Consider the following 45348-nt stretch of genomic DNA (forward strand, 5'->3'; position numbering starts at 1 on the left):
TTCGCAAGCAGGGCATACATGTCTGGCAGGGCCTCGTGAGTGTATTTCGCGGTGACATCCTCATGCCCGACTTCTCGCGCTGAGTAGTTACGATCTTTTGACCCTTTACCACGGGGAGAGGGTGCTGCGAAGCAGCAGGTGATACGGATTCCGTTTGTTTCGTGTAGAGATCGGGAAAGCTCCGATCTCTACACTCCACGCCCGGAACCCGTTTTTCTCCTTCTCGCTCCGCTCGAATTACAGGTGTTTTCAACACCCTTTAATCGGAGTCCGTATGAGGGGTCTCTACGCACAGAGGCCGGAAGCGATATGCATTCCGGCCTCTTTCCGTAGTGCCGCCCTACTTCAGCGTCTTGCTGATAAACCCGTTGCTGTAATAGTCCGTCGCCTTCGCCCCGGCAGGCAGTTTGCCCTGCTTGACCAGTGCGGCCACCGCCTTGGTCCAGGCGTCTGGGCTGCTTGCGCCGATGCCGCTGGCCTGTGTGTAGGCGCTGGTCATCAGCGGCGTGCTGGCCTTGAGGATCTCCAGCGTTCCGGCCTTGCCGAACACCGGCTGGGCCAGCTTGAAGGCGCGGGCCGGGTCCGCCACCGTGAATTTCAGGCCGCGCTGGCTGGCGCGCACCACTTTCGCGGCCAGATCACCCGTCAGCGACTTACCGGAGGCGATCAGGCCCACGCCCACCATCGGGTACGCGGCAGAAATGTCGAGGGTATAGACCTTCTTGCCCAGCGACTGGCCCAGCAGCACCACGTCGTTGTTGATGTACCCCACGGCGGCGTCCACCCGCCCGGCCCGCACCGCGTCCTGCTGCGTGAAGCCGATGGTGGCGAGTTTGATATCCTTGCCCTCAGTCAGTTTAGCGCTGTCCAGCAGGGCCTGAATGGCGTGGTAGCTGCTGCCGTAGGGACCGGGGATGCCCACCGTCTTGCCTTTCAGACTGGCCATGCCGTCCAGCGGCGTCAGGCTGAACACCGTCACCGGGTTCTTCTGGTACATGGTCATGATGTATCTGACGTCCGCGCCCTGATTTTTAGCGAAAATGGCGTCCTCGGGATCGCCCACCACGAAATCCAGTTTGCCCTGAAGAAGCAGGGGCAACAGTTGATTCACATAGCCGTGCTGGTAGTTGACCTTCAGCCCCTCGGCGGTGAAATAGCCCAGTTTGTCGGCTACGTAAAATGGCGTGAACTGTACGTCCGGGTTGTAGCCCAGGCCGATGTTGACGGTTCGGGCGGGCGTCTGCGTGGATGAGGTCTGGGCGGCGGCGTTCTGAACGTCAGTTCCCAGCAACAGCGCCAGGGAAAGGAGGGCAAAGTGCTTCATGAAACCGAGTATAGGAGTGTGGGGTGACGCGTCTGTGATGGGTCACGCTAAGCCACTGTCCCGCCCATTGCCCCGCCATTGTGCGGATGCCGCCGCGTCCGGCTATGCGGCACAGTGAGGGGAGCAAAGGGAGAGGTGGACATGCCAGCAGACCGAAATTCGGATCAGGACATAGATCGGCGCGGTCCCACTGACCCCGATCAAGCACACCTCGGGAGGCGCAAGAGCCTCTGACACAAAGGGAAGGACCATGAACGGAAAGCACATCACCAAACTGGGATTTGAGAGAAAGGCCATTGGGCTGGCCCTGGCCGCTGCCAACGCACGCGAGGGCGTGGGCGTGGAGCGCGGCGCAATCTTGTACGAGCTGAAGTCCGTTCAGGCGGACCCTGCCGCGTATCTGGCGGGCGGCATCTATGCGGAACTGGCGGCGGAATTAGGCGCGCAGAATGCCGTGAACGAGAGTAGGAAGGGTGCGGCCCTGCGGCCTGCGCCGCTGCCCTACGCCGTGTGGGGCGCGGACCTGATCGAGCCGGGCGCACGCGCGCAGATGGACGTGGCGATGCGCCTGCCGATCACCCGCGTCGGGGCACTGATGCCTGACGCTCATGTGGGCTACGGCCTGCCCATTGGCGGCGTGCTGGCGACGGAGAACGCGGTGATTCCGTATGGTGTTGGTGTAGATATTGGGTGTTCGATGCGCCTGAGCGTTTTCCCAATCCAGCCCGATGCCCTCAAGCTGGAAGAAGCCAAAACGTTGCTGATGAAACACACCCGCTTCGGTGCAGGCGTGGCCTTCGAGAAGCGTGAACGCGGTGACCATGAGGTGCTGCATGAGTCCACCTGGGCTGATCAGCCCCTGCTGGGCCACCTGTTCGAGAAGGCGGCGGCGCAGATTGGCAGTTCGGGCAGCGGCAACCACTTCGCGGAATTTGGCACGCTGACGCTGGGCGCTGCTGACCTGGGGCTGGAGGCCGGAGAGTATCTGGCCCTGCTGTCCCATAGCGGCTCGCGCGGGTTCGGGGCGCAGGTGGCCGGGCACTTCACCAATCTGGCCGAGCGGCTGCACCCCAACATTGACCCCGCCGCCAAAAAACTGGCGTGGCTATCTCTGGACAGCGAGGAAGGGCAGGCGTACTGGCAGGCCATGAATCTGGCGGGACGTTACGCGCTGGCCAACCACGAACTGATCCATGCCCGGCTGGCCCGTGCGCTGGGCGTGGACGTGCTGGCGTCTGTCCACAACAGCCACAACCTGGCCTGGAAGCAGCAGGTTGGCGGCCAGGAACTGATCGTCCACCGCAAGGGCGCGACGCCCGCCGCTGCCGGGCAACTGGGTCTGATTCCTGGCAGCATGGCCGATCCCGGCTTCGTGGTGCGCGGACGGGGCCACGCGGACGCCCTGGCCAGCGCCAGCCACGGCGCGGGCCGCCAGCTCGGGCGCAAGGCCGCCATCGGCAAGCTAGTAAAAAAGGAAGTGACGGCCTACCTCAAGGAGCGCGGCGTCACCTTGATGGGCGGCGGTATCGACGAGGCCCCGCAGGCGTACAAGCGCATCGAGGACGTGATCGCCCGCCAGAGCGATCTGGTGGACGTGGTGGCCCAGTTCACGCCTAAGGTGGTCCGCATGGACAGCGGCAGCGAGGATATCTAGCGCGTCCCCGGCCCGGCCCTCTCCCACACGGAGGGGGCTTTTTAGTGTCCCTGTTTCTTAATGTTCTTGTTTCATTCTTCCGGGCAGGTGGGGCGTCAGTCGCTCGCCACCCTCAGACTGGGGTCCGTGTCGTGCAGGCGGGCGTGTAGCGGTTTGGCATACCAGGTCATCACCGGGCGGGCGTCCACCGTAAATTCGAAACCCAGGCGCTCCCAGAAGCGTGCGCCGCGCGGATTGTCGCCCAGCACGCTGGCCAGCACGCGCCCGATGCGGTGGGGCAGGCGCTCCTCCAGATCGCGGACGGCCTGTTCGCCCAGACGCTGGGACTGGCGGTCCTCGCGGATCAGCAGCAGATTGATGGTCAGGTCGCCGGGTTGCGGGTAATCGAGTTTGTAGTCGAGGCTGCCCACCAGCTCGCCCTGCGCGTCATGCAGCAGCTCCAGGCGGCGGCGGGGGTCGAGCAGGGCGATTTCCACGTCCCGTTCGGTCTCGCTCAGTGACGGGATGCGGCTGCCCAGCAGGGCGAAATAACCTGGAGCGGCGGTGTAGAGCATATGCAGCAGCGGCGCGTGATGCAGCGCCAGCGGAGTGGAATTCAAGGCGGAGCCTCCTGTCCAGTGCGGCAGGAATGAAGGGGGAGAGGAAGGGACTGGACTGAGGAAAAGCATACACCCGCCGCTCTGACAGAGGTATGAATGGCGCGTTGCTGGCCGCTTGAGCTGGGATTCACGTCGGGGGAGGGGGGGGTACGCTACCCTGAACGGATGAACGCCGACGCCTCTCCTTTTTCTGATGGACCGCCCGCGCCGGGGTTCTACGCGGTCCGGCTGTCCGGCCCCGGCGCGGTGCTGGCCCCGATGGCGGGCTACAGCGACGCGCCCATGCGCCAACTGGCCGCCGAGCAGGGCGCGCTGTGGACCGTCAGCGAGATGATCAGCGCGCGCGGACTGGTGCTGGGCGGCGACACCGAGAAACTGAATCTGGGCCGTCCCTACGCCGGGGAGCAGGGGCGGGTGGTCCAACTCTTTGGCGCGGAACCCGAATTGCTTGCTGCTGCGGTGGCCCGTGCGGAGGCGTGGTTCGTCCCGGCGGCCATCGACCTGAATATGGGCTGCCCGGTCCCCAAGATCCGGGGCAAGGGCGGCGCGTGCCTGCTCCAGACGCCGGAGGTGGCCTTCACGCTGATTGAGGCCATGCGCGCGGCCACCGCGCTGGATGTGAGCGCCAAGATTCGCCTGGGCTGGGACACGGACCGTAGCGTGGAAGTGGCGCAGGGGCTGGCGGCGGCAGGGGCGTCGCTGATCACGGTGCATGGCCGCACCAGCCGCCAGCGCTACACTGGCGAGGCCGACTGGGACGCGATTGCCCGCGTGGCGGCCAGTGTGGACGTGCCGGTGGTGGGCAGCGGCGATATCCTGGACGTGGAAACAGCCCGGCAGCGCCAGCAGGCCAGTGGAGTGGCCGCCGTGATGATCGGGCGCGGCTCGGTGGGCAATCCCTGGATCTTCCGCGCGCTGGCCGGGGGTAATCTGGAGGCAGACCCCCGGCCCAGCGCCCAGGCCCGCGCCTGGACCGCGCTGCGCCACGCCCAACTTCAGACGCAGTTCTACAACGACGACACGGGCCGCCTGACCCTGCGCCCACTTCGCAAGGTGCTGCCTAAATATCTGCCGGATTACCCCGAACTGCACGCCGAGCTGACGCAGGTGGTGACCGTGGCGGATGTCGGGCGGGTGCTGGCTCCTCTGCTGGATTCAGTCCCACAAGGTGGGGCGGTTCAGACAGGGGCGATGTCAAGTGTCTCTACAGAGTATGCTGGGAGTTATTCATGAACGTTCGCGAGTATTACACCTACCTGTCTGCCGCGCGCGAGCAACTCTGGAATTATCTGCGTGCGCTGCCTGCCTCCGACCTGGACCGCGACCTGATCGAGTCCGGGGACCGCTTTCACAGCATCAAGGATCTGCTACTGCACACCACGGATGTCGAGGACCACTGGGTCCACTTCGTCGCGCGCGGCGAGAACCTTCAGAGCGACGGACGGTTCAAGCACGACTGGGTCAAGCCGCAGGCCGAGCAGTATGAGCTGTCCTGGATCATCGACTACGGGCGCACGGTCAGCCAGCAGACGCAGGCATTCCTGGATTCGGAGCCTGATCTGGACCGCAGCATCAAACTGATTCAGGACGACCCCGCCAGCGACATGGTGACCCTGGACCAGTTGATGTGGAATGTCATGACCCATGAGGTTCGCCACACCGCCCAGATCGCGCTGATGGTGCGTCAGTTGGGCCACACGCCCCCCTGGTCCGATTACCTGCGCTTTGCCCGGCCCCAGGCCACAGCAGGCGAGGGCCTGGACGATCCAGAGCTGGACGATTCCGAGGAAGCTGAGAGCGAACAGATTTAGCATCTGGAACTGCCGAAACGCCCCGCATACCAATTGATGCGGGGCGTCTCAGCAGTTCTGTACTGGGGTTGGACAGCTTTACATGATGCGCTGGCCCAGCAGGCTGGCCGCCATGCCCACCATGACCTCCGCCGTCTGGTTGCGGGTGTCCAGGATGGGGTTGACCTCCACGATATCCATGCTGGTCACGCGCCCGGATTCGGAGAGCAGTTCCATCAGCAGGTGGCCCTCGCGGTAGGTCAGGCCGCCGGGAACGGGGGTGCCGACGCCGGGGCAGATGGACGGGTCCAGAGCGTCGGCGTCAAACGAGACGTGCAGCCGCTCCAGGCCACCCAGGCGTTCCAGGGTTTCGTCCATGATCCGGGTGATGCCGCGCTGGTCCACTTCCTTCATGGTGTAGGCCAGGATGCCCGCCTCCTGCATCAGGGCGCGCTCGCGGGCGTCCACGCTGCGGATGCCGATCATCACGATGTCCTCGGGGCGCATGTGCCAGCCGCCCCCCAGCCCGGTTAGATTGGGGTCGCCCAGCCCAGTCAGGTGGGCCACCGGCATCCCGTGGATATTGCCGCTGGGGCTGCTCTGCGGCGTGTTGTAGTCGGTGTGGGCGTCCACCCAGATCAGGCCGCTGCGGACTCCTTTTGGATGGCCGCGCAGCGCGTTGCCCGTCACGGTGCCCATGCTGACGCTGTGATCGCCGCCCAGTGTCAGCGGAAAGGTGCCGTCCGGCAGCGCGGCCACACGTCCGGCAGCGTCGCGGCAGGCGTTGATGATCGGGTCCAGAAAGACCAGTCCGGCCTCCAGGTGCTTGTCCAGCGTCTCGGGCAGGGCCACGGCGATGTCGCCCAGATCATCGACCGTGTGCCCCAGCTCACGCAGGCGCGTGGCCAGATGTGCGTTGCGCAGCGCCGACGGTCCCATATCCACACCGCGCCGCCCTGCGCCCAGATCCATCGGAATCCCCAGAAGTGAAACGTTCATGCACGCAGCTTACGGGACGAACGGGCTTATGCCTTGCGGCTGCAACATTATTTTTACGGAAATGGCGTGGCACGGACTTAACGGATATTCAGATGAATATTCATACTACTGGGTGGCTCAAACTCGGCGGCGAATGGCGCACTTAACCCCGGTGCGCCCACACCGTCAATTCACCATCCTCTTTATCCCAGCCCCTGCCCGTTCGCCCGAAGCCCAGTTTCTCCAGCACACGTTCGCTGGCGCGGTTGTGGAGGGCGGTCTGGGCGGTGACGGTCTGCACGTCTGGGCGGGCGTGCAGATGGGCCACGAGTGCGCCGACGGCCTCGGTGGCCAGCCCCTGTCCCCACGCTTCCGGGTTCAGGCCGTATCCGATTTCCAGCTCGCCCGCCGCGTTCGGCCTGCCCTTGCTGCCCAACTGGCCGATGGCCCAGGAGTCGGCGCGCGTGACAGCCACGAAGTTCCCTGGGATCTCGCCTGCCCGGTCCGTCTGGGTCAGATAAAAGGGAAAGGCTCCCAGCGGGTCACCGGGCCACGCGGCGGGGAAGAAGATGTCCAGCGGGCCGTCTGGCGTGTCGCAGGGCAGCCAGAAATCCTCGCCTTCCAGCCGGGCGACGATCATGGCACGGGTCAGGGGCAGCAGCCGTAAACGCGGCGTGAAGAGAAGGGGCACGCGGGCACGGTATCCTGAATCTTTCGCCCCGGCAGCCCCATGACCCAGACCATCCCCGAGTCCTCTTCCGCCGTTCAGCCTCGTATGCTGGGCAAGAGAATCATGGTGCTGGCGGATTATGTGCATCCCTTCGTGTACCGCGCGGGCTTTCCGCAGGGCCTGCCGGAGGTAGACGCAGTTCTGGCCGCCGGGGACATTCCCGGTTACTATCTGGAATTCCTGGCCACCAAGTTGACGGTGCCGATCATCTATGTCCACGGCAACCACGAGAACGAATACGTCAACGAGGGCGATGGACGGATTCCCGCACGCGGCGTGATCGCGGCGCATGGGCGCGTGGTGGAAGAAGCCGGGTTTAAGATTGCTGGCTGGGGCGGCGCACCCCGTTACCGCGAGAAGGGAGGCGGGCAGTACAGCGCCTATGAAGCCCGCTGGGGACTGGCCAAACTGGCGTGGCGCGCACGCGGCGGCGTGGATATCCTGCTCACGCACGCCCCGCCCACCGGGCCACACGCCGGAAGCGACTACGCCCACCGGGGCTGCCCGGAACTGAACCGTTTCATGGAACGCCGCCGTCCCGCCCTGCTGGTCCACGGCCACATCCACGAGTACGAGGGTCGCAAGCTGGAATATCTGGATCCGGTTTCTGGGGCGCGGGTCATCAACGCTTACGGCTACCGCGTGCTGGACGTGTGAAATCGGACAATCTGAACCGTGTCTAAAGTTTTTCTCTACGCCCCACACAGAATAGCCACTGTAAATCGTGTCATTCTCGGTATCGATCTGGCAGTTGGAACTTCAAATCTCACGGTTTCTTCTGCACGGACCAGGCGGTCCGGCAGGTCGGGGGAAGGCTGCCCACCCCTTATCAACGGGCGCGCGAGTGGGTTTCTGATGGCCCCCGGAGGGTTCGAGTCCCCCCACCCACCACCATAAGCTGAGGAGGTCAGAGGCGATAACCGCGCCTCTGGCCTGCTCTCTTGGAGTTCTGCTGTGGCCCCCTGTACGGCTTCCGGGCGGTCCACACCTGAAGCGGCGGCCCTGCTGCACGTTCGTCACCCCTGACAATGACCTCGTATTCCCACTGCGCTGATCTAACCAGTACCTCTGGCTCCAGACGCGCCAATGGCAAACGGCTCAACAATGTCCGTGCCCTGCTGGAAAAGCCAGCCCAGCCCTTCTCACAGAATTTTTGAACCGTCCGGTTCCTGAATCCGGGTGCCGTCATCCAGCCGACTCTCGATGGCCCGCGCGTGTGCTTCCAGACCTTCCGCGCGTGCCAGAACAGCCCCGGCTGGCCCGATGCGCCGCAGGGTGGCCTCGTTCAGGCCCACCACGCTGATGATGTTCTGGAAGTCGCGCACGTTGACCGGGCTGGCAAAGCGGGCGGTGCCGCCGGTGGGCATCACATGGCTGGGGCCAGCCACATAATCGCCCAGCGCCTCCATGCTGTACTCGCCGATGAACACGCCGCCCGCGCGCTGTACTTTGCCCAGCAGGCTCCAGGGATCGCGGGTCAGCAGGCACAGGTGTTCGGGGGCGTACAGGTTGGACAGCTCCAGCCCCTCGTCCAGTGTGGCGGCCAGCACGACTTTCATGCGCGTGGCGACGCTGTCACGCGCCCAGGTGCGGTTGGGTTCGGGCAGGGCCTCTAGCTGGCCGTTCAACTCGGCCTGCACCTTAATCAGCAGTTCCCGGCTGTTCGAGACCAGCACCGGCTCCGCGCCCAGGTGTTCGGCCTGTGCCAGCAGATCGGCGGCCACATGGCGGGCATCGGCGCTGTCGTCGGCCAGCACGAGGGTTTCGGTAGGCCCCGGCAGGCTCTCGATTCCGGTCTGTCCGTAGACCAGCCGTTTGGCAATCACCACGAACAGGTTGCCCGGCCCGGCGATCTTGTCCACCGCGCCGATGCTGGCGGTGCCGTAAGCCAGCGCCCCGATGGCCTGCGCGCCGCCCACCCGGTAAACCTCGCGGATGCCCAGTTCGCGCGCCGCCACCAGAATGGCCGGATTGATCCTGCCATCTTTGCCCGGTGGCGTGGTTACCACGATGTCCGGCACCCCGGCCACCTGCGCCGGAACTGCCGTATGAATCAGCGTGCTGATCAACGGCGCGAGGCCACCAGGCACGTACACGCCCACCCGGCCCAGCGGGCGCACCAGTTGGCCCAGCGCTCCGTCCGGTCCGTGGTTCAGAAAGCCGTGCGCGGGCTGCTGCCCGTAAAAGTCGCGCACGCGGGCAATGGCAAGGCGGATGGCGTCGTGCAGTTCAGGCTCTACCGTGGCTGCCGCGATCTCATCGGCGCTGACCGCCAGCGCTTCGGGGCGTGAGCCGTCCAGCCGCTCGGTCCAGTCGCGCAGGGCGTCGTCGCCCCGTTCACGCACGTCGGCCAGGATGCGCTCGACGACCTGCTGCGGGGTCAACGCCTCACCAAATGTTTTCTCTATCCGGGCCAGAACGCTGTCCGGCACGGGAATCTCATTGAAACTGCGGGTCAGGGAAGCGCGGGCATCGGAACCTTCGAGAACTTGCATGGAAACTCCTGCGGAGGGTCTTAAAGTCAAAAGGTCTGAGGGTCTGAAAGCAGATGCCTCTGGGGTGGACGGTCAAGGAAGCCGGGCCAGAGCCAGAGGTCAGTCGCGTCCCCGCCGCCGCCGCTTTTCATTGGGGGCTGGGCGGCGGGCGGCAGTGGCCTGGGCATTGGCCTCAATCAGGCCGAAATCGGTGGGCTGGATCAGGCGGAGCAAACGGTGAGGGGCACCCTGCTCCACATACACGTAGGCGTTGCCGGGGCGCAGGTAGTAACCGTAGGCGTCCGCCTCCCCGATCTGGCTGTCGGGCAGGCGCTGGATCAGCACGCGCCCGCCGGTCAGGTGCGCGTAGGAGCGTTCCGGTCCGCCGTCCTGCGCCGCCGCACGGGCGCGCAGCCACAGCAGCAGCCCCACGGGATCGTGGTAGTCGGTGGTCAGCGGCGTGCTGGCCTCCTCCTTGCCCTGCCGCAGCGTGACCAGACCTGTGCGGCGGTCAAAGGTGGTCTCGAAGGCCGCCCGTCCCCGTCCGTCGCCCTCCGCGTAGCTGAGACTGGTCAGCGTGCGCGGATCGAGACGGCTGGTCTGCACCCGCCGTAGATCGGGCAACACGCCGCCAAAATCGGTCTGCACGCGCACCACCACTGCGCCGCGCTCCGGGCTGACCGTCCACGCCTGCTCTCCGGCGTAGCGCCCACCCAGCGTCAGCGTCAGACTGAAGGCTTCGGCCTCTCCTGCCTGCCCGACGGCTACTGCAACGCTGACCAGAAGCTCTCACCCGGCCCCGTCCACGCTGCGCCCAGCGCCTCTGCGGTGGTTGCGCCGATGTCCGCGAAGGTGGCACGCTCTCCCAGATCAACACCGCCCGCCATCCCCGGCTTATGCACCAGCAGCAGCCCGTATTCGCGGGTGTGATCGGTGCCGGGCCAGGTGGGATCGTTGCCGTGGTCACTGGTGATGATCAGTGCCCCGCCCTCCGGCACGCTGGCCATGATCTCGGGCAATGCGGCGTCGAATTCGGCCAGACAGTTGCTGTAGCCCGCCGGATCGCGGCGGTGGCCGAATCTGGAATCGAAATCCACCAGGTTGGTGAAGATCAGGCCGTCAGTCCCCTCTTTGCCCGCCTGTTTCATCCGCTCGATGGTCTTACGGATGCCGTCGGCGTTGCTGTCGGTGTGGATTTCCTCGGTAAAACCTTGATGGGCATAGATGTCGGGGATCTTGCCGATGCCGATGACCTCCTTGCCCGCCTCTTTCACGGCGTCCAGCACGGTGGGCGGCGGCGTCAGACTGAAGTCACGGCGGTGTTCGTTCGCACGCTCGAAGGGCCACTCGCCCCGAAAAGGCCGGGCGATCACGCGGGCCACGGCAAATTCACCGTGCAACAACGCGCGGGCGGCCTCGCACCATTCGTACAGCGTTTCCAGCGGCACCACGTCCGTATGCGCGGCGATCTGGAACACGCTGTCGCCGCTGGTGTACACGATGGGATCGCCAGTTTTCAGGTGTTCCCTGCCGTAATCGCTGATGACCTCGGTGCCGCTGTACGGTTTGTTGCACAGATGGCCGTGCCCCGTGGCCGCGTCGAAGGGGTCCATCACGGCGGGGGGAAAGCCGTCGGGGAAGATCTGGAAGGCGTGTTCCAGTTGCACGCCCATGAATTCCCAGTGCCCGGTGGAGGTGTCCTTGCCGGGGCTGACCTCGCGCAGCCGCCCGTAGCCGCCCGTCGCCTTCACATCCGGCACGGTCTCGGGCGAGGTGTGGACGGTGGGCACCTGCCCCAGCCCCAGCCGCGCCAGATTCGGCAGCTTCACGGGAGCAGCGTTCAGGGTGTGGTTGATGGTATGTGAACCCACGTCCCCGAACGCCTGCGCGTCGGGCAACTCACCCATCCCCACGGAATCCAGCACGATGATGGTCAGTAACATGGGGTCAGTCTAAGGTGTGGACGCCTGGGGCAGGGTATTGATGGAGGGATGTTGAAGGTTGGGCTGCCCCGGCCTCCGGTCCGGCGGCGTGACGGTGCCTCACGCCCACTGCCTTCACGACATCCCGCTCCCGACAGGCAGAGCCGGCCAGAGAGCCGGACCCCTCCCACCCCCAGCAAATCCGCCTTCTCTCACGGCCTTCAAACCACCTGCGTGGTACGCTGCCCGCGTGACCGTGCCCGCCTCCCAGACCCCGACTTCTCCGGCTGCGACGTCTGTTTCCGCCCTGTCACGAGAGACTGCGCGGCCCGATCTGGTGGCCAGCAACCTGAGCAAATCCTACGGGCGGCGCGCGGTGGTGCGGGACGTGAGTTTCATGGTGCGGCCCGGCGAGATCGTGGCGCTGTTCGGCCCCAACGGGGCAGGGAAGACCACCACCTTTTACATGCTGGTGGGCTTTATTCGCCCCGGCGGCGGCAGCATTGCGCTGGGCGAAAAAGACGTGACGCGCCTGCCCATGCACGAGCGCGCCCGCATGGGCCTGGGCTACCTGCCGCAGGAACCCAGCGCCTTTCGCAAGCTGACGGCCCGCGACAACCTGCTGGCGATCCTGGAATACCAGAACCTGTCCAAGGCCGAGCAGTTTGAACGTGCCGACGCGCTGCTGGCCGAATTCGGGCTGACCCATCTGGCAAACAATTTCGCCTATCAGCTCTCGGGAGGGGAGCGCCGCCGTCTGGAACTGGCCCGCGCCCTGACCACCGATCCCGATTACCTGCTGCTCGATGAGCCGTTCACGGGCGTGGACCCCAAGAGCATCCGCGAGATTCAGCGCCTGATCCGCGAGTTGCGGGACCGCCGGGGCATCGGCGTCTTTATCACCGACCACAATGTCCGCGAAACCATCGCGCTGACGGACCGGGTGTACCTGATGTTCGACGGTCAGGTCAAGTTCGAGGGCACGCCGCAGGAATTCGCGCAGGATATCCATGCCCGCAACGATTACCTCGGCGACGACTTCGAGCTGTAACGGGAGGCATTGAAGCGTGCTGTGGCTGTTTTTGCCCTTCGTGGTGGTGCTGTCGGGCGTGGTGGCCTACGCCGCCGACACCATTGCCCGCAAGGCCGGGCGCAAGCACATCCGGCTGTTCGGGCTGCGGCCCAAGACCACGGCGCTGCTGGTGGCGGTGGCCTCCGGCATGGCGATCAGCGCGGCCAGTCTGGCGGCCTTCCTGCTGCTGAACCGCAACGCCGTGGCGACGATTGCCGAGGCCGATCAGTTGCGCCCCCGCATCGAGGCCCTGCGTCAAGAGGTAGGTGCGGTGCAGGGCGAGCTGAAATCGGTTCAGGGTGAGCGCGATCAGGCCCAGCGGGAGGCGGACAGGTCCGCCGGATTGCGGGCACAGGCCGAGGGGAAGCTGGCGGCTGTCCGCACCCAACTGGCCGCCACCAGCGCCGCCGAGAAGACCCTGCGCGCGGAAACGAAGACCTTGCAGGGACAGGTGGACGAGCAGACGGCTGGCCTGAAAACCCTGGAGGTCCGCGCCGCCGAGAACCGCGTCAAACTCCAGAAGTCCGAACAGGCGCTGAAGGCCAGTCAGGCCCGCGCGCAGACGCTGGACAGCCAGGTGGTGGAGCTGAACACCCGTGTTGCCCTGGCCGAGCAGGAGGCGCAGTCGGCCCAGGAGCGCGCCGACACGGCGCAGGACACCGCGCAGGCCCAGCAGGAAAAGGCGGTGGCGGCGCAGGCCACTGCAAAAGCCGCGCAGGATAGGGCGCTGGCCGCCCAGGCAACCGTTCGTCAGCAGGTGCAGGCCGCGCAGGCCAGCGCCCAGAAACAGGTGGGGGCGGCCCAGGCCAGCGTCCAGCAGGCCAAACAGAGTGCTGCCGCGCAGATCAGTGCCGCCGGGAAACAGGTCACGGACCTGAAATCTCAGGTGGCTGGCCTGGAACAGTCGCGCCAGCAGGCCGCCAATACGCTGACGGTAGCGCTGGCCGCCGCCGCCGCCGCCAGACAGCAGCAGCAGGTGGCGCAGCAGGCCAGGGACACGCTGGCCGCCCAGCGCGATCAGCTCACCGCGCAGCGCACCGCATTGACCGCGCAGCGCGACGCCCTGACCACCCAGCGGGACGCGTTAACGGCCCAGCGCGACAAACTGGTGGCCGATGGCGTCCGGCTGGCCAGGGAGCGGGATCAGGCGGCAAAAGAGCGCACCCAGGCCACGGCAGACCGGGAGAAGGTCCGCAAGGATCTGGGAACCCTGCAACAGCAGCAGCAGCAGCTCCGGGCCAGCAACGACGAGCTGAAGAACAGCAACGATTCGCTGGCCCGCGCCCTGGCCGACGCCCGCGCCAGCCTGGGCCGCTTGCAGGACGAGAACCTGTCCAGCCGCACCGAACTGAGCGCCAGCCGCAACACCGATCTGGCCTACCCCAAGAACGAACTGGTCTACGCCGCCGTGGTGCCGGGCGTCCGCAACCTGGATGGGTTCTTAAAAGACGCCGCCGGGGCGGCCCAGACGCGCGGCGCGAAGGCCACGGCCAGTTCTGCCAGCGCCCGCCTGAGTGGCAACGCCCGCACCGCCCTGGAAACCAAGTTGCGCGGCCTGAACGTCAGCACCTTCGTGCAGTGCCGGGCCGCCCAGAACGCCGCCGTGGGTTTTCCGGTGGACCTGAGTTGCGACGCCCGCCCCAACGCCGTGCTGTACCGGGGCGGAGAGGTGATCCGGCGCGTCAGCGTCACGCTGGGGGGCGATCCACGCGCCATGCAGGACCAGATCAGCGAGCTGGTCAAGGACGCCGTGACCGACATCACCACTCGCGGCGTGCCCAGCGAATACATCCTGAACAAGGGCCTGGACGTCTCCGAACTGGTCACGCTGCTGGACCGCCTGGGCAAGCGCACCGGCACGACAGCGGTGGTGGGCGTGGCCGCGCGGGAAGACGTGAGGCCCAGTATGCGGGTGGACCTGTACCCGGTGCTGCCTTAACCAGTGCTGCCGTAAGCAGAAAAAAGCCCCCTCCGTGGGGAGAGGGCTGGGGCCAGAGCGGACTCAGCTTCCGCCGGACACCAGGATTTCCACGCTCTTGAGTTCGTCCGCCGCCTTCCCGGCAACCGGGCCGTTGCCACTGTCGTTGCGCGTCAGGTTGTCCAGCACGTCCTGACCCCCGGTGACCTTGCCGAACACCGTGTACTGACCACTCAGAAAGTCGGCGGGGGCCACCGTGATGAAAAACTGGCTGCCCTGCGAATCCAGACTGGCGGCCCGCGCCATGCCCAGCACGCCAGCAGCGTCGAACTTCAGGCCGTTTTTCGGTTCTGCCGAGAAGCTGTAGCCGGGGCCGCCCGTTCCCCAGCGGTTTTTCTGCGCCGGGTCTGCGCTCAGAGGATCGCCGCCCTGCGCCATGAAGCCGTCGATGACCCGGTGAAAGCGCGTTCCGTCGTAAAAGTGGTTCAGGGCGAGGAACACGAAGTTGTTGACCGCTACGGGCGCGGCTTTGGCATTCAATTCCACCGTCACGTCGCCCTTCTCGGTCTTCAGGACGGCGCGGTAGGTTTTCGCTGGATCGATCACCTGCGTGGCCTTAGTGAACTCACGCACGGGCTTGTCGCTCAGCGGCTTGACGGGGGTGAAGGCAGAAGCGCTGGGCGTCGTCGTGGCCGGGGGCGTGGCGGGAATGGCCTGGGCAGGTGTGGCCTGGGCAGGTGTGGTCTGGGCGGTCTGCGCCTGGGTGTTCGGCGCGCAGGCTGCCAGCATCAGCAGCGAGGTGGAAAGGAGCAGGGCAGCGGGTTTGACGTTCTTCATGCCCAGGAGTATTCCAGCCTTTGATGGGAGGAGCGTTGGAGTCTCCTGCTTGCGCCCTATGGGCCGCCCCACCCCCTACTCCAGCGGCAGGCTGGTGGTGTATTTCTCCTGCTTGACCAGAATGGTGCTGGCGGTGTTGCGGACACCGGGAATGGCGGCCAGGGTATTGACCAGAAAGTGCTGGTAGGCGTCCAGATCGGGCACGCTGACTTTCAGCAGGTAATCGATGTCGCCCAGGCACAGGTAGCACTCCAGCACTTCGGGGCGAGCCTGCATCTGCGTGGCGAAGTCGTTGAAGCCCTGACGGGTCTGCTTGTCCAGCGTGACACGCACCAGGACCAGCAGGTCGCGCCCCACCTTCTTGTGGTCCAGCAGCGCCACGTAGCGCTGGATGATGCCCTCTTCCTCCAGCCGCCGCACCCGCCGCAGCGTGGGCGCGGGGGTCAGCCCGATCTCGTCGGCCAGCTCGGTGTTGGGCAGCCGGGCGTCCCGCTGAAGAATGGTCAGAATCTGCCTGTCAATTGCGTCAAGATTATTTTGAGACATCTTGAGACGCATAATGACACGAATGAGCAATATCGTTGCGCGAATGCCCCCAAAGAAGTGGCTTTCCGGCAATCCCCATCTGCCCCTGGCTTGTTAGGATACACCGTTCAAGTCGATTCCAATCCACGCTTTTTACCCCCTTTCCGGCCCCTGTGTTTCTATTTCCCAGCGCGGCCCAGGAGAAAACCCTATGCAGATCGGAGTTCCCAAGGAAATCAAGGTCAAGGAGAACCGTGTTGCTCTCACGCCTGGCGGGGCGGCCACGCTGGTCCGGCGCGGCCACACCGTCATTGTTCAGGAGGGCGCGGGCGTCGGCAGCGGCCTGCCCGATCAGCAGTACATCGACGCCGGCGCAACCATCGGCAGCGCCGAGGACGCCTGGGCTGCCGAGATGGTGGTCAAGGTCAAGGAGCCGATTGCCGCCGAGTACAGGTATCTACGCGAGGACCTGCTGCTGTTCACGTACCTGCACCTGGCCGCAGACCGCCCACTGACCGAGGCGCTGCTCGCGGCTGGCACCACTGGAGTCGCCTACGAAACCGTGCAGATCGAGGACCGCAGCCTGCCCCTGCTGACGCCCATGAGTGAGGTCGCGGGCCGACTGAGCGTGCAGGCCGGCGCGTACCACCTGCAAAAGCCGGTGGGTGGGCGCGGCGTGCTGCTGGGCGGCGTTCCTGGCGTGCAGCCCGGCCATGTGGTCATCCTGGGCGGCGGCGTGGTGGGCACCAACGCGGCAAAGATGGCGATGGGCCTGGGCGCGCGGGTCACCATCCTGGACGTCAGCCACCGCCGACTGACCTATCTGGACGACGTGTTCTTTGGACGCCTGAGAACCATGATGAGCAGCGAGGCCAACATCCGCGCCCTGCTGCCCGAGGCGGACCTGCTGATCGGCGGCGTTCTGATTCCCGGCGCGAAGGCCCCCAACCTGGTCACCCGCGACATGCTGGGGCTGATGCAGGAGGGCAGCGTGATCGCGGACGTGGCGGTGGATCAGGGCGGCTGCGTGGAGACCATTCACGCCACCACCCACGACGATCCCACCTACGTGGTGGACGGCGTGGTGCATTACGGTGTAGCCAACATGCCGGGGGCCGTGCCGCGCACCAGCACCTTCGCGCTGACCAACGCCACCTTCCCGTACATGCTGCTGCTGGCCGATGAGGGCCGGTATGTGCTGAAGAAGAACGCCGCACTGCAACTGGGCGTCAACACCCACCGGGGCCAGTTGACTTACGGGGCTGTGGCCGAGGCTTTTGACCTGCCGCATGTGGAAGTGACGGCGGCGCTGGGATAGCAGTTCTGGGGCGGGCTGCCTCTTTGCAAGGAGAGGCAGCCCGCAAGGAGCTGCCCCCTAAGCGTCAAAGAGAAAGATCTTCATACAACCTGTATCCTCCGCTCATCTGACCTCTATACTTGGGGTCAGATGAAACTTTATGCTCCGGTTCTTGCAGCCCTGGGCACTGCCTTTCTGATTTATGGGGCGCTGGTCGCCAGCGCAGCACCGGCGCGGCCCTGGACGGTGGCTGTCTATCTGGACGCCGATCACAACCTCGATTCCAGCGCGCTGGATGACCTGCTGGAAATGACCCAGGCCGGGCCGCTGAAGAACGTGAACGTCGTCTACCAGCTCGACCGCAAGGACGACGAGGAGGGCGCTGGGCCGGGGGTGGAACGCGGCGTGATCGAGAACGGCAAGCGCGTGGAGGTGGAGACGCTGCCCGAATTGAACAGCGACGATCCCCAGAATGTCGCCGCGTTCCTGAACTGGGCCTACGACTCGTACCCGTCGGCGCGGCGTGGGCTGATCATGTGGGATCACGGCGGGCAGTGGGATGGCGGCTTTGGCGGGGATACCCACGGCCCTGGCCTGAGCGAGGAGAACTCCGGCAACCTCAAGCCTGAAGCCTTTGCTGCCGCCTTGCAGGGTGTTCTCAAGACCCTGGGCGGCCAGCCGCTCGATTTTCTGGGCTTCGACACCTGCCTGATGGGCGGCGCGGAACTGATTGCACAGTTCGCGCCGCTGACCCGGCTGTACATCGCCGACGCCGAGATCGATTATGGCAACGGCTGGAATTACGCCCCGACGCTCAGGGTGCTGGACGCCACGCCAGAGATCAGCATGACCGACTTCGGGGCGCAGGAGGTCAGGCTCTGGGAGGCGCAGCACCGCGAGGATGCCAGCGACAAGCTGTACGGCGTCCATGCGGCCTACGACACCAGCCGCTGGCCCGAGGTCCAGAAACAACTGGACGCCCTGTCGGTCACCCTCACGCCGCTGATCGGTGCGCCTGGCACCGCCGGATTCCTGTGGCGGGCGCGGGGCGAGGCGTTCCAGTATTCCTTCGACAACGAGGGTCAGCCGGGCAAGACCCTGCCCTATATCGATCTGGGACACTTTGCGGCGAAGGTTTCACAGTACAGCGGGGACGCGGACGTGAAGGCGAAGGCGGCGGCGCTGGGGGCAGCCACCGATCAACTGGTCATTGCCAAGTCCCTGGGTTCGCGGCGCAATGGGGCGTCCGCCCTGTCGATCTACTACCCGACACAGAAGCAGACCGTCCCAGACGCGGAGCTGCTGACCCGTTACAAGGCGCTGTCGATGAATACCGTGTCGCCGAACACCGCCGGCGCGTGGGCCAACTTTCAGCAGACCTGGACAGAGGCTGTGCGGGCAGACACGACGCCGCCCGGCCTGAAAAATGCGGACCTGACGCCCAACAAGGACAGTGGTGCCCTGGTGAGCTTCACGGCAGAGGGGGCGGACGTCTATTCGGCACTGGTCAGCCTGTATCAGGCCCTCGGCAAGGGTCAGTACCTCGACTACGGCGACGTGTACTACAAGCGGATCACGGCGGGCGATTACAGGTTCGACTGGAAAACGCAGGCGTGGTCGGTGGGCGACGGCGAGGTCTCGTCTCTGATCACGGCAGACCGTGGCGACCCGGACGACGAGTTCATGTCCGCGTCTGCCCAGTACACGCCGCCGGGCAGCGAACCCTACGATGTGATCGTGCAGTTCAGCGGTGACGGCGAGGTGACCGGCCTGCTCGACGACAGCGGGGAGTCGCCGATCGGCATGGACGCCGAAGAGGGCGCGGCCTTGCAGTTCTACCTGCGAACCTACGACGAGACCACAGAGGAGTACGGCTGGCAGCTCCAGAAGGAAAAGCTGGACGTCACCGCAGATGACCTTTCGAATCTGATGGCCGAGCAGTCCGAGTTGCCCGACGGAACCTTCGAGCTGGATTTCAGCGTTTCCGACTATGCCGGGAATACCGCTGGCGACAATCTGGAAATCGACGTGCGCTAGGGCGGCGGGCGCGTGCGGCGACTTATCTTCCGTGGCCCCGGCTCGGATTCGGACCGTTTGAAGACAGCCTTCCTGCGCTAAAATCCCCCATGCCCCGCCCAAGCTCCGGCGACTATCCCCCCTTTTACGCCCGCTACGTCGACCTCGCACCAGAGGAAGATGTGGTGGGCGCGATGCTGGCGCAGGCCCCGCTGACCCGCGCCGCAATCCTGAACTTCGCGGACCGTCCCGACTTCCGCTACGCCCCCGACAAATGGAGCGTGAAGCAGATGGTGGGCCACATGGCCGACACCGAGCGCGTCTTCGGCTTCCGGGCGCTGTGGTTTGCCCGCGCCGACGCGTCCCCGCTGCCCGGCTTCGAGCAGGACGACTGGATGGCCGCCAGCGACTTTGACGCGCAACCGCTGGAAGACCTGCTGGCCGGGTTTGAAGCCGCCCGCACCAGCAATCTGCACATGCTCCGTCAGCTTGCGCCGGAAGCCTGGGCGCGGCGGGGCAAGGCCAGTGGGCATGAATTCACCGTGCGGGCCTACGCCCACCTGCTGCTGGGCCACGAGCGGGCGCATCTTCGGATTCTGGCCGAGCGCTATACTTAAGGCCGTAACTGGAAACAATTCCTGGCCCTGACCGTCGTGGTTGGGGCCAGTTCTGTTTTTCCGAAGCTGGAAAAGGAGGCCCCATGAACCCCACCCGCACTGCCTTGCGCCGCATTCACACCCTGATTCCCATGACCGGCGAACGCCTGTCGCCCACGCCGCCGCTGCAAGATGCCGCCCTTGTGCTGGAGGGCCAGCAGATCGTGTGGGTGGGGCTGGATTCGCAGTTGCCTGCCGAAATGCTGGACGGCGCACAGGTCCGCGATCTGAGCGGGCACGTCGTCCTGCCGGGACTGGTCAACACGCACCACCACCTGTACCAGACGCTGACCCGCTGTCTGGCGGTGGATTCGGGGTTGTTCGACTGGCTGAAAACCCTGTACCCCATCTGGCTGAACCTGACGCCGGAAGCCGCCTACGACAGCGCCCAGCTTGGCCTGGCGGAACTGGCGTTGAGCGGCTGCACCACGTCCTCCGATCACCTGTACCTGTATCCCAACGGCGTGAAACTGGACGACACCATCCGGGCAGCGAGCGATCTGGGCCTGCGCTTCCACGCCACGCGCGGCAGCATGAGCCTGGGCGAATCGCAGGGCGGACTGCCGCCAGACCGCGCGGTGGAGCGCGAAGACGTGATCCTGGCCGACTCCGTGCGATTGATTGACGCCTTCCACGATCCGGCCCGCCTCGCCATGACGCGTATTGCGCTGGCTCCTTGCTCGCCGTTCTCGGTGACGGGCGATCTGATGCGTGAGAGCGCCGTGCTGGCCCGCCAGAAAGGCGTGATGCTGCACACCCACCTGGCCGAAACTGCCGACGAGGACGCCTTCTGCCTGTCCAAGTTCGGCCTGCGTCCGCTGGACTATGCCGAGTCGCTAGGCTGGACCGGGCCGGACGTGTGGTTCGCGCACGGCGTGCATTTCAGCGCGGACGACGCCGTGCGACTGGGCGAATGCGGCTGCGGCGTGGCGCACTGCCCCAGCAGCAACATGCGGCTGGCCAGCGGGATCGCGCCCACCCGGACGCTGCTGGAAGCCGGGGTGCGCGTGGCGCTGGGCGTGGACGGCAGCGCCAGCAACGACGGCTCTCACCTGCTGGCCGAGGCGCGGCAGGCCCTGCTGTCCTCGCGGGTGCGCGGCGTGCCGGGTCAGGCTCCCAATTCATCGGACGCCCTGACCGCCTACGACGCCCTGTGGCTGGCGACACGCGGCGGGGCATCGGTGCTGAACCGGGATGACATCGGACAACTTGCGCCGGGTTATGCCGCCGACCTGATCGCCGTTGATCTGCGCGATCTGGGCTATTCGGGGGCGCGGCATGATCCGGTCAGCGCCCTGACCCTCTGCGCGCCGCCGCGTGTGGCCCTGAACATGGTGAACGGGCGCGTGATCGTGGACGGGGGAGAGCTGCTGGGCATTGAGCTGCCCGCGCTGGTGGAACGCCACGACGCGCACAGCCGCCGGATGATCGGGCTGGCCTGAACCGGGCCGCCCTGGGTCTGGCAGGGTAGTCTGGACCTCATGAAACACATTCCCGCCCAGACGCTGACCATGAAGCCCGCCCCCGAAGCCAACTTCACCGGACAGGTCTGGATGGAACGTCAGGCCGAGGGCGTGCTGCGCGTGACCTTCACCCCCGGTGCGCGGACGGCGTGGCACACGCACCCGCAGGGCCAGACCCTGATCGTCCTGAGCGGCGTGGGCCGGGTGCAGAAACGCGGCGAGGCGGCCCTGACCATGACCGCCGGGGACGTGGTGCAGATCGACGCGGGCGAGGAACACTGGCACGGCGCGGCCCCGGATTCGCTGATGCAGCACCTGGCCATCAACGCGGGCGAAACGGTGTGGCTGGCGAAGGTGACCGACGCGGAATACGGCGGCTAGACCTTCAGCGCCGCCCGCACCTGTGTCACCCGCGCCGCCACATCCCCCTGCACTTCCAGGAATGGGATGCCCCTGGTCCCCAGCTCCTGCCGGATGAAGCCCTGCTGCACCGTGCGGACCGCCGTGTTGGCCCGCCAGCCGTCCTGCTCGTGGGCCAGATCGTCGCTGCACAGGAACGTGTGGGCGTAGCGCGTGCGGCAGGCATCGGCCAGCGCATGTAGTTCTGGTAGCGCTGTGCCTGTCAGCAGGTAGGACCACATCAGCGTGGTGGCGGCATGGGTGTCGCAGAAGACCCAGCGGTTGACGCCGGGGGTGCGGGCGGCCTCGTCCTCTAGGGCGCGGTGGCCCAGGGCGATTTCCAGAAAGTGTTCGGGCGACAGCTTGCCGTCCTCACGCTCGTACACGTCGCGGCCATATTCGCGGGCGTAGTTGGTGCCGCAGCTTTCGGCCAGCGCCCGTGTCAGCGTGCTTTTGCCGGTACTTTCTGCGCCCAGCATGACAATGCGTTCCACGAAATGGGCGTAAATGGCGGGATTGAGAAACTGACGATAGGCGTGAACATCGGCCCTCAGTTGCGTTCCGCTGATCGGCACGGTTTCCCGCGCCCGGTCCACGCAGACATGCGCCGCGCCCAGTTCCGCCGCCAGAGCGTCGCCGTAGCCCTCGCTGGTGTACACGGCGTCTGGGCGCACGCCCCAGCCGTCTAGCACCCGCCGCACGTAGGTGCGGTGAACGGCATCCGGCTCGTCGTTGAGCGGCGGATGGGGGGCGTCGGGCAGCAATTCCAACCCCGGAAACAGCCGGGCAGGAAACAGTTCGCGAATCCAATTGCGCCGCAATGGGGAGGGCATCTGTGCAAAGTCCGGGCGGCTGTAGACCCACACGCTGACGCGGGCGCTCTCGGCCAGGGCCCGTTCCAGCAGCAGCATATGGCCTTTGTGGAAGGGCGCGAATTTGCCGACGATCAGGGCGTGCCTGAACGCTGGTGCGGCCTCAGGCAAAGGCCACTTCCCGCGTCTCGTCCTGCTTCCAGCGGCTCCAGCCGTAGAGGCTCATGCCCGCCAGGATGAATTGCAGACCGAATAGCACCCAGTACTGGGTGTGCCAGAAAAACACGGCCTGCACGGCGTTGACCGCCACCCACACCGGCCAGGACCACGCCCAGCGGCGCGTCGTGGCGAAATTGGCGACTAGGGCCAGCGTGACCGCCGCGAATTGCACGCCGTTCCACACGTCGCCGAAGTCGGTCAGGATCACCGTGTACGCGAAGATCAGCAGGCTGGCGGCCCAGGTCACGCCGTACCATCCGGCCTCGTTGAAGCGAATTTCACCCCGTGCGCGCCGGGCCTCCAGATGCCACAGGTACAGGCCGTGAATACCGAACAGCAGGTACGTGACCTGCAAGCCCGCCAGCATCCACTGCCCGCCCGCCAGGAACAGCAGGAAATACGGCAGCAGCGAGGCGTTGGACCAGTGCCAGTAGGTGCTGGCCTTGCCCCACAGGTAATACAGGCTGACGAGGACGCACAGGCCGCCCGCCAGATCGAGGGCCAGCGGTGGGAGGGTGAAGCCGAAGATGTTCATGGGGTCTCCTGAAGGGCGCTGGTCTGTGCCAGAACGGAAAGAAAGTTGTTCCTAGAGTGCGTCAATGTCTACGGAACTGTTCCTGACCCTGCTCGTTGTGTTCTGGCTCGTGCTGTTGCTGGTTAGCCGGGGCAGAGTAGGAGGGAAGGGGCAAGCGTCCAGAGGATCTGCGCGGCCCTTGGCCGCATCTGACGAGGATTTGTGGCTGCAAAAACTTCTGGCGGTGACCCTGAACAATCGGGGGGCCATTGAGCGCGGCGTCACGGCCAAAAGACGTAGTTTCCCCCACGCCAGCCGTGCCGAGTTGCTGGAGCGCGTGCATACTGACTACATGCAGGACCGCCGCTAAACGGTTTCAGTCAAGCTCTCCCCCAATCCGGCACAAAGCCGCCACCTGCCGCGCCAGTGCCGTTAATTTCCAGCTCTCGCCCTCCCGTGCCAGCACCCCCAGTTGTCCCAGCCCCAGCAGCGCCGCCGCGAATTCCTGCCGGGACAGGCCCGCCACCGTCGCGGTGGTGCCCACGGGAATGCGGTCCTCGAACGGCTCTATCGGGTCCAGCAGATCAAACAGGCCCACGAAGACATGCGTTTCGCGGTCCGACAGCTCCCCGATAATCCGCAGCGTCTGAAATTTGTCCAGCGCGGGCGGCGGGAAGTTCAGCAGGCATCCGGCCAGGGCGCGGGCGATGAAGCGCAGTTTGGCTTCCGACTCGGCCACTTCCGCCGCGCGCACCGCCTGAACCACGTTGGCCCGGAAGGCATCCGAGCGCAGGTAGGCGTGGTCCACGCTGTCCGCGTAGGCTCCGGTCAGCGCGCGAAATTCGGCCTCCAGATGCTGGGCGAGGCGGGCGGCCTGTTCAGGATTGGCCGAAGCGAACCACGTTTTGAATGATTCGGACGGCAGCCCTAAAGGTTCGAGGGTGTGCAGGGCGGGGAGGAGGGGGGTAAGGGCGTTCAAGTCCCCTCCTCATATGGCCCCAGGAACCGTTCGCCGTTGAAGTGGATCAGATGCGAGGGTGCGTCGGCCACCCAGACCTCTGTTTCCCAGGCGATGTCCGCGAGGTAACGGCCCATGACAGCCCGGTTTGGAAAGGCCGTGACATACACCAGACCAGCCGAAGACCCGGCAAACAGGCCAGAGAGTTCGGCGTGCCGCTTGCCGTCCACCGGGCCATGACTGGTTACGGATTCCACCAGTAGCAGCCAGTTTCGCCCAGTATCGTGCAGGATCACGTCGGGCATCTTGCCGTGGGTGTCCACCGTCACGCCCAGCCCACTCAGGCGTTCGCGGTCAAAATAGCCCCATTTCTCGCCGGTATCGCCCGCGTAGACCAGCACACTGCCCGGCGCGAAGCGGGGCGCGAACTCCTCGACGATGGCCCGGATCAGTTCGCTGTGCGCCCCCGGACTGAGCGCAATGGTCTGACCCGCCGCGATCTGCACGGGGATCAGTTGCTGCTGGCGGGTTCTGGCGTACTGCGCGGCCAGTGTCTGACGCCCGTCCAGGTACGCGGCCAGTTCTGCGGGCCATTCGGTGCCGCCGTAGTTTTGCAACAGCGCCAAGGCGGCGGGTTCAATCTGATACACGGCTTTTGGACTGTTGACCGCACGATCCGGCTGATCTGGGTTGTACAGCGCCAGCCCGGCAGCCACAAACTGGTGCATGGTCTGGCGGCGCAGCGTTTCGCGGGTGTTGGGGGCGTAGACCTTGCCGTACTGCTCTCTGGCCCAGTCCATGATCGGCGTAATGCCCATCAGCGGATTCTCTGCCTGCGCCCAGGTCTTTTCGGGCGAGAGGTTCAGGAGTGCCAGCAGGCACAGCGCCGAACGCTCGTTTTGTTGCGCTCTGGGGAAGCCGAGTTCGGCCAGAATCTGTTGCGCGGTGTCCAGATGGGTGGGTGTGTCGGTCATGTTGTCAGCTCCGCGATTCGCTCGTCGATTTCATCCTGCGTGGAGCTTTGTCGTTCCATTGCCCACGCTCCAAGTTCGAGAAGCTGGGCGCGGCTGGGATACTTCAAGCCTCTCAAGTCGGTGGCGTTCACCTGGGTATGCCCGCTGAAACGCCGGAAATCCCGGTCAACCTGAGTTGAGTTGAGATAGGCTGCCAGCCCATGCGCCAACGCCTCCGGCAACCCCTGCTTGCGTTCGTGCAGCACGTTCAGATGGTTCTCGAAGCCCAGCTTTTCAGCACCAGGGAAGGTGGCTGGATCAATGACGGTTGCCACCACCCGGCGGGCTTCCTCTTTGGAGGTCAACCGCTTGACGACGCAGTAAAACCCGGTGGGATACAGCCATTTCTCGGTTTCTGAATTGTGGACAATAGCGTTCGGCTTTCTTCCACCCGCCAGTGGCCAGTTCACGCCTCCCGCCAGATGCGCCGGGTAAAGCAGCGGCACCGCGCCCGCTTCTGGGCTGTCCCGCAGATGCTCCCTGAGCCGGAAATCCACGACGGGGCCAGTCGAAACCTGCACGCCAACTTCTGCAAGCATCGCCGTCAACAGCTGTTCGGGCGTGTGCAACTCCGGCGAGGCGGGCACATGAATAAAGCGCTCTGAATCGCCGGGCAGGACGATCTGATCGAGGGAATATTCGGCGCTGACCAGATCGGCAAACGAGGCGTCGGTGGATGTGGAAACCGTCACCGGCCCAGGCTGACCGCCCTTCTCCAGCCGGATGATGATGTTCTCCTGCAACACGTCGTCGGCCTTGAAGGCTTGCGTGCGCGACTCGAACAGGTGCAGGTGGCGAATGGCCGTTCTGGACAGCAGGAACTCACGGAAAGGCCGGTAATACGGCCCGTTGCAAAAGCTCCGGGGAATGAGTGCCACGAGTTGCCCGCCGGGGGCCAGCAGGGCAATCGCCAGCGCCACGAACGCCGAATACAGGTTGACCGTCTCGATGCCCACCTGCCGCAGCATCAGCCGGTGCGGGGAGTGGCTGCCGATCTTCCGGTAAGGCGGGTTGAGAATGGCGTGCGTGAACGGCTCAGAAGTTCCCCACAACAGGTCCTGCGCCGCCAGCTCGATGAAATCCCCGGCGTGAATCTGGACATCGGCCCCAGCGTAAGCATGAAGCTGCTGTGTCAGGAGCGCCCGCAGATCGGGGTCAATCTCGTAGGCGGTAACGCTGGCCGAGGCAAATTCCAGTTCTCCCCGCTGCCAGCGTTCCAGAAACGCGCTGCTCAGCGCCCCGGCCCCTGCTCCGGCGTCCAGCAAGTGGCATTTCACCCCCGGCGCTGGCGGGAACAGCCCGGCCATGAAGCGCGCGAGCTGGGGCGGCGTCATGAACTGACCCAGGGCTGCCTTCCGCACGGGATCGGGCGCGGTGGGGCTGGACTGGGGGCGCGGTTTGGGATGGGTGGTCATCGGGTTTCCTTGCGCTCAGATGGAGGTAGATGGAAGATGCTGGGTGCGACATAAAGCCAGTCGTTTGAGAATCGTCATATGTCATCACCTCCGAATCGACTGAGATTAGCAACTTGACGAGCGAGACCGGTCAATTTCCATGCAAAACCTGGTCCAGAATGTCTTGGCGTATCCACCCATTCGCCCTCTCGATCACTCAAATTCTCTTTGGTCAGAAGTCCAAGTTGTTCAATTCCTAACAATGCAGATATGAACTCTTGGCGAGAAAGGCCTTCAACAGATATTTGCGTATCTAAAGGGATCAACCCCAATTCTAAATTGATGGAATCGAGGATTTTAAAATATGTGACAAAGACGGTCATTTCTCTCTCAGACATGCCCTCAATAATTCTCAAGGTTTGGGATCGATCTAATCGAGGTTCTGAAAAGCTCAGTGAACAGCCAACTAAAGCGCGGGCAATGAAATGCAGCTTATTCTCTGATTCAGCAACTTCCGCTGCTCTCAAGGCTTGCACTACATTGGCAGCGAAAGCGTCGGACTTGATGTATTCACGATCCAGCCTCAGTTTTCCGGCTTCAATTTTCCGATTTAGTAGATTGACTTCATAACGTAGCGCTCCCTCAAACTGTTCCATCTTGCGCTGACTGGCGGCGATGTAAATCCCTTGAAGAAGGGTGGCCGGAATATTGACGCCGGGAATAGTGGTCAGGATGGGGAGGACGCGTTCAAGCTGCTTGCTCACCCCCGCCCCCGAATTTCCTCCAGTGTATCCCGCACCAGCAGCTCCCCATCCTTAAACACTGTCCGCATCAGCGAGCCGGGGAAATCCGTGTCGAAGGTGTAATAGGCCCGCGTGGTCATCCTTCCGTTCTCCATCACCAAGTCCAGCACGCCGTCCTTGCTGCGCTTGCCGGGATCGGTCACGGGGTCTTTGTAGATGCCCCGGTACGCGCCGTCGATCAGGCCCGCGCTGGCCTTGTAGGCGAAACGCTGGGTGTCGCGGTCCACCTTTTGCAGCAGCGCCCCGCCCATGCCGAAGGTGACGTTCTCCGCGCTAAAGCCGTCGATCAGCAGGTTCTGCAGAATCTGGGTGATGGTCTGTTCGTCCACCCCGTCGCCCTGAATCACGCGCACATGGTTGAGGACCTGATAGCCCTTTTTGTTGACCGTGGTGCCAAATTTGGCGGCCAGGGCGCGCACGGCCAGCCGGACCATCGCGGGCGGCTCGCCGCTGTCGGGGCGCACGACTAAGGTGCCGCCGCTGTCGATCACCAGTTGGCGCAGCGTTTCGCCCCAGTGGGTGTTGATGGCGTATTTCAGGTCATAAGAATCGCTGACCACCGAGTACAGACTGCCCGGCCTGCCGAACTGCGTGACCATGTTGCGGTAGGCGTCCACCTCGTGGTCCTTGCCCCAACTGGTGATCGTGCTGTGTTCGGCGGCGGGGATGGAGAAGCCCGCGATGTCGGCGTCGTAGTGGTTGCGGGCCACCCGCAGGGCTTCCAGTGTATCGCTGCCCTGAAAGTTGACCAGATGCGCCAGCGCCCCCAGGCCCGCGCTCTCGCGGCTGCTGACGCCCCGGCTGCCGAAGTCGTGCAGCTTGAAGGGCAGTTCCGCCGCCGCGTCGTCGCAGGTCTCCGTCAGCGCCTTGCCGATGATCTGACGGATGTGCCAGCTCTGCGTGCAGACCGTGATGGGATACCACACCCGCATCAGCATGGTCTCGAACCAGCCCACCAGCCACGGCAACTCGGGATCGGTGTTGGTCACGCTCATCAGCACGTTGTGGATGGGAACGAGGGTGCCTTCGGGTACGGCTCGCACTTCCAGCGGGAGCCTGCCGCTGTGGACGTTCACCACGCGCATCCAGCCGTCATAGGGAAAGGGTTCGCCGTGCGGTTCGATCAGGCTGCGGGCTTCCTCCACCATCTCGGCAGTAATGCGCCGCGTCAGGTAACGGTCCAGGATGTATTGCAGCCCAAAAAAGCGCGTGACCGGGTAGCGCCCGCCGCGCGATTCCAGGTACGAGAACAGCCGCGTGGTGCCGGGGGGGTACTGCAAAAAGTGGCTGCTCTTGTAGCTGTCGGTGTCGATGATCAGGTTGTCGTCGCTCAGGTGGGGGAGGGCAGTGCGGGTCATGGTGGAACCTCCTGTGGTCCTTCGTTCTGTTGCTCATAATTAAAAATTAGACTATGAGTAGTATGAGTCAAGCGTCTCTCGTTCCTGCCTTCTCTGGACCGGATGGGACTTTTCTCGCACTTTAGACCCCACTGGGGGGCCTCTGTCAGATGGGAAGTCATTCATACCCGCGTGGCGGGGCTGCCTTTAGCATTCCTTCATGACTGCGCGGCTGTGGCCCTCCTTCCTGCTTCTCACCGCCGCATTGATCGGCTGTGGCGCTGCGCCGGGGCAGGCCGGGGCCACGCTGCCCCCCCAGCCCCAGGAGCAGCCACACGCCCAACCGCCGGAAACGCCGCCCCTGCCCACCGCCAATCTGTCGCGCGTCAACTGGAGCGCCGCCACTACCTGGCCCGGCGGCAAGCTTCCGGCAGCCGGGCAGACCGTGACCCTGCCCGCTGGCAAGCGCGTGGTGCTGGACGTGTCGCCCCCTGATCTGGCGGGCCTGACCATTCCGGCGGGCAGTGCGCTGGAATTTGCCGGGCAGGACCTGACCCTGCGTGCCGGGTGGATCATGCTGCACGGCGAACTGCGCGTGGGCAGCGAGGCCAGTCCCTTCACCCACCGCGCCGAGATCGTGCTGACCGATCAGACGCCCGGCGAGGACGTGATGGGCATGGGGGACCGCGTGATCGGCGTGATGGGCGGCGCGCTTGAACTGCACGGATCGCCCCGGCTGGCCTGGACCCGCCTCGGGGCCACCGCCCCGGCAGGCAGCCGCACCCTGACCCTGGACCGTGCCCCCGACTGGGCGGCAGGCGATACCCTGACCCTGACCAGCACCGACTTTAACCCCTCCCAGACCGAGGAAGTGGCCGTGCAAAGCGTTTCTGCCAGGACCGTCACGCTGGCCCTGCCGTTGAAGTACACGCACTGGGGCCAGGATGCAAAGTTTGGAACGCGCACCGTCTCCGAGCGCGCGGAGGTGGGCCTGCTCACGCGCAATATCCGTATCAGCGCGGGCGAAGATGCCCTGAAGACGGGGCTGGGCGCACAGATCATGGTGATGGCCGGGGGGCAGGCCCGCATCGAGGGCGCGGAACTGATGCGGGTGGGCCAGCGCAATGCCCTGCGCCGCTACCCGGTCCACTTTCATCAGGTGGGCGACGCCTCGGCCTCGTATGTGCGGGGCAACAGCATCCACGCCTCGTTCAACCGCTGCGTCACCATCCACGGCACGCAGAATCTGCGCGTGCAGGACAACGTGACCTACGACAGCGTGGGCCACTGCCTGTTTCTGGAGGACGGCGACGAAACCGGCAACACCCTGTCCGGCAACCTGATCACGCGGGTGCGCGCCCCCGATAAAAAGCGCGGCGAGACGCCGTTGCTGGATAGCGACAAGCGCCCGGCGGCGTTCTGGCTCACCAATCCGGCCAACACGGTCACGGGCAACGTGGCGGCGGGGGTGGACGGTATGGGCTTCTGGTACGCGCTGCCCGAACATCCCACCGGACTGGCCACCGAGCGCGGCAAAACCATCTGGCCGCGCCGCACACCGCTGAGGGTGTTCAGCAATAACCTCGCCCACAGCGGCGATACCGGTCTGAACGTGGACGACGGCCCCCGCCCCGACGGCACCACCGAGAGCGCCTATTACCAGCCCCTGAGCAACCCGGCGGACGGGAAATCGGCGGGCGTGCGCGCCAGCTTTCTGGGCTTCACCGCCTATAAACAGCGCGATCACGGCGTCTGGCTGCGCGGCGCGGGCCTGATGCTGGGCGGCGCGACGCTGGCCGACAACGGCGTGGGCGCAACCTTCGCTGCCAACGACTCGCTGATGGACGGCGCGTTGCTGGTGGGCGAGACCCCCAACCTGGGCACCCCCGAGGACTGGGAGGCGAAGGGGACGGGGGGCCGCAGCCTGCCCCGCCCCTGGGACGCGGCGTTTCCGGTGCGCGGTTTCCAGTTCTATGACGGTCACGTATCCATCCAGAACAGCGCCGTCGCCGCCTTCAAATCCACCTCCGTGCGGCAGGCCAGCGGCCTGGGCTACCTGACCGGTAACGCCTTCGCGCTGGAGCCGCAGAACGACGCGCGCGGCCTGTCCTGGCTGGACGACAGCGCCCGTGTGTACTTCCCACCCGCCAAAGCGGGAATGGACGGCGATCTGGCCGCTACCTTCCTGGACGCGGACGGCAGCGTGAGCGGCGCGGCGGGCAAGACCGTCACCGCCAGCCCCCTGCTGAAAGATGCCTCCGACTGCGCGGCAAAAACGGTCTGGAATGCCAGCCTGTGCGCGGGTCAGTACGCCCACCTGTGGCTGAACGACACGACGGGCGGCAAAATTGCGCCGCTGAACGTCAAGAACGCGCGTGGTACGGCCATCAGCCTCAGCGGCACGCCGGGGAACAGCACCGACGACTTCCACACCAGCGTGCGCCTGAATGAAACCTATGCGCTTACGCCGTCCGGGGCCTCGGCCCACCTGCGCCTGGGCTTTGGCGGGCGCAGACCCGGCGACACCCTGCGCCTGAGCCTGCCCGCGTCTGGCGAGCCGATCCTCTACCGCGACTGGTGGGTGGACGAGCGTAACCGCCTCAAAAAAGTGTCGCTGGCTGACTTGGACAAATCCACAGGCGACAGCTACGCGCTGGAAGGCGGCAGATTGCACCTGAAACTGGTGGTGCAGAAGGATCGCGACTATGCCGTGGTGGACGTGTGTGCAGCGGCGCTGTGTAAATAGAGGCAACTGGTAAAGAGCGGCAACAGAAAAGGGGAGAGGCGACAATGGCCTCTCCCCCACGCTTCAACTGCTCAGTCCTTCTTCTGCCCGAAGCCCATCGCCTGGAAGGTCTGGTACTGAAAGCCGCCGCCCAGCATGTTCTGCCCGCCGTCTACCGGCAGGATCACGCCGGTCACGTAGCTGGCCGCGTCGCTGACCAGAAACAGCGCGGCATTGGCGATGTCCTGCGGAATGCCCATGCGGCCCAGCGGCACGGATCCGGCCACCCGGCTGCGGCTGGCCTCGTCTGGGGCCAGCCGCGCCATGCCCTCTGTGCCGTCGATGGGGCCGGGGATGATGGCGTTGACGCGGATGCCGCGCAGGCCCCACTCGATGGCCAGCGTGCGCGTCAGCATGTCCACCCCGGCCTTGGCCGCCACCACATGCGCCTGCATGGGCACCGGGATGCCGTAGGCGCTGATGCTCAGCACGTTGCCGCCGGGGGTCTTTAAGTTGGCCGAGGCCGCCTTGATGGTGTTGTAGGTGCCCAGCAGATCGATATCCACCACGGTCTTGAAGCCGTTGGGGCTGATGCCGTCCACCGGGGCCGGGAAGTTGCCCGCTGCCCCGGCCAGCACGATGTCGAAGTCGCCAAATTTCTCGTTGGCCTGCGCCACAGCCGCCTCCAGCGCCGCGAAGTCGCGCACATCGGCGCTGACACCCAGTGCCCGCCCGCCCGCGTCCTCGATGCCCTGGGCGGCCTTCTGCGCTTTCTCCAGATTGCGGCCCAGAATGGTGACCGCGCAACCGTGCGCCGCGAAACTCTGTGCGATGCCCAGGTTGATGCCGCTGCCGCCGCCGGTAATCAGCGCGTGCTTGCCCGCCAGCAGGTCAGGGCGGAAGGTGGATTCGGGTGTGCCTGGATTGAGGGTCATGGATTCTCCTTCGGAGGGTCAAAAAGTCTAAGGGTCAAAAGGTTGAAGAGCGAGCGGGATTCGCTCCATCTCTTCCTGTACGCAGGAACTGGGAACAAGGGGGGACGTGATCAGCCCCGCCGCCTACTTCTTCAGCGCGTTCTGCAAGCCTTCCACCGTCATGTGATGCGCGTTCCATTCTACGGCGTTTTGCAGACTCTGGGCGTGCGGCAGGTCATCGGTCAGGGCGCGCTTGGTGCCTTCCAGCGCCTTGGGCGAGAGGGCCACCAGTTGGGCGGCCAGTTCCTCGGCCCGTTTAAACAGTTCCTCGGGCGAGTCCAGCACCTCCGTGACCAGCCCCCAGATCTCGGCGGTCTCGGCGTCAATCGGTTCCCCCGTCAGCGCCAGATGCGCGGTGCGCCCGCGTCCGATCAGGTGCGGCAGGCGCTGCAAGCCGCCCAGATCGGCGGCGATGCCCAGCTTGACTTCCGGCAGGCTGAAGCGGGCGTCGCTGCTACAGATGCGGATGTCCGCCCCGCTGATCAGCTCCAGCCCCGCGCCGATGCACCAGCCGTGTACGGCGGCGATCACCGGAATGGGCAGCGCGGCCAGCCCCTCGGTGGCGGCGTGCATCTCGTCCACCACGGCCTTGAATCCGGCCACATCGCCCAGCACTGGTCCGATCTGGCCCGCGTTGGTCTTCACGTCCAGCCCGGCGCTGAAGATCTTCTCGCCGCGCAGGATCAGCACACGGGCGTCTGCCAGGTCGGCCAGGGCCTGTGGCATCTCGCGCCAGAAGTCCGGCCCCATGCTGCCCATCTTGGCAATCAGTGTCAGGGTGGCCACTTCGCCCTGCCGCGAGAGGCGAACGGTTTGATAGTTCATATTTGACAGTCTAGCGTCTGCGCTTGCACCGGGTCTAAAGTGGATCGCCCTTGACTTTTGCTCTGGGCTGAACTATATTTACGTTTCTGGCCTGAGAGGGCCATGCAGTATAGACCACGATGTACAGATGCACTTGAGGGCGGCGTCCACCTCTGGGAACCTTAAAAACGGACGCGCGAACAGAGACTCGGGAGAAGACCCGTGAGCTTTGAACCCCAGAAGGGAGCTTTGAACGGCTCTCTTTTTCTATCTCCCTTCCTGCCCTGGCCTCTGCCCAAAGCACAGCGGCGCATGGTCCGGCACGGCCTTGGCGGCGAATTCCTCCAGGCCCAATCTGTCCGGCGCTTCCAGGTGATAGCGGAAGTTCCACAGGTAATGCTGCACCACCCGCTCAGGCAGCCCCAGCATTGCTGCGTGCCGTGTCGCCACATCTGCCAGATGCCCGATGCCGTGCCTGCGGGCCACGCGCATGGCCTGCACCAGCTCCGGCGGCGGCGGACGGTCCTTGCGGTAGGCCCACACGGCGAAGGTGAAGGGGTGCCCGGTCAGGCGGAACCAGTCCTCGGCCAGATCAGTGACGGTGATGCCGCGCCCGCTGTTCGGCAGCGTGGTCATGGTGCGCTCTGCGGTCAGCGGCCCCACCACGCGGTACCACTCACGCAGGGCGCTGTCACCGATGCGGAGTACGCCGTCGTAACCGCTGCTCAGCAATTCCTCGGCCTCGCCCTCGGCGCGTTCCAGGGTGGGGGAGAGGCCACGCCCGTGCAGCAGCACCTCCAGCAGCGCCACGCTCATGGCCGACTGGGCGGTCAGGGCAATCCGGCGCAGGTCCTCCAGCGGGCGGGTATGGAACAGATTGACCGAGTACACCGGCCCCAGCACGCTCACGCTGAAATCGGGCAGGGCTTCCAGAATGTCGGCGTGACGGATGAATTCCACCGCGCTGATGTTGGCGATGTCCACCTCGCCCGCCAGCAGCGCCGCGTTCATCTGCGTCGGCACGCCCGTGATGGCGCTGACGCCCGGCGGCAATTCCAGCGAATCGAGAATCGGGGCGACGTTGGTGAAGTGAATCCATCCGGCGCGGTAGGTCATGGTGTCACCAGAAATCCATCGGATCAGGCCGTTGACTGTCATCAAAACCTAGTGCTGTGAGATCGGTAGATGTGACAGTCTCAGGTGCGTCGGGCCAGAGAGTTTCGATAATGTCAATCAGGAATCGCAAGGTCAATTCTGTGACATTTCGCTGTACCTGCCCTATTAAGGCATATTGCTCCAAAATTTTTTGACCGGATTCCCCTTCTTGCTCCAGTCTTGAATAAAGTAAACCAGCCTCAAGAAAACCGCTGTCCTGGGCTAGAACGATGCTGGCCCCATGACGAAACATCATGGCGTAAGGCCACTGAGCATTTGCGAGATTGGGAGTGTTATGAAAGTCATCGATTGGTATCTGAAACGCTCTCTGTAACACCTCAGTAAATTGCCGAGTATCTTCTTGAAGAACAGGATCCGAACTGGCATAACGTTCTGCATCGAGGCGGGACTTGATGAGATCGCTCTTTGTATAAATCACGAAACCACCTGCACGCTCACCGCGTGCCACTCAGCTTCGAGTCGGGCATACACTCGCAAAAAACTCTGGATGCGTTCGCCATCGGCGTAAAGTGTGCCGCGCGTGATGGCCGTGTCGCCGAACACGCGCGAGGCGTGGCGCTCGAAGACCAGGGTGACGGGTGGGTTGCGGGCCATGCCGTCCAGCGCGTCCCGCTTGAATACCACCTGTCCGTCCGGGAAAAAGGCCAGCCAGTCGTCGTGCAGCACCCTTGCCATCTCATCGGGGCTGCGGCGGTGGTAGGCGGCGTTCCAGCGGTCATCGAGGAGCAGCACAGCGTCGAGGTCAGTCTGGGAGGTGTCATTCAGCGGCAGCACGTTGCAGCCTCCGAACTGACGGGAACGGCGTCCTGCTCAATCGGCGGCCTCGGCTCCCGCCTTCGGGAAGGTCTGCAACTCGTTGTAGTAGGCGTCGCGCAGCACCGGGGTGCGCCCGGCATGCTGGATCATGCGGATCATGCCCGCCTCGGACAGCGCCATCGGGCTGGTGGCCCCCGCCGCGTGGGCAATGTGTTCCTCCTGAATGGTGCCGTCGATGTCCGAGACGCCCCAGTCGAGGGAAACCTGCGTCAGTTCGCTGCCGATCATGACCCAGTAGCCCTTGATGTGCGGGAAGTTATCCAGGTAGATGCGCGCCACCGCCAGATTCCGCAGATCGTCCAGACCGGTGGTGAAGTCGGTCTTGCCCAGGTTCTGCGCCAGCGTGTTGCCCAGCGGCTGAAAGGCCAGTGGGATGAAGGCGTGGAAGCCGCCTGTCTCGTCCTGTACATTCCGCAGCCGGTCCATGTGGTCCAGCCGCTCCTCCAGCGTTTCGATGTGGCCGTAGAGCATGGTGGCGTTGGTCCGCATGCCCATGCTGTGCGCCTCGCGGTGAATCTGGAGCCACTTGTCGGCGGTTACCTTGTTCCTGGCGACCTGCTTGCGAACGCGGTCCGCGAAGATTTCCGCGCCGCCCCCTGGCATGGCACTCAGGCCCGCGTCCTTCAGCTCGCGCAGCACTTCCAGCGTGGGCTTCTTGCTGATCTTGCTCAGGTGTTCGATCTCGGCGGCGGTGAATGCCTTGACCTGCAATTCCGGGAACGCCTCGCGCAGTTGCCGCACCATCGCGGGGTAGTACTCCCACTTGTGGTTGGGGTGGTGGCCGCTGCTCATGTGCAACTCGGTGATGCCGGGCAGGTAACGGCGGCGGACTTGCTCCACCACTTCGTCCGGGCTGTAGTCCCAGGCGCGGTCCTCGTTCTTGTGGGCCGCGAAGGCGCAGAAGGTGCAGCCCACGTAGCAGATGTTGGTAAATTCCAGGCGCATCGAGTGGACGAAGAACACCCTGTCGCCGTGCATGCGCTCCTTGCGAATGTTCGCCAGCCGCATCAGCGCGTTCAGGTCACGGGTGTGGAACAGGCGCAGGCCGTCCTCGAAAGTCAGGCGCTGGCCTGCTTCTACCTTGTCCACAATAGGAGCCAGGGTCTGGTCACGGAGCCATTTCATAGCCAACACCTCATGAGACTCAGGATACGCCCGGCGCTGGCCTGAAAGTGTCCCATTCGCCCGATAAGGAGGCCATGAAGACCGCGTAAGGTGTCGGGATGTCCTCTGATGCATCTACAGACTGGCTTGATCTTCTGGACTGGCGGCGCGAGGCAAGCACCCTGTACGCCCGCGTGCGCGAGGAGTTGCCGCGCAGTCCGCAGGCGGCGCATCGGCTGTGGCAGACGGGCCGAAATGCCCTGTTCGGGAACCATCCCCAGTCCCCGCTGAGCCTGGAGGCGCGGGCCGCGTTCCGGGAACTGCCGTGCTGGTCGTATGACCCGGCACTGGCCTTCAGTGCGTGGGTGGATACCTCTGGCCCGCAGGAACGCCTGACCATCCCCTCGTCCACCGGGCAGGAGATGCCGCTGGTGCGCTTTGGGCGCGTGTATCTGCCGATAGGGACGCTGGACGTGTACTGGATCGACGTGTACGGCGGCGGCGTGTTCCTGCCGTTCCGGGACGCCACGAGTGGGCAGGAAAGCTACGGCGGCGGGCGCTATCTGCTGGACACCGCCAAGAGCGCCGATCTGGGCAGCACGGCGTCTGGTGAACTGCGCCTGGACTTCAATTTCGCCTACCACCCGTCCTGCTTTTACGACCCGCGCTGGAGCTGCCCCCTTGCGCCGCCGCAGAACGTGCTGGGGGTTCCGGTGCGGGCAGGCGAACGGATGGTCTGAATCGGCTCCCGCTGATTCCGGGGGTCAGCATGTGCGCGGCCCCCGGATCATGTTTGTGCCTCGTCGGGGCGCTACGCTGTGGGGGTGAAGAATGCGTCCCACCCACCGGAAACCGAGGCCCAGGAGCGCTGGACCGTGGACGGCATCGAGGATAGTCCGCACGGCCCGCTGGCCCGGCTGGAGCGCGGGGACGGCAGCACCTTCGACCTGCCACTGCGCCTGCTGCCGGAAGGGCTGCGTGAGGGCGATCTGCTGGCCGTGCAGGACGGCCCCGACGGCGTGATGGTCCGCATTCTGGTGGCCGAGACGCTGGAGCGCCACGAAGCTTCACAGGCGCAGTTGGAAGCCCTGAACAACGCCGAATCTGATGTGCAGGACGACGATGGAGAGATCACGGTATGAGCGAGAAGGTTCCAAAGAAGGCAACAGGCCAGAAACCGGCAGGCCAGAAACCAGCAGGCCAGAAACCGGCGGGCGAGAAACCAGCAGCAAAGAAGGCGGCTCCCAGAACGCCCCGCAAGGCCGCACCCCGTAAAGCTGCCGCCCGCAAGACCTCCCGCTCCGGCAGGAAACGCGGCCCCAGCAGCGCGGATATCGCGGGACTGGTCGTGCTGGCGCTGACCGTCTCGCTGGCGGCCTGCAACGGCATGAAGGGCGGCGGACAGACCGAAACCGGGCAGGCCCAGACGGCCCCCGAGGGCCAGGTCACCGTGCGGTTTCTGGACGTGGGCCAGGGCGACGCCGTGCTGGTCCGCAGCCCCGAGGGCAAGACCATGCTGATTGACGGTGGCCGCAGCATGTCGCGCATGGAAGACCACATGAAGACCTACGGCATCGACAAGATCGACGTGATGGTGGCCACCCACGCCGACGCGGACCATATCGCCGGGCTGGTGGCGGCAGCCGAGGCCAAACCGACGCTGTTCATCAACAACGGTCTGGGCGGGACCACCAAGACCTGGGAACGGCTGGTGGCGGCCTTGCAGGCGCAGAAGACCACCTTCAGAAAGGCCAGCAACCAGATCGTCAACCTGGGCAGCGTCAAGGTGCAGGTGATTGGCCCGCCGCCGGGTGTGGGTGACGCGCAGAACGACAACAGCGTGGGCGTGGCCCTGCAATTCGGCGACTTCCGCGCCCTGATGACCGGAGACAGCGAACTGAAGGAAACGGCGGCGTGGCTGGAACAGGACAGGGCCGGGATCCGGGGGCCGTTTCAGGCGTACAAGAGCATCCACCACGGCGCGGCCAACGGCGACAACCCGGCGTGGCTGGCGGTGGTGCGCCCGGAAAACGTGGTCATCAGCGTGGGCGAGAACAACTACGGTCACCCGACGAAGACGGCGCTGGACCTGTACAAGCAAAACGGCATCCGCATCTACCGCACCGATCAGAACGGCACGGTGACCTTTACGGGCAATGCGGACGGGACTTATACGGTGGACGCGCAGCGGTAGACAGGGTTGGGAGAGGGTGAGAAGAGGGCATGCTCTACTGGGCTATGCACCGTATTGGTCTGTCCGCTGCGCTGGTCCTTGTTCTGTCGGGGGGGCAAGCATTCTGTCTTCAAATCGCCCCGAAATTGCCTGTCACCGATGCCGATTTCATCAATGCGCTGGCAAAACCTCCGACAAGCGGCCCGCTGGGGCTGACGCCGAGGTTGCAGGGCAATGTTGCTGGCTGGTCCATTTTCACACTCCGTCCTGTGTTCATGGATGTAGAACAGGGAACGGTCATCGGAAAGATTGATGGTAGTGGAAAGTACGACATCACTTTGTCCGCGCAGCCGCCGAGGGAAGAGCAAACAACACTGAAACAACTTATTCGGAAGTTCAACGGCTACGCGAAGGGCGATTGCTCGGTGGACACGCTTGTTATCAGTGCGCCGGACGCTATGGCCGCAAAGCTCTGGCTGTACGTTCCCCGTGAGGTTCCGGGAGCCGATGCCAAACCTGAATCTTTTTTCTCTTCCCTCTCCTCCACTGATTTTGACCTGTTCCCAGAGTATTTCAACACCATAGAAACGATGGTCTATTCCAGTATTGCCGCCACGGCCACAGGAGAACTGTCTTGTTTCAGTACAGACTGGGACAAACGTTATCACCTGTTCGTCAATATTTCTCTCTCTGCGGGCTGGAATACAACCACAGTTCTATATGGCGAGGAGCGCAAGATTGGGGGTGAACTCGTCCAAAAGATGCTGCTCAAGGGGGGCCTGGGCCGAAGCGGGCTGGACTGAGCTTGGTTGCGTTCTAGCCAATATTCAGCTCTCCGGGCGGCTCCGCTTCCACCGCCATTTGCTGCCCGCTGAGCGGATGGACAAACCCCAGCCGGTGTGCGTGCAGCATGTAGCCGCCGTCTCCCGGCAGCCCTGGCAGGTGGGGCAGCGGCAGTCCGCCTGCGCCGTACAGCGGATCGCCCACCAGCGGTTGCCCAATGGAAGCCAGATGAATGCGGATCTGGTGCGGGCGGCCCGTGTGGATGTCCACGTCAAACAGGGTGCAGTCTGAGCGCCGCTCCAGCACCCGCGCCGTGGAGTGCGAGGGCTTGCCGTTCGGGCTGGCCGCGTAGACGTCGCCCAACTGGGGATGTGGCACTGGGCCAATGGGCGTGGTGATCTCATATTCGTCCTGTGCGGCCACACCCTGCCCCAGCGCGCGGTAGGTCTTCTGGACCCGTCCCTCGCGCCAGTCCCGTGACAGCGCCGCCCCCGCCTGTGCCGTCCGCGAGAACAGCACCAGCCCGGACGTTCCGCGCCCCAGTCGGTGCAAGGGTGACGCCTCCGGCCAGCGCTCCCGCACCAGAGTCAGCAGCGTGTGTTTCAGAAATCCGCCAGCGGGAATGGTGGGCAGCCCCGAAGGTTTACACACGGCCAGCAATTCCGTGTCCTCGTACAGCACTTCAAAGTGCAGGGGCACGGCATCTTCGGGCCACGGTGGACGATGCCAGATCAGGCGTTGGCCTGTTCTCAAAATCTCAGAACCCTGAGCCGTCACGCCGTCCAGCACGACTTCGCCCCGTGCCAGCCGCTCCTGCCATTCCTGCTGCGTGGAATGTTCGTACCGCCCCGCCAGATACGCCAGCACGCTCAGGCCCGCGCCGCGTGGGCCGATGCGTTCGGCGTAGGCGTAGCCGTCGTTGAGGGTGGGGAGAGACATCAGGTATCCAGTGTGGCATCTGTGGCCGCCCAGGAAACTGAGCCATTGTGCAGAGTCGCGCCCATCGCCCCGGCGCTACCATGCTCGGATGACCGCCTTTCCCTATTTTTCCCGAGGTTCCGAATGGAAGGGCTGATGCTGGCCAGGGTGCTGGGCGAACTGACCCCGCATCTGCCACTGCACACGCTGGGCTGGGTCTTTCCCGACGAGACCACCGCCGCCTTGCTGCTGGACGGCCCCGGCCCCGGCGAGAAGCGCAATCTGGTGCTGGCCTACCGCCCGCCCCAGCCGGTGCTGTTCATCTCCCGTGAACGCCTGCGCGGCGATCCCCGCAGCCCCTTTCAGCGTTTTCTGGCGGCGCGGGTGCGTGGGCCACTGCTGGGCGCAGAGCAACTCAAGTTAGACCGCGTGGTGGTGCTGCACTTCGGCGGCGAGGCCGGATTCGTGGATCAGGCCCCCACCCGCCTGCTCTTTGAGGTCACGGGCCGCAACGCCAACCTGCTGGTGCTGGAGGAGGGTGAGGGTTTTGAGGGCCGGATTGTCATGGCCGCCCGCGAGATCACTGGCAGCCGCAACCGCTTCCGCACCATCCGCAGCGGGGGCCGGTACACGCCGCCGCCGCCCTACGACAAGCTGGACCCACGCCGGATGGGTGAGGCCGAGGCGCAGTCGCTGGCCGACTTGCCGATTGGCCGCTGGCGTGAACGGCTGGACGGCGTGGGGCCTTTGCTGAGTGCGGAACTGGCACGGCGGGCGAACCTCCTCTCCACGCAGGCACCGGGGGAGGACTGGCCGCAAACCCTGGAGGCTTTGCGTTCCCTGGTGAATGACCCCACCGTGAGCGAGGGCGTCATGCAGGACGGCGCACGCGAGGCGGCCCGTAGCGAGAAGGCGGCGGCATTACGCAAGGCGCTGGCCGAGCCGCTGAACAAGCGCCTGACCCTGATTCGCAACCAACTGGCCGACGTGTCCCGCGCCGAGGCCGGGTTGGATGTGGCCGCCGTGGACCGGGAGGAGGCGGACCTGCTGATGGCCTACGCCTCCACGGTGGAAACGGGCAGCGCCAGCGCCGAGTTGCCCGCCTTTGACGGCAGCGGCCCGCGCCCCGTGGCCCTGGACCCCAGTCTCAGCGCCGTGCAGAACGCCGAGAAGCGTTACACCCGCGCCCGCCGCCGCGAGGACGTGTACGAACGCCTGCTGGAGCGTGAAGACACCCTGCGCGCCGAGCTGGCCGAGGCCGAGGCCCGCGTGGCCCACATGGATAGCGCCAGCCTGGAAGAACTGGACGCGCTGTCGTCCACCCTTCAGTCCGAGCGGCCCGAGAAAAGTCAGTACGGGCTGCGCTTCACCACCCCCGCCGGCTACGAGGTGCTGGTGGGCCGCAACAACAAGGAAAACGCCACGCTGACGCACCGCGTCGGGCGCAGCATGGACTACTGGTTTCACGCGCAGGGGTATCCGGGCAGCCACGTCATCGTGCGGACGGGGGGCAAGGAGCTGGCGCAGCCGGACATCCTGTACGCGGCCCGTCTCGCCGCCGCCAACAGCAAGGCGCGCGGCAGCAGCAACGTGGGCGTGGATTACACCCGCATCAAGTACGTCTGGAAACCGCGTGGTGCCCCCGCCGGACAGGTCCATTACACCGATCAGAACACGGTGTTTGTGGACGGCACGGTGCCGGAAGTGGCGACGGCAGATTAGTCCCCGGATTTCTCCAGCAGCCTCACCAACGCCCGCCGCCCTAGCTCCACTCCCAGGCCGAAGACCAGATGCGATCCAGCCTCCCACAGCACCGCCGAGAGGGGCAGTTTCCACGGCGGATTCTGGAAGCCGGTGGCGGGAACGGCGCTGCCGTGCGTCAGGGCGTACATCACCGCCCCGGCAGGCACGCCCGCGCCGCGTGTGACGGCGGGCTGGTACTCGGCCAGCAGGCCATACGCCGCGCCCAGCCCCGCGCCCAGGGTGTAGTGGACCACCTGTTGCGCGGCCAGCTTCTGCCCCTTGCTGATCTCGTGCCCGGTGGCCTCTGCCGCTGCCTCGATCATCTCGGCGGGGGGCATGTGGTCTATGCGGCCCGTGGGATCGGCCCCGATCATCAGTTTCTCAGCGTTCGTGGGCGGGAAATAATGTTCGGTCAGCGTTTGCAGGGGCGGCTCGGCGGCGGATTTCAGGTAGGCCCCGGCCAGTCCGGCGACGGCTCCCACCAGGATTCCGCGCAGGGGTTGGGGACGTTTGGCGTTGTGTGCATTCATGGGGGAAGCATAGGAAAAGTCGGGCGGGGTGCGTAACGGTTGAAGTCTTCATCTCAGGTGCTTCGGTAGCTTTCTTGGGGCTGCCCCACCCCCCAGCCCCCTACCCCAGGGGGGCAGGGGGAGCAGCGCTGCGCTAGGCAGGGTTCGGTTGGCGCGGCTTGCGGGGGTTGGAGGTGGGCGTTCCTGCTCACACGCCCCGCTCCGTGACGTGGCGTTCGGCCCGTCCGCTTCGCGCCCGACGGCCTCGTGTCGCCTCTCGCGCCCGCTGGCAGGCTAGCTTGCCCATTTTTCTTCTGCCTCGGCAAAAGCGGGGGCAAAGGCTAAAGTGCGCTCCCCTCGTCCCGCACGGCCTCCAGCCTGTCCCGGTAGATCACCACCAGCTTGTGGTCCTCCAGCAGCCCCCAGACGCGCGGCCACACGCTGTCCAGCAATGCGCGGAAATCGGCCACGCGCATATTCCCCGTCCGCACATGCACCACCCAGGGCGGCGGCTGTTGCGCCAGGATTCGCTCGGTGAAATCGGCGTCCTGGGTCATGATGACCAGAGAGTCTTGCGTGGCCCGCTCCCACAACGCCCAGTCTTTCAGGCTGGGGATGCCAGTCGGTGACATGCACCACGGGAACATCAAAAGCCCCGCGCAATCGGGCAATACATTCTCGTCCAGAAGCACGCCTGCTGGCTTCAAGCGATCTTCTCAAAAGTCACAGCATGGCCTGTCAACCGCGCCGCGTACTCCAGGCACGTCAGCACGTCCTCATGCCTCAGCCGGGGGTAGGCGTTCAGCACGTCCTGAATGCTGTCTCCGGCACTCAGGTGGCCCAGCACGGTCTGAACGCTGATGCGGGTGCTAGCCACGGTGGGTTTGCCGCCGCCCATTTCCGGGTCTATGGCAATGGGCATGAGGACAGTTTAGCTGTGGACGGCTCGCCCTCCTCGCTGGCGCAGGGGCAACCGCTAAACTGACGCATGACCACCGTGCAGATTCCAGACGAGATCGTGCGGAAGTTGATGCTGCTAACAGGAAAGACCACGCCGGAAGAGGCAGTCATGGTGGCAATTGAATGGTGACTCAAGGAGCATGGGCATGAGGGTGACCTGCGAGAGCGGGCAGCCAAAGCTCCTGAAGTAGACCCCGATCCCCAAGACCGCCGCCCCTGACAGCTTGATACACTTCCCCCATGAGCGTTCAGACCGCCAGAATGGACCGTCAGGCTATTGAAATCACCACCCTGGACGACGTTCAGCAGGACTGGCATTTCTGGCTGAAGCGCACGCCCGCCGAACGTCTGGAAGCGCTGGAATTGTTGAGGCAAATTCATTATGGCTACGATCCAGCTACCACCCGACTTCAGAGAATTCCTGAGCTTGTTGAACACCTTTGAGGTCCGGTATCTGCTGATCGGCGGCTACGCCGTCAACCTTTACGGCTTCGTGCGAACCACGGGCGACATGGATGTTTTTATTGATCTGGAGGCCAGCAATATTCAAAAACTCGTCGCGGCTTACCACGAGTTTGGCGTGAGCAGCGTGGAGGCTGCGCTGTTTCAGCCGGGCAAGATCGTTCGTATGGGTGTGCCGCCCCTGCGCCTGGAAGTGCTGAACAGGATCAGCGGCGTGGACTTTGCCGAAGCCTACGCCGAGCGCGAAACCGTTGAGCTGGAGGGGCTGAGTGTGCCAGTCATCAGCCTGCGCCATCTGAGGGCCAACAAAGTCGCCAGCGGCAGGCCGAAAGACCTGGGTGATCTGAGCGAGTTGCCGACAGAAGACCCCAACCCCTAGCCCCACCCCCAACCCACGCCAGCCAAGTTCGCGCGTGCCTGGGCTGAAGCTGATGATCATTTGCTGTTTACTTTTGCTGCTTATCAAATTTTATAAATTTATGAATATGTTTACAAACAAAAAACTATCTACCATATAAGAATCGCTCAAAAATCTAAAACTGGTAATTAATCTAATTCCAGCGTCAGATCTTTAGGAATTCTTCTGCGCATTCCATAAAAGAATACAACTCCTAAAACAATGTAAACAGTACCGACAATTCTGAAAAATATCACATCATTAAAATTAGATGTATTAACGTTTCTTGATTGTTCGGAGAAATAAGGCAAGAAACTCGCAAGAATTCCAGTCACAAATAAAATTGTACCCATGAAATTTGGCATAAATTTTCTAAACTTGGGACGGGCAAGGCTCCGAAAGAAGATTATAGGGAATATTCGCGTCTCCCTTATCCTTTTTGGTTTACCAAATCCTTTTATTATTCCCTCTATCTCAATTCCATTTCCGCTTTTTGATTTATGTATGCAATTTATTATTAGTCCGTTGCTCTTATCAAGGTAATCAAATTCAAACAGGATTGAGGTGTCAGATATTTCAACAATTTTAATTGAGTTGGCAGGATTATTTGATTTTTCAATTTGGCATTCCAAAATTCCCTTTGGAACAAGCATCCGAAGCGGCTCGGCAATAGGAAAATCGTAACTACTCAGCAGGGGGACTTGCGGAGTGGAATCAGATAGAGTAGGCGCATCAAGAACGCTTCAGTACCGGACAACTCGATTTCAATAGCGTCCTGAACAGCATTTTTGACATTTGAGCATTTGGTTGTCATCTGGGACGGCGAAAGGCGGCTTCTTGGAGTTATGAGACACGAAGAAGCCGCCCAAATCGACGCGATCAAGTTTGCCCAGCTCTTGAAAGAGCGCTTCCCCTTTTTGCGACGCGATACCTTGCAACGCGTCGAAGACGCCATGTGTTCGCTGATCGAGCAACGCTCTACCAATCAACAGCAGTGGTCCCAGGCCATGCCTGGGACCAGCTCCCCAGAAGCCAAGAAGAAGCGTCTGGGACGGTGTATACAGGACCCGAAATTGAACGACGATTTCTTCCTGGACTTT

The 45348-nt window shown here is 64.3% G+C and carries 47 protein-coding genes and 1 pseudogene; 21 read left to right on the forward strand and 27 right to left on the reverse strand.

Going from position 1 to position 45348, the window contains the following annotated elements; translation table 11 throughout:
• Window positions 1-340: 340 nt before the first annotated feature.
• Entirely contained in the window at window positions 341-1324 is a 984-nt protein-coding gene (locus Q319_RS0109655) for an ABC transporter substrate-binding protein (RefSeq protein WP_029482163.1), read from the reverse strand.
• A 250-nt stretch (window positions 1325-1574) separates the two neighbouring features.
• Here Q319_RS0109655 and Q319_RS0109660 point away from each other — a divergent pair, with 250 nt between their 5' ends.
• Window positions 1575-2978, forward strand: coding sequence for an RtcB family protein (locus Q319_RS0109660; RefSeq protein ID WP_029482164.1), 1404 nt, complete (start codon window positions 1575-1577; stop codon window positions 2976-2978).
• 95 nt (window positions 2979-3073) lie between these two features.
• On the opposite strand, the gene Q319_RS0109665 is transcribed toward Q319_RS0109660, so the two are convergent.
• A complete protein-coding gene (locus Q319_RS0109665; protein ID WP_029482165.1) occupies window positions 3074-3577 on the reverse strand; it encodes a GNAT family N-acetyltransferase in 504 nt (167 codons plus the stop codon).
• Between the two features lie 165 nt (window positions 3578-3742).
• On the opposite strand from Q319_RS0109665, the gene Q319_RS0109670 reads away from it, so the two are divergent.
• Both Q319_RS0109670 and Q319_RS0109675 read left to right on the forward strand, forming a co-directional pair.
• Window positions 3743-4810 carry a tRNA dihydrouridine synthase gene (locus tag Q319_RS0109670; protein WP_081845973.1) on the forward strand — a complete coding sequence of 356 codons (1068 nt, stop codon included), beginning with the start codon at window positions 3743-3745 and terminating at the stop codon, window positions 4808-4810.
• Window positions 4807-5388, forward strand: coding sequence for a DinB family protein (locus Q319_RS0109675; RefSeq protein ID WP_029482167.1), 582 nt, complete (start codon window positions 4807-4809; stop codon window positions 5386-5388). Before Q319_RS0109670 ends, Q319_RS0109675 begins: the two co-directional genes overlap by 4 nt.
• A gap of 78 nt (window positions 5389-5466) precedes the next feature.
• Here the strand turns inward: Q319_RS0109675 and rocF are convergent, their stop codons facing one another.
• On the reverse strand, window positions 5467-6366 hold the full coding sequence (rocF, locus tag Q319_RS0109680; RefSeq protein ID WP_029482168.1) for an arginase: 900 nt from the start codon (window positions 6364-6366) through the stop codon (window positions 5467-5469).
• A gap of 142 nt (window positions 6367-6508) precedes the next feature.
• A complete protein-coding gene (locus Q319_RS0109685) occupies window positions 6509-7036 on the reverse strand; it encodes a GNAT family N-acetyltransferase (RefSeq protein WP_029482169.1) in 528 nt (175 codons plus the stop codon).
• An 84-nt stretch (window positions 7037-7120) separates the two neighbouring features.
• Here Q319_RS0109685 and Q319_RS0109690 point away from each other — a divergent pair, with 84 nt between their 5' ends.
• Window positions 7121-7732, forward strand: a complete 612-nt coding sequence (locus Q319_RS0109690) for a metallophosphoesterase family protein (RefSeq protein ID WP_029482171.1) — start codon at window positions 7121-7123, stop codon at window positions 7730-7732.
• Window positions 7733-8217: 485 nt separating this feature from the next.
• Here Q319_RS0109690 and hisD read toward each other — a convergent pair whose 3' ends face one another.
• The 3 genes from hisD to Q319_RS0109705 all read right to left on the reverse strand — a co-directional run bounded on the left by hisD (window position 8218) and on the right by Q319_RS0109705 (window position 11492).
• Window positions 8218-9570, reverse strand: coding sequence for a histidinol dehydrogenase (hisD, locus tag Q319_RS0109695; protein WP_051655249.1), 1353 nt, complete (start codon window positions 9568-9570; stop codon window positions 8218-8220).
• Between the two features lie 99 nt (window positions 9571-9669).
• A complete protein-coding gene (locus Q319_RS0109700) occupies window positions 9670-10197 on the reverse strand; it encodes a hypothetical protein (RefSeq protein WP_342667885.1) in 528 nt (175 codons plus the stop codon).
• Between the two features lie 116 nt (window positions 10198-10313).
• Window positions 10314-11492: a phosphopentomutase gene (locus tag Q319_RS0109705; RefSeq protein WP_029482178.1), complete on the reverse strand. Its 1179-nt coding sequence runs from the start codon at window positions 11490-11492 to the stop codon at window positions 10314-10316.
• 229 nt (window positions 11493-11721) lie between these two features.
• On the opposite strand from Q319_RS0109705, the gene lptB reads away from it, so the two are divergent.
• Complete coding sequence (gene lptB / locus Q319_RS0109710) at window positions 11722-12522, forward strand: LPS export ABC transporter ATP-binding protein (RefSeq protein WP_156039261.1); 801 nt, start codon at window positions 11722-11724, stop codon at window positions 12520-12522.
• Between the two features lie 16 nt (window positions 12523-12538).
• The gene (locus tag Q319_RS0109715) at window positions 12539-14482 is read left to right on the forward strand and encodes a DUF3084 domain-containing protein (protein ID WP_029482182.1); all 1944 of its coding nucleotides are present in this window, start codon (window positions 12539-12541) and stop codon (window positions 14480-14482) included.
• Between the two features lie 63 nt (window positions 14483-14545).
• Here the strand turns inward: Q319_RS0109715 and Q319_RS0109720 are convergent, their stop codons facing one another.
• Together Q319_RS0109720 and Q319_RS0109725 are read right to left on the reverse strand one after the other, a co-directional pair.
• Window positions 14546-15298 (reverse strand): peptidylprolyl isomerase, encoded by a 753-nt coding sequence (locus tag Q319_RS0109720; protein WP_029482184.1) that lies wholly within the window; start codon window positions 15296-15298, stop codon window positions 14546-14548.
• Window positions 15299-15373: 75 nt separating this feature from the next.
• Complete coding sequence (locus tag Q319_RS0109725) at window positions 15374-15844, reverse strand: Lrp/AsnC family transcriptional regulator (RefSeq protein ID WP_029482186.1); 471 nt, start codon at window positions 15842-15844, stop codon at window positions 15374-15376.
• 190 nt (window positions 15845-16034) lie between these two features.
• Here Q319_RS0109725 and ald point away from each other — a divergent pair, with 190 nt between their 5' ends.
• From ald to Q319_RS0109750, 5 genes are all read left to right on the forward strand, one after another.
• Window positions 16035-17141, forward strand: a complete 1107-nt coding sequence (gene ald / locus Q319_RS0109730) for an alanine dehydrogenase (RefSeq protein ID WP_029482188.1) — start codon at window positions 16035-16037, stop codon at window positions 17139-17141.
• A 129-nt stretch (window positions 17142-17270) separates the two neighbouring features.
• Window positions 17271-19157, forward strand: a complete 1887-nt coding sequence (locus tag Q319_RS0109735; protein WP_029482190.1) for a clostripain-related cysteine peptidase — start codon at window positions 17271-17273, stop codon at window positions 19155-19157.
• A gap of 89 nt (window positions 19158-19246) precedes the next feature.
• Window positions 19247-19753, forward strand: a complete 507-nt coding sequence (locus Q319_RS0109740) for a DinB family protein (RefSeq protein ID WP_029482192.1) — start codon at window positions 19247-19249, stop codon at window positions 19751-19753.
• Between the two features lie 83 nt (window positions 19754-19836).
• On the forward strand, window positions 19837-21234 hold the full coding sequence (locus Q319_RS0109745) for an 8-oxoguanine deaminase (protein ID WP_029482194.1): 1398 nt from the start codon (window positions 19837-19839) through the stop codon (window positions 21232-21234).
• A 39-nt stretch (window positions 21235-21273) separates the two neighbouring features.
• On the forward strand, window positions 21274-21636 hold the full coding sequence (locus tag Q319_RS0109750) for a cupin domain-containing protein (protein WP_029482196.1): 363 nt from the start codon (window positions 21274-21276) through the stop codon (window positions 21634-21636).
• On the opposite strand, the gene Q319_RS0109755 is transcribed toward Q319_RS0109750, so the two are convergent.
• Together Q319_RS0109755 and Q319_RS0109760 are read right to left on the reverse strand one after the other, a co-directional pair.
• Window positions 21633-22637, reverse strand: coding sequence for an AAA family ATPase (locus tag Q319_RS0109755; protein ID WP_029482197.1), 1005 nt, complete (start codon window positions 22635-22637; stop codon window positions 21633-21635). The genes Q319_RS0109750 and Q319_RS0109755 overlap by 4 nt on opposite strands.
• Complete coding sequence (locus Q319_RS0109760; RefSeq protein ID WP_029482198.1) at window positions 22630-23220, reverse strand: nicotinamide mononucleotide transporter family protein; 591 nt, start codon at window positions 23218-23220, stop codon at window positions 22630-22632. Before Q319_RS0109760 ends, Q319_RS0109755 begins: the two co-directional genes overlap by 8 nt.
• A gap of 178 nt (window positions 23221-23398) precedes the next feature.
• Here Q319_RS0109760 and Q319_RS26985 point away from each other — a divergent pair, with 178 nt between their 5' ends.
• Window positions 23399-23569, forward strand: coding sequence for a hypothetical protein (locus tag Q319_RS26985; RefSeq protein ID WP_156039262.1), 171 nt, complete (start codon window positions 23399-23401; stop codon window positions 23567-23569).
• 6 nt (window positions 23570-23575) lie between these two features.
• Here Q319_RS26985 and Q319_RS0109770 read toward each other — a convergent pair whose 3' ends face one another.
• The 5 genes from Q319_RS0109770 to Q319_RS0109785 all read right to left on the reverse strand — a co-directional run bounded on the left by Q319_RS0109770 (window position 23576) and on the right by Q319_RS0109785 (window position 28725).
• Window positions 23576-24178 (reverse strand): hypothetical protein, encoded by a 603-nt coding sequence (locus Q319_RS0109770; RefSeq protein WP_029482200.1) that lies wholly within the window; start codon window positions 24176-24178, stop codon window positions 23576-23578.
• Complete coding sequence (locus Q319_RS0109775; protein ID WP_029482202.1) at window positions 24175-25131, reverse strand: BsuBI/PstI family type II restriction endonuclease; 957 nt, start codon at window positions 25129-25131, stop codon at window positions 24175-24177. The genes Q319_RS0109770 and Q319_RS0109775 overlap by 4 nt, the downstream gene beginning before the upstream one ends.
• Window positions 25128-26585: an Eco57I restriction-modification methylase domain-containing protein gene (locus Q319_RS0109780; RefSeq protein ID WP_034414535.1), complete on the reverse strand. Its 1458-nt coding sequence runs from the start codon at window positions 26583-26585 to the stop codon at window positions 25128-25130. The genes Q319_RS0109775 and Q319_RS0109780 overlap by 4 nt, the downstream gene beginning before the upstream one ends.
• A 74-nt stretch (window positions 26586-26659) precedes the next feature.
• Window positions 26660-27328, reverse strand: a complete 669-nt coding sequence (locus Q319_RS26990) for a hypothetical protein (protein ID WP_156039263.1) — start codon at window positions 27326-27328, stop codon at window positions 26660-26662.
• Window positions 27325-28725, reverse strand: coding sequence for a nicotinate phosphoribosyltransferase (locus Q319_RS0109785; RefSeq protein ID WP_029482206.1), 1401 nt, complete (start codon window positions 28723-28725; stop codon window positions 27325-27327). The genes Q319_RS26990 and Q319_RS0109785 overlap by 4 nt, the downstream gene beginning before the upstream one ends.
• A gap of 199 nt (window positions 28726-28924) precedes the next feature.
• Between Q319_RS0109785 and Q319_RS25490 the strand changes: the two genes are divergently transcribed.
• On the forward strand, window positions 28925-31450 hold the full coding sequence (locus Q319_RS25490; RefSeq protein WP_051655251.1) for a G8 domain-containing protein: 2526 nt from the start codon (window positions 28925-28927) through the stop codon (window positions 31448-31450).
• Window positions 31451-31521: 71 nt separating this feature from the next.
• Here the strand turns inward: Q319_RS25490 and Q319_RS0109795 are convergent, their stop codons facing one another.
• The 6 genes from Q319_RS0109795 to mqnE all read right to left on the reverse strand — a co-directional run bounded on the left by Q319_RS0109795 (window position 31522) and on the right by mqnE (window position 36324).
• Window positions 31522-32364 carry an SDR family oxidoreductase gene (locus Q319_RS0109795; RefSeq protein ID WP_029482209.1) on the reverse strand — a complete coding sequence of 281 codons (843 nt, stop codon included), beginning with the start codon at window positions 32362-32364 and terminating at the stop codon, window positions 31522-31524.
• A gap of 123 nt (window positions 32365-32487) precedes the next feature.
• A complete protein-coding gene (locus Q319_RS0109800; RefSeq protein WP_029482210.1) occupies window positions 32488-33228 on the reverse strand; it encodes an enoyl-CoA hydratase-related protein in 741 nt (246 codons plus the stop codon).
• A gap of 246 nt (window positions 33229-33474) precedes the next feature.
• Window positions 33475-34323, reverse strand: a complete 849-nt coding sequence (locus Q319_RS0109805; protein WP_034414552.1) for a menaquinone biosynthetic enzyme MqnA/MqnD family protein — start codon at window positions 34321-34323, stop codon at window positions 33475-33477.
• Between the two features lie 4 nt (window positions 34324-34327).
• Window positions 34328-34801 carry a hypothetical protein gene (locus Q319_RS26995; protein WP_156039264.1) on the reverse strand — a complete coding sequence of 158 codons (474 nt, stop codon included), beginning with the start codon at window positions 34799-34801 and terminating at the stop codon, window positions 34328-34330.
• Window positions 34798-35157: a nuclear transport factor 2 family protein gene (locus Q319_RS0109810; RefSeq protein ID WP_245619092.1), complete on the reverse strand. Its 360-nt coding sequence runs from the start codon at window positions 35155-35157 to the stop codon at window positions 34798-34800. The genes Q319_RS26995 and Q319_RS0109810 overlap by 4 nt, the downstream gene beginning before the upstream one ends.
• A 36-nt stretch (window positions 35158-35193) precedes the next feature.
• Window positions 35194-36324, reverse strand: a complete 1131-nt coding sequence (gene mqnE, locus Q319_RS0109815) for an aminofutalosine synthase MqnE (RefSeq protein ID WP_029482216.1) — start codon at window positions 36322-36324, stop codon at window positions 35194-35196.
• A 98-nt stretch (window positions 36325-36422) separates the two neighbouring features.
• Here mqnE and Q319_RS0109820 point away from each other — a divergent pair, with 98 nt between their 5' ends.
• From Q319_RS0109820 to Q319_RS0109835, 4 genes are all read left to right on the forward strand, one after another.
• Window positions 36423-37043 carry a DUF1684 domain-containing protein gene (locus Q319_RS0109820; protein WP_029482217.1) on the forward strand — a complete coding sequence of 207 codons (621 nt, stop codon included), beginning with the start codon at window positions 36423-36425 and terminating at the stop codon, window positions 37041-37043.
• Window positions 37044-37127: 84 nt separating this feature from the next.
• Window positions 37128-37445, forward strand: coding sequence for a DUF3006 domain-containing protein (locus Q319_RS0109825; protein ID WP_034414555.1), 318 nt, complete (start codon window positions 37128-37130; stop codon window positions 37443-37445).
• Window positions 37442-38497: a ComEC/Rec2 family competence protein gene (locus Q319_RS24395; protein ID WP_081845974.1), complete on the forward strand. Its 1056-nt coding sequence runs from the start codon at window positions 37442-37444 to the stop codon at window positions 38495-38497. Before Q319_RS0109825 ends, Q319_RS24395 begins: the two co-directional genes overlap by 4 nt.
• Before the next feature lie 29 nt (window positions 38498-38526).
• Window positions 38527-39279 (forward strand): hypothetical protein, encoded by a 753-nt coding sequence (locus tag Q319_RS0109835; RefSeq protein WP_029482220.1) that lies wholly within the window; start codon window positions 38527-38529, stop codon window positions 39277-39279.
• A 13-nt stretch (window positions 39280-39292) separates the two neighbouring features.
• Here Q319_RS0109835 and Q319_RS0109840 read toward each other — a convergent pair whose 3' ends face one another.
• Entirely contained in the window at window positions 39293-40198 is a 906-nt protein-coding gene (locus Q319_RS0109840) for an RluA family pseudouridine synthase (protein WP_029482221.1), read from the reverse strand.
• A 123-nt stretch (window positions 40199-40321) separates the two neighbouring features.
• On the opposite strand from Q319_RS0109840, the gene Q319_RS0109845 reads away from it, so the two are divergent.
• Complete coding sequence (locus tag Q319_RS0109845; RefSeq protein WP_029482222.1) at window positions 40322-41899, forward strand: Rqc2 family fibronectin-binding protein; 1578 nt, start codon at window positions 40322-40324, stop codon at window positions 41897-41899.
• Here the strand turns inward: Q319_RS0109845 and Q319_RS25495 are convergent.
• The 3 genes from Q319_RS25495 to Q319_RS0109860 all read right to left on the reverse strand — a co-directional run bounded on the left by Q319_RS25495 (window position 41896) and on the right by Q319_RS0109860 (window position 43351).
• Window positions 41896-42450 carry a DUF1440 domain-containing protein gene (locus Q319_RS25495; protein ID WP_051655252.1) on the reverse strand — a complete coding sequence of 185 codons (555 nt, stop codon included), beginning with the start codon at window positions 42448-42450 and terminating at the stop codon, window positions 41896-41898. The two genes, Q319_RS0109845 and Q319_RS25495, sit on opposite strands and share 4 nt — an antisense overlap.
• A gap of 320 nt (window positions 42451-42770) precedes the next feature.
• Window positions 42771-43121 carry a DUF5615 family PIN-like protein gene (locus Q319_RS24400; protein ID WP_281173832.1) on the reverse strand — a complete coding sequence of 117 codons (351 nt, stop codon included), beginning with the start codon at window positions 43119-43121 and terminating at the stop codon, window positions 42771-42773.
• Window positions 43122-43132: 11 nt separating this feature from the next.
• Window positions 43133-43351: a DUF433 domain-containing protein gene (locus Q319_RS0109860; RefSeq protein ID WP_029482225.1), complete on the reverse strand. Its 219-nt coding sequence runs from the start codon at window positions 43349-43351 to the stop codon at window positions 43133-43135.
• A gap of 278 nt (window positions 43352-43629) precedes the next feature.
• Here Q319_RS0109860 and Q319_RS0109870 point away from each other — a divergent pair, with 278 nt between their 5' ends.
• Both Q319_RS0109870 and Q319_RS0109875 read left to right on the forward strand, forming a co-directional pair.
• Window positions 43630-43833, forward strand: coding sequence for a hypothetical protein (locus tag Q319_RS0109870; RefSeq protein ID WP_029482227.1), 204 nt, complete (start codon window positions 43630-43632; stop codon window positions 43831-43833).
• Window positions 43817-44230, forward strand: a complete 414-nt coding sequence (locus Q319_RS0109875) for a nucleotidyltransferase (protein ID WP_162178635.1) — start codon at window positions 43817-43819, stop codon at window positions 44228-44230. The genes Q319_RS0109870 and Q319_RS0109875 overlap by 17 nt, the downstream gene beginning before the upstream one ends.
• 167 nt (window positions 44231-44397) lie before the next feature.
• Here the strand turns inward: Q319_RS0109875 and Q319_RS27000 are convergent, their stop codons facing one another.
• Window positions 44398-44901: a hypothetical protein gene (locus tag Q319_RS27000; protein WP_156039266.1), complete on the reverse strand. Its 504-nt coding sequence runs from the start codon at window positions 44899-44901 to the stop codon at window positions 44398-44400.
• 192 nt (window positions 44902-45093) lie between these two features.
• Here Q319_RS27000 and Q319_RS0109880 point away from each other — a divergent pair.
• Window positions 45094-45348, forward strand: a pseudogene (locus Q319_RS0109880) (IS4 family transposase); the annotation flags it as partial.

Origin of the sequence: Deinococcus marmoris DSM 12784 (assembly GCF_000701405.1) — a bacterium.
In the GTDB taxonomy this organism is placed as follows: Bacteria; Deinococcota; Deinococci; order Deinococcales; family Deinococcaceae; genus Deinococcus; species Deinococcus marmoris.

What these genes read in the sequence shown, in the direction of transcription:
- Q319_RS0109670 (WP_081845973.1), top strand. Translation starts at nt 3,743, where the DNA reads ATGAACGCCGACGCCTCTCCTTTTTCTGATGGACCGCCCGCGCCGGGG.
- Q319_RS0109820 (WP_029482217.1), top strand. Translation starts at nt 36,423, where the DNA reads ATGTCCTCTGATGCATCTACAGACTGGCTTGATCTTCTGGACTGGCGG.
- Q319_RS0109860 (WP_029482225.1), bottom strand. Translation starts at nt 43,351, where the DNA reads ATGCCCATTGCCATAGACCCGGAAATGGGCGGCGGCAAACCCACCGTG.
- Q319_RS0109725 (WP_029482186.1), bottom strand. Translation starts at nt 15,844, where the DNA reads ATGTCTCAAAATAATCTTGACGCAATTGACAGGCAGATTCTGACCATT.
- Q319_RS0109805 (WP_034414552.1), bottom strand. Translation starts at nt 34,323, where the DNA reads ATGACCTACCGCGCCGGATGGATTCACTTCACCAACGTCGCCCCGATT.
- Q319_RS0109785 (WP_029482206.1), bottom strand. Translation starts at nt 28,725, where the DNA reads ATGACCCGCACTGCCCTCCCCCACCTGAGCGACGACAACCTGATCATC.
- Q319_RS0109720 (WP_029482184.1), bottom strand. Translation starts at nt 15,298, where the DNA reads ATGAAGAACGTCAAACCCGCTGCCCTGCTCCTTTCCACCTCGCTGCTG.
- Q319_RS0109845 (WP_029482222.1), top strand. Translation starts at nt 40,322, where the DNA reads ATGGAAGGGCTGATGCTGGCCAGGGTGCTGGGCGAACTGACCCCGCAT.
- Q319_RS27000 (WP_156039266.1), bottom strand. Translation starts at nt 44,901, where the DNA reads ATGCTTGTTCCAAAGGGAATTTTGGAATGCCAAATTGAAAAATCAAAT.
- ald (WP_029482188.1), top strand. Translation starts at nt 16,035, where the DNA reads ATGCAGATCGGAGTTCCCAAGGAAATCAAGGTCAAGGAGAACCGTGTT.
- Q319_RS0109740 (WP_029482192.1), top strand. Translation starts at nt 19,247, where the DNA reads ATGCCCCGCCCAAGCTCCGGCGACTATCCCCCCTTTTACGCCCGCTAC.
- Q319_RS0109705 (WP_029482178.1), bottom strand. Translation starts at nt 11,492, where the DNA reads ATGTTACTGACCATCATCGTGCTGGATTCCGTGGGGATGGGTGAGTTG.
- Q319_RS0109840 (WP_029482221.1), bottom strand. Translation starts at nt 40,198, where the DNA reads ATGTCTCTCCCCACCCTCAACGACGGCTACGCCTACGCCGAACGCATC.
- Q319_RS0109745 (WP_029482194.1), top strand. Translation starts at nt 19,837, where the DNA reads ATGAACCCCACCCGCACTGCCTTGCGCCGCATTCACACCCTGATTCCC.
- Q319_RS24395 (WP_081845974.1), top strand. Translation starts at nt 37,442, where the DNA reads ATGAGCGAGAAGGTTCCAAAGAAGGCAACAGGCCAGAAACCGGCAGGC.
- mqnE (WP_029482216.1), bottom strand. Translation starts at nt 36,324, where the DNA reads ATGAAATGGCTCCGTGACCAGACCCTGGCTCCTATTGTGGACAAGGTA.
- Q319_RS0109750 (WP_029482196.1), top strand. Translation starts at nt 21,274, where the DNA reads ATGAAACACATTCCCGCCCAGACGCTGACCATGAAGCCCGCCCCCGAA.
- Q319_RS0109655 (WP_029482163.1), bottom strand. Translation starts at nt 1,324, where the DNA reads ATGAAGCACTTTGCCCTCCTTTCCCTGGCGCTGTTGCTGGGAACTGAC.
- rocF (WP_029482168.1), bottom strand. Translation starts at nt 6,366, where the DNA reads ATGAACGTTTCACTTCTGGGGATTCCGATGGATCTGGGCGCAGGGCGG.
- Q319_RS0109835 (WP_029482220.1), top strand. Translation starts at nt 38,527, where the DNA reads ATGCTCTACTGGGCTATGCACCGTATTGGTCTGTCCGCTGCGCTGGTC.
- Q319_RS25490 (WP_051655251.1), top strand. Translation starts at nt 28,925, where the DNA reads ATGACTGCGCGGCTGTGGCCCTCCTTCCTGCTTCTCACCGCCGCATTG.
- Q319_RS0109800 (WP_029482210.1), bottom strand. Translation starts at nt 33,228, where the DNA reads ATGAACTATCAAACCGTTCGCCTCTCGCGGCAGGGCGAAGTGGCCACC.
- Q319_RS25495 (WP_051655252.1), bottom strand. Translation starts at nt 42,450, where the DNA reads ATGAATGCACACAACGCCAAACGTCCCCAACCCCTGCGCGGAATCCTG.
- Q319_RS0109870 (WP_029482227.1), top strand. Translation starts at nt 43,630, where the DNA reads ATGAGCGTTCAGACCGCCAGAATGGACCGTCAGGCTATTGAAATCACC.
- Q319_RS0109780 (WP_034414535.1), bottom strand. Translation starts at nt 26,585, where the DNA reads ATGACCACCCATCCCAAACCGCGCCCCCAGTCCAGCCCCACCGCGCCC.
- Q319_RS0109690 (WP_029482171.1), top strand. Translation starts at nt 7,121, where the DNA reads ATGCTGGGCAAGAGAATCATGGTGCTGGCGGATTATGTGCATCCCTTC.
- Q319_RS0109760 (WP_029482198.1), bottom strand. Translation starts at nt 23,220, where the DNA reads ATGAACATCTTCGGCTTCACCCTCCCACCGCTGGCCCTCGATCTGGCG.
- Q319_RS0109795 (WP_029482209.1), bottom strand. Translation starts at nt 32,364, where the DNA reads ATGACCCTCAATCCAGGCACACCCGAATCCACCTTCCGCCCTGACCTG.
- Q319_RS0109660 (WP_029482164.1), top strand. Translation starts at nt 1,575, where the DNA reads ATGAACGGAAAGCACATCACCAAACTGGGATTTGAGAGAAAGGCCATT.
- Q319_RS0109675 (WP_029482167.1), top strand. Translation starts at nt 4,807, where the DNA reads ATGAACGTTCGCGAGTATTACACCTACCTGTCTGCCGCGCGCGAGCAA.
- Q319_RS0109735 (WP_029482190.1), top strand. Translation starts at nt 17,271, where the DNA reads ATGAAACTTTATGCTCCGGTTCTTGCAGCCCTGGGCACTGCCTTTCTG.
- hisD (WP_051655249.1), bottom strand. Translation starts at nt 9,570, where the DNA reads ATGCAAGTTCTCGAAGGTTCCGATGCCCGCGCTTCCCTGACCCGCAGT.
- Q319_RS0109775 (WP_029482202.1), bottom strand. Translation starts at nt 25,131, where the DNA reads ATGACCGACACACCCACCCATCTGGACACCGCGCAACAGATTCTGGCC.